The sequence below is a fragment of the Kineosporia mesophila genome (genome assembly GCF_021129235.1).
Taxonomy (GTDB): Bacteria; Actinomycetota; Actinomycetes; order Actinomycetales; family Kineosporiaceae; genus Kineosporia; species Kineosporia mesophila.
On the sequence record NZ_JAJOMA010000002.1, the window covers coordinates 55,254 to 112,790 of the forward strand.

The 57,537-nt window shown below is 68.2% G+C and carries 54 protein-coding genes (2 of these 54 running past the window's edge); 24 read left to right on the forward strand and 30 right to left on the reverse strand.

What is annotated here, in order from left to right; translation table 11 throughout:
• From LR393_RS03320 to LR393_RS03340, 5 genes are all read right to left on the reverse strand, one after another.
• On the reverse strand, positions 1–251 hold the 5' end (the start) of the coding sequence (locus tag LR393_RS03320; RefSeq protein ID WP_231481476.1) for an NAD(P)-binding domain-containing protein. It extends 835 nt beyond the left edge of the window; the window shows 251 of its 1,086 coding nt (coding positions 1–251); its start codon is at positions 249–251; the stop codon falls past the left edge of the window.
• Between the two features lie 170 nt (positions 252–421).
• Entirely contained in the window at positions 422–1,177 is a 756-nt protein-coding gene (locus LR393_RS03325; protein ID WP_231481477.1) for an amino acid ABC transporter ATP-binding protein, read from the reverse strand.
• Positions 1,174–1,842 carry an amino acid ABC transporter permease gene (locus LR393_RS03330; RefSeq protein WP_231481478.1) on the reverse strand — a complete coding sequence of 223 codons (669 nt, stop codon included), beginning with the start codon at positions 1,840–1,842 and terminating at the stop codon, positions 1,174–1,176. Before LR393_RS03330 ends, LR393_RS03325 begins: the two co-directional genes overlap by 4 nt.
• A 6-nt stretch (positions 1,843–1,848) precedes the next feature.
• Positions 1,849–2,679 carry a transporter substrate-binding domain-containing protein gene (locus tag LR393_RS03335; protein ID WP_231481479.1) on the reverse strand — a complete coding sequence of 277 codons (831 nt, stop codon included), beginning with the start codon at positions 2,677–2,679 and terminating at the stop codon, positions 1,849–1,851.
• Positions 2,680–2,787: 108 nt separating this feature from the next.
• Positions 2,788–3,750, reverse strand: coding sequence for a GlxA family transcriptional regulator (locus LR393_RS03340; protein WP_231481480.1), 963 nt, complete (start codon positions 3,748–3,750; stop codon positions 2,788–2,790).
• A 138-nt stretch (positions 3,751–3,888) separates the two neighbouring features.
• Between LR393_RS03340 and LR393_RS03345 the strand changes: the two genes are divergently transcribed.
• Positions 3,889–4,515: a cysteine hydrolase family protein gene (locus LR393_RS03345; RefSeq protein ID WP_231481481.1), complete on the forward strand. Its 627-nt coding sequence runs from the start codon at positions 3,889–3,891 to the stop codon at positions 4,513–4,515.
• On the opposite strand, the gene LR393_RS36145 is transcribed toward LR393_RS03345, so the two are convergent.
• The 6 genes from LR393_RS36145 to LR393_RS03375 form a co-directional block, all read right to left on the reverse strand.
• Entirely contained in the window at positions 4,505–5,599 is a 1,095-nt protein-coding gene (locus tag LR393_RS36145) for a LacI family DNA-binding transcriptional regulator (RefSeq protein WP_231481482.1), read from the reverse strand. The genes LR393_RS03345 and LR393_RS36145 overlap by 11 nt on opposite strands.
• 6 nt (positions 5,600–5,605) lie before the next feature.
• Complete coding sequence (gene yicI / locus LR393_RS03355) at positions 5,606–7,888, reverse strand: alpha-xylosidase (protein WP_231481483.1); 2,283 nt, start codon at positions 7,886–7,888, stop codon at positions 5,606–5,608.
• Between the two features lie 22 nt (positions 7,889–7,910).
• Complete coding sequence (locus LR393_RS03360) at positions 7,911–8,822, reverse strand: carbohydrate ABC transporter permease (RefSeq protein WP_231481484.1); 912 nt, start codon at positions 8,820–8,822, stop codon at positions 7,911–7,913.
• On the reverse strand, positions 8,819–9,718 hold the full coding sequence (locus LR393_RS03365; protein WP_231481485.1) for a carbohydrate ABC transporter permease: 900 nt from the start codon (positions 9,716–9,718) through the stop codon (positions 8,819–8,821). Before LR393_RS03365 ends, LR393_RS03360 begins: the two co-directional genes overlap by 4 nt.
• On the reverse strand, positions 9,715–11,040 hold the full coding sequence (locus tag LR393_RS03370; protein WP_231481486.1) for an ABC transporter substrate-binding protein: 1,326 nt from the start codon (positions 11,038–11,040) through the stop codon (positions 9,715–9,717). The genes LR393_RS03365 and LR393_RS03370 overlap by 4 nt, the downstream gene beginning before the upstream one ends.
• A 152-nt stretch (positions 11,041–11,192) precedes the next feature.
• Complete coding sequence (locus LR393_RS03375) at positions 11,193–11,828, reverse strand: TetR/AcrR family transcriptional regulator (protein ID WP_345718925.1); 636 nt, start codon at positions 11,826–11,828, stop codon at positions 11,193–11,195.
• 101 nt (positions 11,829–11,929) lie between these two features.
• Between LR393_RS03375 and LR393_RS03380 the strand changes: the two genes are divergently transcribed.
• From LR393_RS03380 to LR393_RS03395, 4 genes are all read left to right on the forward strand, one after another.
• Positions 11,930–12,679 carry an SDR family NAD(P)-dependent oxidoreductase gene (locus LR393_RS03380; protein WP_231481488.1) on the forward strand — a complete coding sequence of 250 codons (750 nt, stop codon included), beginning with the start codon at positions 11,930–11,932 and terminating at the stop codon, positions 12,677–12,679.
• Between the two features lie 57 nt (positions 12,680–12,736).
• Positions 12,737–14,431 (forward strand): YibE/F family protein, encoded by a 1,695-nt coding sequence (locus LR393_RS03385; protein ID WP_231481489.1) that lies wholly within the window; start codon positions 12,737–12,739, stop codon positions 14,429–14,431.
• A gap of 835 nt (positions 14,432–15,266) precedes the next feature.
• Positions 15,267–16,727 carry an IS1380 family transposase gene (locus LR393_RS03390; RefSeq protein ID WP_331282899.1) on the forward strand — a complete coding sequence of 487 codons (1,461 nt, stop codon included), beginning with the start codon at positions 15,267–15,269 and terminating at the stop codon, positions 16,725–16,727.
• 305 nt (positions 16,728–17,032) lie between these two features.
• Complete coding sequence (locus tag LR393_RS03395) at positions 17,033–17,218, forward strand: hypothetical protein (protein WP_231481491.1); 186 nt, start codon at positions 17,033–17,035, stop codon at positions 17,216–17,218.
• Between the two features lie 299 nt (positions 17,219–17,517).
• Here LR393_RS03395 and LR393_RS03400 read toward each other — a convergent pair whose 3' ends face one another.
• Positions 17,518–18,819 (reverse strand): NucA/NucB deoxyribonuclease domain-containing protein, encoded by a 1,302-nt coding sequence (locus tag LR393_RS03400; RefSeq protein WP_231481492.1) that lies wholly within the window; start codon positions 18,817–18,819, stop codon positions 17,518–17,520.
• A gap of 190 nt (positions 18,820–19,009) precedes the next feature.
• On the opposite strand from LR393_RS03400, the gene LR393_RS03405 reads away from it, so the two are divergent.
• Together LR393_RS03405 and LR393_RS03410 are read left to right on the forward strand one after the other, a co-directional pair.
• Positions 19,010–19,812 (forward strand): IS5 family transposase gene (locus tag LR393_RS03405; protein WP_231481493.1). Its coding sequence is split into 2 segments (ribosomal slippage): positions 19,010–19,349 and positions 19,349–19,812, totalling 804 coding nucleotides; the frame shifts between segments, so codons are not numbered across the junction.
• 153 nt (positions 19,813–19,965) lie between these two features.
• Positions 19,966–20,847, forward strand: coding sequence for a hypothetical protein (locus tag LR393_RS03410; protein WP_231481494.1), 882 nt, complete (start codon positions 19,966–19,968; stop codon positions 20,845–20,847).
• 1,062 nt (positions 20,848–21,909) lie between these two features.
• Here the strand turns inward: LR393_RS03410 and LR393_RS03415 are convergent.
• From LR393_RS03415 to LR393_RS03435, 5 genes are all read right to left on the reverse strand, one after another.
• Positions 21,910–23,253 (reverse strand): hypothetical protein, encoded by a 1,344-nt coding sequence (locus tag LR393_RS03415; RefSeq protein ID WP_231481495.1) that lies wholly within the window; start codon positions 23,251–23,253, stop codon positions 21,910–21,912.
• 944 nt (positions 23,254–24,197) lie between these two features.
• The gene (locus LR393_RS03420; RefSeq protein ID WP_231481496.1) at positions 24,198–26,072 is read right to left on the reverse strand and encodes a DUF222 domain-containing protein; all 1,875 of its coding nucleotides are present in this window, start codon (positions 26,070–26,072) and stop codon (positions 24,198–24,200) included.
• A gap of 150 nt (positions 26,073–26,222) precedes the next feature.
• The gene (locus LR393_RS03425) at positions 26,223–26,468 is read right to left on the reverse strand and encodes a type B 50S ribosomal protein L31 (RefSeq protein ID WP_231481497.1); all 246 of its coding nucleotides are present in this window, start codon (positions 26,466–26,468) and stop codon (positions 26,223–26,225) included.
• 1 nt (position 26,469) lies between these two features.
• Positions 26,470–26,592: a type B 50S ribosomal protein L36 gene (ykgO, locus tag LR393_RS03430; RefSeq protein WP_231481498.1), complete on the reverse strand. Its 123-nt coding sequence runs from the start codon at positions 26,590–26,592 to the stop codon at positions 26,470–26,472.
• Positions 26,593–26,612: 20 nt separating this feature from the next.
• Positions 26,613–27,707 (reverse strand): GTP-binding protein, encoded by a 1,095-nt coding sequence (locus tag LR393_RS03435; RefSeq protein WP_231481499.1) that lies wholly within the window; start codon positions 27,705–27,707, stop codon positions 26,613–26,615.
• Positions 27,708–27,789: 82 nt separating this feature from the next.
• Here LR393_RS03435 and rpmB point away from each other — a divergent pair, with 82 nt between their 5' ends.
• The 4 genes from rpmB to LR393_RS03455 all read left to right on the forward strand — a co-directional run bounded on the left by rpmB (position 27,790) and on the right by LR393_RS03455 (position 30,653).
• On the forward strand, positions 27,790–28,026 hold the full coding sequence (gene rpmB, locus LR393_RS03440) for a 50S ribosomal protein L28 (protein ID WP_231481500.1): 237 nt from the start codon (positions 27,790–27,792) through the stop codon (positions 28,024–28,026).
• Positions 28,026–28,331 (forward strand): 30S ribosomal protein S14, encoded by a 306-nt coding sequence (gene rpsN / locus LR393_RS03445; RefSeq protein ID WP_231481501.1) that lies wholly within the window; start codon positions 28,026–28,028, stop codon positions 28,329–28,331. Before rpmB ends, rpsN begins: the two co-directional genes overlap by 1 nt.
• A 700-nt stretch (positions 28,332–29,031) precedes the next feature.
• On the forward strand, positions 29,032–29,703 hold the full coding sequence (locus LR393_RS03450) for an alpha-ketoglutarate-dependent dioxygenase AlkB family protein (protein ID WP_231481502.1): 672 nt from the start codon (positions 29,032–29,034) through the stop codon (positions 29,701–29,703).
• Positions 29,704–29,861: 158 nt separating this feature from the next.
• On the forward strand, positions 29,862–30,653 hold the full coding sequence (locus LR393_RS03455; protein WP_231481503.1) for an HAD family hydrolase: 792 nt from the start codon (positions 29,862–29,864) through the stop codon (positions 30,651–30,653).
• On the opposite strand, the gene LR393_RS03460 is transcribed toward LR393_RS03455, so the two are convergent.
• Both LR393_RS03460 and LR393_RS03465 read right to left on the reverse strand, forming a co-directional pair.
• Positions 30,604–31,149, reverse strand: a complete 546-nt coding sequence (locus LR393_RS03460) for a GrpB family protein (RefSeq protein WP_231481504.1) — start codon at positions 31,147–31,149, stop codon at positions 30,604–30,606. The genes LR393_RS03455 and LR393_RS03460 overlap by 50 nt on opposite strands.
• Positions 31,150–31,289: 140 nt before the next feature.
• A complete protein-coding gene (locus LR393_RS03465; protein ID WP_231481505.1) occupies positions 31,290–33,671 on the reverse strand; it encodes a PAS domain S-box protein in 2,382 nt (793 codons plus the stop codon).
• A 189-nt stretch (positions 33,672–33,860) separates the two neighbouring features.
• Here LR393_RS03465 and LR393_RS03470 point away from each other — a divergent pair, with 189 nt between their 5' ends.
• Entirely contained in the window at positions 33,861–35,321 is a 1,461-nt protein-coding gene (locus tag LR393_RS03470) for an aldehyde dehydrogenase family protein (protein ID WP_231481506.1), read from the forward strand.
• A 335-nt stretch (positions 35,322–35,656) separates the two neighbouring features.
• On the opposite strand, the gene LR393_RS03475 is transcribed toward LR393_RS03470, so the two are convergent.
• Complete coding sequence (locus LR393_RS03475; protein WP_231481507.1) at positions 35,657–36,787, reverse strand: glycerate kinase; 1,131 nt, start codon at positions 36,785–36,787, stop codon at positions 35,657–35,659.
• A gap of 84 nt (positions 36,788–36,871) precedes the next feature.
• Between LR393_RS03475 and LR393_RS03480 the strand changes: the two genes are divergently transcribed.
• Positions 36,872–38,146 (forward strand): acyltransferase family protein, encoded by a 1,275-nt coding sequence (locus LR393_RS03480; protein WP_231481508.1) that lies wholly within the window; start codon positions 36,872–36,874, stop codon positions 38,144–38,146.
• Between the two features lie 55 nt (positions 38,147–38,201).
• Here LR393_RS03480 and LR393_RS03485 read toward each other — a convergent pair whose 3' ends face one another.
• The 6 genes from LR393_RS03485 to thrS form a co-directional block, all read right to left on the reverse strand.
• Complete coding sequence (locus LR393_RS03485) at positions 38,202–38,630, reverse strand: hypothetical protein (protein WP_231481509.1); 429 nt, start codon at positions 38,628–38,630, stop codon at positions 38,202–38,204.
• 44 nt (positions 38,631–38,674) lie between these two features.
• A complete protein-coding gene (locus LR393_RS03490) occupies positions 38,675–39,199 on the reverse strand; it encodes a tryptophan-rich sensory protein (protein WP_231481510.1) in 525 nt (174 codons plus the stop codon).
• The gene (locus tag LR393_RS03495; protein ID WP_231481511.1) at positions 39,196–39,954 is read right to left on the reverse strand and encodes a class I SAM-dependent methyltransferase; all 759 of its coding nucleotides are present in this window, start codon (positions 39,952–39,954) and stop codon (positions 39,196–39,198) included. Before LR393_RS03495 ends, LR393_RS03490 begins: the two co-directional genes overlap by 4 nt.
• A gap of 115 nt (positions 39,955–40,069) precedes the next feature.
• Positions 40,070–41,746: an L-lactate permease gene (locus LR393_RS03500; RefSeq protein WP_345718924.1), complete on the reverse strand. Its 1,677-nt coding sequence runs from the start codon at positions 41,744–41,746 to the stop codon at positions 40,070–40,072.
• Between the two features lie 271 nt (positions 41,747–42,017).
• On the reverse strand, positions 42,018–43,334 hold the full coding sequence (locus LR393_RS03505) for an alpha-amylase family protein (protein WP_231481513.1): 1,317 nt from the start codon (positions 43,332–43,334) through the stop codon (positions 42,018–42,020).
• A 135-nt stretch (positions 43,335–43,469) separates the two neighbouring features.
• Positions 43,470–45,449 (reverse strand): threonine--tRNA ligase, encoded by a 1,980-nt coding sequence (gene thrS, locus LR393_RS03510; RefSeq protein ID WP_231481514.1) that lies wholly within the window; start codon positions 45,447–45,449, stop codon positions 43,470–43,472.
• 157 nt (positions 45,450–45,606) lie between these two features.
• Between thrS and LR393_RS03515 the strand changes: the two genes are divergently transcribed.
• A complete protein-coding gene (locus LR393_RS03515) occupies positions 45,607–47,694 on the forward strand; it encodes a diguanylate cyclase domain-containing protein (RefSeq protein ID WP_231481515.1) in 2,088 nt (695 codons plus the stop codon).
• On the opposite strand, the gene LR393_RS03520 is transcribed toward LR393_RS03515, so the two are convergent.
• Positions 47,691–48,608, reverse strand: coding sequence for a hypothetical protein (locus LR393_RS03520; protein ID WP_231481516.1), 918 nt, complete (start codon positions 48,606–48,608; stop codon positions 47,691–47,693). The two genes, LR393_RS03515 and LR393_RS03520, sit on opposite strands and share 4 nt — an antisense overlap.
• Positions 48,605–49,270 carry a hypothetical protein gene (locus tag LR393_RS03525; RefSeq protein WP_231481517.1) on the reverse strand — a complete coding sequence of 222 codons (666 nt, stop codon included), beginning with the start codon at positions 49,268–49,270 and terminating at the stop codon, positions 48,605–48,607. The genes LR393_RS03520 and LR393_RS03525 overlap by 4 nt, the downstream gene beginning before the upstream one ends.
• A gap of 43 nt (positions 49,271–49,313) precedes the next feature.
• On the opposite strand from LR393_RS03525, the gene LR393_RS03530 reads away from it, so the two are divergent.
• From LR393_RS03530 to LR393_RS03545, 4 genes are all read left to right on the forward strand, one after another.
• Positions 49,314–49,721 carry a thiol-disulfide oxidoreductase DCC family protein gene (locus LR393_RS03530; protein WP_231481518.1) on the forward strand — a complete coding sequence of 136 codons (408 nt, stop codon included), beginning with the start codon at positions 49,314–49,316 and terminating at the stop codon, positions 49,719–49,721.
• Positions 49,722–49,867: 146 nt separating this feature from the next.
• A complete protein-coding gene (locus LR393_RS03535) occupies positions 49,868–50,602 on the forward strand; it encodes a hypothetical protein (RefSeq protein ID WP_231481519.1) in 735 nt (244 codons plus the stop codon).
• 34 nt (positions 50,603–50,636) lie between these two features.
• Positions 50,637–50,885: a hypothetical protein gene (locus tag LR393_RS03540; RefSeq protein WP_231481520.1), complete on the forward strand. Its 249-nt coding sequence runs from the start codon at positions 50,637–50,639 to the stop codon at positions 50,883–50,885.
• Between the two features lie 151 nt (positions 50,886–51,036).
• Positions 51,037–51,285 carry a hypothetical protein gene (locus LR393_RS03545; RefSeq protein ID WP_231481521.1) on the forward strand — a complete coding sequence of 83 codons (249 nt, stop codon included), beginning with the start codon at positions 51,037–51,039 and terminating at the stop codon, positions 51,283–51,285.
• A 24-nt stretch (positions 51,286–51,309) separates the two neighbouring features.
• Here the strand turns inward: LR393_RS03545 and LR393_RS03550 are convergent, their stop codons facing one another.
• Complete coding sequence (locus LR393_RS03550) at positions 51,310–52,179, reverse strand: hypothetical protein (protein WP_231481522.1); 870 nt, start codon at positions 52,177–52,179, stop codon at positions 51,310–51,312.
• Entirely contained in the window at positions 52,176–52,727 is a 552-nt protein-coding gene (locus LR393_RS03555) for a hypothetical protein (protein WP_231481523.1), read from the reverse strand. Before LR393_RS03555 ends, LR393_RS03550 begins: the two co-directional genes overlap by 4 nt.
• 65 nt (positions 52,728–52,792) lie before the next feature.
• Here LR393_RS03555 and LR393_RS03560 point away from each other — a divergent pair, with 65 nt between their 5' ends.
• The 6 genes from LR393_RS03560 to pdxS all read left to right on the forward strand — a co-directional run.
• Positions 52,793–53,341, forward strand: a complete 549-nt coding sequence (locus LR393_RS03560) for an HIT family protein (protein ID WP_231481524.1) — start codon at positions 52,793–52,795, stop codon at positions 53,339–53,341.
• Positions 53,342–53,460: 119 nt separating this feature from the next.
• Entirely contained in the window at positions 53,461–54,111 is a 651-nt protein-coding gene (pgsA, locus tag LR393_RS03565) for a phosphatidylinositol phosphate synthase (protein WP_231481525.1), read from the forward strand.
• Between the two features lie 8 nt (positions 54,112–54,119).
• A complete protein-coding gene (locus LR393_RS03570) occupies positions 54,120–55,025 on the forward strand; it encodes a phosphatidylinositol mannoside acyltransferase (protein ID WP_231481526.1) in 906 nt (301 codons plus the stop codon).
• Positions 55,026–55,039: 14 nt separating this feature from the next.
• On the forward strand, positions 55,040–56,218 hold the full coding sequence (locus LR393_RS03575) for a glycosyltransferase family 4 protein (RefSeq protein ID WP_345718923.1): 1,179 nt from the start codon (positions 55,040–55,042) through the stop codon (positions 56,216–56,218).
• Positions 56,218–56,805 carry a hypothetical protein gene (locus tag LR393_RS03580; RefSeq protein ID WP_231481528.1) on the forward strand — a complete coding sequence of 196 codons (588 nt, stop codon included), beginning with the start codon at positions 56,218–56,220 and terminating at the stop codon, positions 56,803–56,805. The genes LR393_RS03575 and LR393_RS03580 overlap by 1 nt, the downstream gene beginning before the upstream one ends.
• A gap of 67 nt (positions 56,806–56,872) precedes the next feature.
• On the forward strand, positions 56,873–57,537 hold the 5' portion of the coding sequence (gene pdxS / locus LR393_RS03585; protein ID WP_407937286.1) for a pyridoxal 5'-phosphate synthase lyase subunit PdxS. The gene runs 265 nt beyond the window's last position; the window shows 665 of its 930 coding nt (coding positions 1–665); it begins with the start codon at positions 56,873–56,875; its stop codon lies off the right edge, out of view.

The following is a 57,537-nucleotide window of genomic DNA, read 5'->3' on the forward strand; positions in this document are numbered from 1 at the left end:
GGCTCGTCCGGGTCGACGGGCGGACTCGGGTGACCGGGGAGGTCGAAGATTCCGTTGACCGTGGTCATCGTCAGGGATTCCCACCGGTGCGGCCAGGCCCCGCCCGGTGCGGGAGCCGCGTCGAGCACGGCGAAGGTGCGGTTGTGCGGCTGCCCGTCGATCGCGGACCCGAACCCCCGCCGCTTCAGGTGGTAGGCCGCCGAGAGCCCGGCCTGACCCGCTCCGATGACCACCACGGTCGCCCGCTGCATACGTGACTCCTCCGACGTGCCTGGTCAGGGGAAGTCCGGGGCCGGGACGGGTATTCCGGCGGACGGGCCGGCTGTGACCCGGATCTCCCCGGTCGCGCACGTGTGTCCCGGGTACGACGAGGCCGGGGTGATCATGGTCGATTCCGGCCGGCGCCGGCCGGATCGGTGATTCAGAGCGGGTCGATGAGGCGGTGCAGGAACCGCTGTGTGCGTTCCTCTTTCGGGTGGTCCAGCACCTCGGCGGGAGTGCCGCGTTCGGCCACCACTCCACCGTCGAGAAACAGCACCTGGTCGGCGACCTGCCGGGCGAACCGGATCTCGTGCGTCACCACGACCATGGTCCAGCCGTCGGCGGCCAGGTCTTTCATGACCGCGAGCACCTCGCCCACGAGCTCGGGGTCGAGGGCCGAGGTGGGCTCGTCGAACAGCATGAGCCGAGGCTTGATGGCCAGGGCCCGGGCGATACCCACTCGCTGCTGCTGACCACCGGAGAGCTGATACGGGAACTGCTCGGCCTTCTCGGCCAGGCCGACCCGCCGCAAGAGTTCCAGCGCCTCGGCGTTCACCTCGGCGGCCGGGCGCTTCTGCACCACGAGCGGGCCCTCGGTGACGTTGCGCAGCACGCTCAGGTGCGGGAACAGGTTGTGACTCTGGAACACCATCCCGCTCTGCGCGCGGAGTTCCGTGATCTGGCGGCGGTCGGGTTTCGCACCGAAGTCGACGCTGACGTCACCGATCCGCACCGTGCCCGCGTCGGGGATCTCGAGGGCGTTGAGCGAGCGCAGCACGGTGGTCTTGCCCGAGCCGGAGGGGCCGATGAGCACCGTCACCGAGCCGGTGGGCACGATCAGGTCGACACCGCGCAGGACGTGGTTGTCGCCGAAGGACTTGTTCAGGCCCTGGACGTCGAGGAGATGTTCGGTCATGAGGCCACATACCTGTCGAGTCGGGTCTCCAAGCGGGACTGGGCGAAGGACAGCACCAGGCAGACCGCCCAGTAGTAGGCGGCGGCCACCATGTAGAGGGTGAAGAACTCGAAGGTGGGGCCGGCCAGTTCCTGGGCCTTCCGGAAGGTTTCGGTGACCAGGATGGTGGAGGCCAGGGAGGTGTCTTTCACCAGCGAGATGAGCGTGTTCGACAGCGGCGGCACGGACACCCGGGCGGCCTGCGGCAGGATGATCCGGCGCAGGGTGGTCGGGTAGTTCATGCCGACGGTCTGGGCCGCCTCCCACTGCCCGCGCGGCACCGAGATGATGGCCGCACGGATGATCTCCGAGGCGTATCCGCCCACGTTCAGGGTGAACGCGAGGACGGCGCTCGGCCACGGATCGATCGTCGCGCCGAGCGAGGGCAGCCCGTAGAAGATGATGAACAGCTGCACCAGCAGCGGCGTTCCGCGGATCACCGAGACGTAGAACCGGGCGATCGCGGAGACCGGCCAGATCGGCGACAGCCGCATCAGCGCCACGACCAGGGCCAGCAGCAGCCCGAGCACGAAGCTGATCGCTGTGAGGGGGATGGTCCCCTTGACCATCCCCTCCAGCAGCGGCCCGAGCGAGCTGCGGATCAGCTCGACGGTCGATTGGTCCATGGGTGATCAGCTCGCGGACGGGCTCGGGGAGGCGTCGGCCGGGTCGCCGCCGGAGACGTCCTTGCCGAAGTACTTCTCGGAGATCTTGGCCAGCGTGCCGTCGGCGCGCAGCTCGTCGAGCGCCGTGTCGAACTCGGCGGGCAGGTCGCTGTCCTTGCGGAACGCGAACGCCTGCTGCGTCGGGTCGCCGATCTCCCCGGCGATCTTGATGTCCTTGTCGCCGCTCTCGGTCAGGTAGTTGAGCACGGCCAGGCTGTCGTTGAGCGTGACGTCGACCCGCTTCTGCTTGAGCAGGGGGATGGCCTGGTTGAAGCCCTCGACGTTCTCGATCTTGGCCCCGGCATCCTTGGCGGCCGTGCCGAAGCTGCTCGTCGACGACTGGGCGGCGGTCTTGCCCTTGAGGTCGGCCGCGGTGGTGATCGACGTGTCGTCGGCGCGGGTGACGATGACGCCGACCGAGTCGGTGTACGTCTGCGAGAAGCTGTACTTGGCCGTGCGCTCGTCGTTGACGGTGACCTGGTTGGCCACCACGTCGTAGCGCTTGGCCTCCAGGCCGGCGAAGATCGAGTCCCAGGCGGTCTCGGAGAACTCCACCTTGCGGCCGAGCTTGGCGGCGACCGCCTCGACCACCTCGACGTCGTACCCGGTGAGCTTGTTGCCGTTCTTGGTGTCGTGGTAGGTGAAGGGCGCGTAGACGCCCTCGGTGGCCACCTTCAGCGGCTCCTTGCCGCTACCACTCGCACTGCTGCCCGAGCTGTCAGAGTCACCACCGCAGGCGGCCAGGCCCAGCGTCATGAGCGCGGCCGCGGAGACGGCGAGGAACCTCTTGCTGATCATCGGACAAACCCTTCTTAGTCGACAGGAAAAGTCAGGCTGTCATTCCTGCCGAATGCTTGTGAACCCGTCTGAGGTTAACCAGAGGTTGCGTCATCTGCTTGGGCAGGGTCAAACCACTGCTTGGGGACGTCGTTCCTGGAAAGCGCGCCGGTAACCGGCCGGGGACGTGGCGAACCGGGCCGCGAAATTCTGGCGCAATGTCACGGGGCTCCCGAATCCGCACTCCTGGGCGATGCGGTCGACGGGCCAGTCGCTGGTCTCCAGCAGCCGCCGGGCCTCGTCGAGGCGCTGGTCGGTCACCCAGCGGGCGGGGGTGCTGCCGGTCGCCTCCCGGAAGCGGCGCACGAAGTTACGGCGGCTCATCGTGGCCCGGGCCGCCAGGTCCTCCAGGGTCAGGGGCCGGTCCAGGTGCTCCAGGGCCCAGGTGAGGACCTCGGCGATCGGGGCGTCACTGCGCGCGTCCACCAGCGGCCGCTCGATGTACTGCGCCTGGCCTCCCTCACGGTGCGGGGCGACGACCAGGCTGCGGGCCACCCGGTTCGCGGCGGTGACGCCCAGATGTTTACGGACGACGTGGAGACACGCGTCGATCCCGGATGCGGTGCCGGCGGACGTGAGGACGTCGCCGTGATCCACGTAGAGCACGGAGCTGTCCACCGTGACCTCGGGATGACGAGCTGCCAGTTCCCCGGTGGCGCTCCAGTGCGTCACCGCGGTGCGGTGCCGCAGAAGACCGGCCGCGGCGACGGGGAACGCGCCCAGGCAGAGACCGATCACCATGCTGCCTGAGGCATGGGCGTCCTGGACGGCCCGGACCAGCCCGGCGTCCGGTGTCGCCAGGTCGTCCCGCCACGAGGGGACGACCACGATGTCCGCGCCCTCCGTCGTCGACGGCCCGCCCAGGCCGGCGATCGTGTACCCCTCGGAGGTGACGATCGAGGGGCCCGACGTCGTCCAGACGTGGGTCGTCCAGTCCCCGAGCCCGAGCTTGGCGACCTCGCCGAACACCAGCTGGGGGGCGGCGAGGTGGAACATCGTGATGCCGTCGAAGGCGTGAACGGCGATGCGCATGTCTCTGTCCCTCCGTGCCCTCAGATCTCTGAGGTTGGCTCGATCTCATCGCTATTATGCATTCGGGCCACTCGTGCTGTCGTCACCGACGGCGGATGCTTCAGGGGTCAGCCTTTTCGGCCCCAGGAAGGAATCCCGATGACCAGCCGTGCGCTCATCGTCGTCGACGTCCAGCAGGAGTACTTCGACGGTCCGCTGGAGATCCAGTACCCGCCCCGCGACGAGGCTCTCGCGCAGATCCTGCGGGCGATCACCGTCGCCCGGTCCGCGGGCCTGCCGGTCGTCTACGTGCAGCACCAGGCCCCGGCCGGTTCGCCGGTGTTCGTCGAGGGCTCGGCCGGGTGGCAGCTGCACCCCCAGATCGAGGCCTCCGCCGCAGGATCCAAGCGGGTTTCCAAGGTCAACGGGAGTGTTTACGCCGGAACGGATCTCGCCGCCTGGCTGCGGGCCGAGGGAGTGGACACGGTCACCCTGGTCGGCTTCATGACCCACAACTGCGACCTGGCCTCGTCGGTCGAGTCCGAGGGGCTGGGGTTCGCCGCGGAGATCCTGATCGACGCCTCGGGCACCACGCACCTGGCCAACGCGGCCGGGCACGTGGCGGCCCGCGACCTGCACGCCACCCTGATGACGGTGCTCAACGCCAACTTCGCGGCGGTGGGCACGGTGGACGCCTGGACCTCCGCGGTCGCCTCCGGAACCCCGCTGCCGAAGGACGACCTGGTGTCGTCGGCCCTCGCGGGGCGGCAGAAGTTCAGCTCCTGACGTCCGGTCCCGAGGGTGGCGCGGTGCTGCCCCGGGGCAGGAACTCGGTGTCCGGCGGGGCGTCGTCCGGGGTGTTCCCGGTCGTCTCGATGTTTCCGGCCGGCTGTCCGATCCGGGCCAGCAGGGACTCCAGCAGCTGACGTCCGTGGGTGGCGTAGTCGACCTTCACGGTGGTGAGGGGCGGGCGCAGGAACCCGCTCTCCGGGATCCCGTCGAACCCGGTGACGCTCATCCGGGTGGGGACGTCGATGCCGTGCTCGTCCAGGGCCAGCAGAGCGCCCAGGGCCATCTGGTCGTTACCGCAGACCAGGGCGGTGATCCCGGCCAGGTCGTCCGGGCCCAGGGCCCGCACGGCCCGGGCCCCGGACGCGGCCGACCAGTCACCGGCCAGTTCCGCCACCAGCTCGAGGCCGTGCCGGGCCAGCGCCCCGCGCACGGCCTCGCTGCGGCGCCGTGCCGCCACCCAGGTGGGCGAACCTCCCAGGTAGGCGATGCGGGTATGACCCAGCCCGGCGAGATGGTCGATCACCAGGTCCATCCCGCGCTCGCTGAGCGTGGTGCCCCGGGCCGGCTCGGGTTCCAGCTCCATCACCAGGGGCACGCTCAGGGAGCTCACGTCGACACCCGCCTGCCGGTCGAGCAGCCGGTCCACGGGTGCGAAGACCAGGATCCCGGCGACATCGGCGCGATCCAGCAGGGTCAGGGCCCGCCGGATCGCACCGTCGTCGATCTGGTCGTCACGCGGATCGTGCAGCGGCAGGCTGACGATCTCCAGCAGGTAGCCGGCCTCGGCCGCGCGCAGGCTCGCGCCCTGCACGGTCTTGCTCGGTCCGACCTCCAGCAGCTCGAACACCAGGGCCCCGATCCGGTTGGCGCTGCTCGTGGCCAGGGCCCGGGCCGCGTTGTTCGGCCGGTACCGCAGCGTCTCGATCGCCGCCGACACCCGTTTCAGCGTCTCCGGCCGGAACTTGCCCTGCCCCCGCAACACCATCGCCACCGTCTGGTGCGAGACACCCGCCTGCTTGGCGACGTCGTAGATGGTGGGACGTCTGGCCGGGCCGGGCGAAGCCGGTTCGCTACTCACAGGTGCTCATCCGAGGACGGCTCGGCCGTTCTCCGCGGCGACCCGCCCGCCACCGGGCCGGGCCAGGCCCCAGCCGTTCGCGATGCTCGACTCCGCCACGATCCGCCCGCCGTCACGACGTACGGAGAACTCTGCCGATCCGGCGCCCTCACCATGACCGGTGAGGATATCCACCCGGCGTTCCCACGCGTCCTCTGCCGGCGCATCTGAGGGATTGACCACCAGGGTGAGCCCGTCGAGGTGATCGGTGTCGGGACGGTCCTCGCGCGCACCCAGGGGCACCACCGCGCCGGGCCGCACCAGCAGGGGCAGGGAGTCGACCTCGTGGTGCTCCTTCACCCAGCGCCCACCCGTCACGGTCTCACCGGTGAGCAGACGCACCCAGTCGCCCTCGGGCAGGTAGTACTCCACCTCGCCGTCGGGGGAGAACACCGGCGCGACGAGCAGGTCCGGGCCCAGCAGGTACTGCCGGTCCAGGTAGGCCACCGCCGGGTCGTCCGGGAACTCCAGGATCATCGGCCGCATCACCGGCGTCCCCCGCTCGTGGGCCTCCCGGCCCGCCGCCAGCAGGTACGGGGCCAGACGGGCCTTGAGCCGCCCGAACTTCCGGGCCACCGCGACCGCACCGAAATCGCTGCTGTCATCGTCGTCCACCAGCCACGGCACCCGGTAGGAGTTGTTGCCGTGGAACCGGCTGTGACTCGAGAGCATGCCGAACGCCGTCCACCGCTTGAACAGTGCCGTGTCGGGCGTCCCCTCGAACCCACCGATGTCGTGACTCCAGAAACCGAACCCCGACAGCCCGAGACTCAGGCCACCGCGCAGCGTCTCGGCCATCGACACGTACGACGCCGTGCTGTCGCCACCCCAGTGCACCGGGAACTGCTGACCGCCGGTGGTCGCCGAGCGCGCGAACACGATCGCCTCGTCGTGACCCCTGACCTCTTCCACCACCTCGAAGACCGCACGGTTGTAGAGGTGTGTGTAGAGGTTGTGCATCCGCTCCGGGTCGGCACCGTCGTGGTAGATGACGTCGGTGGGCACGCGCTCGCCGAAGTCGGTCTTGAAGCAGTCGACGCCCTCGGCCAGAAGACGGCGCAGATGCCCCTGGTACCAGGCCACGGCATCCGGGTTGGTGAAGTCGACCAGGCCCATCCCGGCCTGCCAGAGGTCGGTCTGGTACGTACCACCGCCCGGCTTCCGCAGCAGGTAGCCCTTTTCGCTCGCCTCGTCGAAAATGGCGGCGCGCTGGCCGATGTACGGGTTGATCCAGACGCACACCCGCAGGTCCTTCTCCCGCAGGCGCTTCAGCATGCCCACGGGGTCGGGGAAAACCCGGGGGTCCCAGGTGAAGTCGCACCAGCTGTACTCGCGCATCCAGAAGCAGTCAAAATGGAAGACGCTGAGCGGTATACCGCGCTCGGCCATACCGTCGACGAAGTGGTTGACCGTCTCCTCGCCGTAGTCGGTGGTGAAACTCGTGGACAGCCAGGTGCCGTAGCTCCAGGCCGGCACCTGCGCCGGGCGGCCGGTGAGCCGGGTGTACCGGTCCAGCACGTCTTTCGGCCCGGGGCCGCCGATCACCAGGTACTCCAGCGTCTCGCCCGGGACCGAGAACTGCACCCGCTCGACTGCTTCCGAGCCGATCTCGAGGGAGACCGGGCCGGCGTCGTTCACCAGCACCCCGTAACCGCGGTTACTGAGGTAGAAGGGCACGTTCTTGTAGGCCTGCTCGCTGGAGGTGCCGCCGTCGGCGTTCCAGATGTCCACAGACTGGCCGTTCTTCACCAGCGGGCCGAAGCGCTCGCCGAGCCCGTAGACGGTCTCGCCGACGCCCAGGGCCAGCTGCTCGTGCAGGTAGGTCGTGCCGTTGTCGAGCATCAGTCCCAGTGACCGCAGGCCGCTGCTGGTCAGGGGCTTGCCGTCCTGCACGAAGCTCAGGTTCCAGGGTGCGCCCAGGTCGATCCGGGCCTCCAGGGATCCCGAGCGCAGCACACCGGTCGTGCCGTCGAAACTGCTGCTGCCCTCTTCGGAGGTGTTCAGCTCGAACCGCTCCGGTTCCTTGCTGCCCTTGTGGTGCTCGACGCGCACCTTGATCACACCGGGGGCCGGGGCGGTCAGGGTCACCGTGAGCGTCGCGGCGTTGAGCGTGTCGCCCCGGTGCGCCACGACCTTCGTGGCGGCGAGGACGACCAACTGGTTGCCGGTGCTCTCGACGTCGAACACCTCACGGGCGTACAGGGCCTCGACCCCGTCCCGCATGCGCCAGTAACCATCACTGAATTTCATCGGCGGGTCAGCACCTTTCGTCTCACTTGATGGCACCCGCGGTGAGCCCGCGGGTCAGGGTGCGCTGGAAGACGAGGAAGAAGATCAGGGTCGGCAGAACGCCGAGCAGGGCCGAGGCGCTGATCGTGGTGACGTTCATGATGCGTTCTCCCTGAAGCGTCGCGATGCCCACCTGCACGGTCTGGTTGTCGGCGCTGACCAGGAACGACAGGGGGATCAGGAACTCGTTCCAGGTCCAGATGAAGAAGAACACGGCCAGTACGGCCAGGGTCGGGCGGCAGACGGGAACCACCACGCGCCAGAGGATCTGCCGTCGGTTGGCCCCGTCGAGCGCCGCCGCCTCCAGGAGCTCCCGGGGGAAGGCGCCGAAGACGCTGGCCAGCAGGTAGGTCCCGAAGGCGCCGTGGATGACGACGAAGACGATGACGACCGACCAGATGGTGTCGTACAGGCCGATGTTCTTGAACATGATGTACAGCGGGTAGAGCAGCGCCTCCTGCGGCACGATCGTCGCCAGGAGGAACGCCACGAGGACCCACATCCGGCCCCGTACCCGGCCGATGCCCAGGGCGTAGGCGTTCAGCACCGAGATCAGCACGCCGAACACCGCCACCAGGCCGGAGATCAGGACGCTGTTCCAGACCTTGCGGGGGAAGTCGACGGCCTCCCAGAAGGTCTTGATGCCGTCCAGGTAGATCCCGGTGGGCAGTCCCAGCGGGCCGTGGGCGGAGAAGTCCTCGGGTGACTTCACGGCGTTGAGCAGAACCAGGAGCAGTGGGGCGCCCATGATCACGCCGACGACCAGGGTGACGGCCAGGGCCAGCCACTCCAGGCCGGTCCGGCGCCGTCGTCCGTTCCGGCGGGGAGGTGCCGGCGCGGGGTGTTCCTCGTCCACCAATTGCTGATGTTCGTTCTCGGACTGGCCGACCGTCATTGTTCCTCCTGATCGGCCAGCCGGAACTGGGCCCGGACGAAGAAGATCGCGACGGCGAGCACGACCACGGTGAGTGCCGTCGCGATCGTGGCGCCGTAACCGACCCGCTGCGCGGTGAAGAACTCGGTGTAGGAGTAGTAGCTCGGCACGATCGTCGAGCTGCCCGGGCCACCTCTCGTCAGCGCGTAGACCGGTCCGAACACCTTCAGGGCGGCCACCGTGCAGGTGAGCACCACGACGAAGATCTCCGGGCGGATACCCGCCAGGGTGATGGCGCGGAACCGCTGGAACCAGTTGGCGCCGTCGAGTTCCGCCGCCTCGTAGAGCTGGGGGTCGATCCGTTGCAGCGCCGACATGAAGACCACCACGGGGTAACCGATCTGGATCCAGACCAGGACCGCCGCGATCGAGAGCAGCGCCGTGTCGGGGCTTCCCAGCCAGTTGTGCTGGAGTCCACCCAGGCCGAACGCCTTCAGCAGGTCGTTCAGGGCGCCGTCCTCGGGACGCAGGATCCACCCGACCACGATCGCCGCGATCGCGATCGGGAGGATCTGCGGAAGGTAGTAGACCGCGCGCAGCAGACCCATGATCTTGCCGTTGAACCGGCGCCCCACCAGGTCGAACAGCAGCGAGGCGAGGAACAGCCCGATCGCGGTCGGCAGGATCACCATGGCCACGACCATCGCGATGCTGTGCTGGAACGACGCCCAGAAGTCGGCGTCCTGAAACAGTTCCTTCCAGTTGTCCAGGCCGATCCAGGTGGGCGGCTTGATCCCGCGGTAGCGGGTGAAACTGAGGTACACGTTCCAGGCCAGCGGCACGATGATGATGACCGTGAGCAGGAGCGCTCCCGGGATCAGGTAGAGCCAGTAGCCTTTACGGCTTTCCGACCTCACCCGTCGATCTCCTTGACTCCCTTGTCGTAGTCGGTCTGGAGCTGGTCCAGCACGGCGTCGACCGGCTTCGAGCCGTTCACCAGCTCCTGCAGGCTGGAGTTGAGGTCGGCGTAGAAGGTCGGGGCGGGCCAGTCCGGGTAGAAGGCCAGGCCGTCCTGGTCGTTCAGGGTGGTGAAGTTGTTGATCAGGTCTTTCGACTTCTCGTCGGTGATCGCGTCGGGTTCGGCGGCCACCGGGATACCGCCGTTGTTACCCAGGAGGTTCTGGATCTCGGGGGACATGGTGATGTCCATGAACTTGTAGGCGAGGTCCTTGGCGTCGGAGTTCTCCGGCACCACCCACAGGTTCCCGGACGAGCCGGGGGAGAGTTTGGCGCCCGGGAAGAGGAAGGTGCCCCAGTCGAACTTGTTGGAGGTGGTGAAGTTTCCGTACCACCAGCTGCCGGAGAAGAAGATCGGGTTGGTGCCGGCGATGAACGCGTCCCCGGCGTCCTGGGCCTTCTGGCCGGTGGAGCTCTTCGAGATGTAGCCCTTGTCCACCCATTCCTTCAGGGTGTTCGCGGCGGCGGTCCAGTTCGCGTCGTGGAAGTCGGCGGGGGCCGTGTAGGTCTGGTAGTCGGTGACCCACTTGCGGTCCGCGTTCATCAGGGCGAGCTGGTACAGCAACTGGCCGAGCGGGTACTCCTGGGCGGACTCGGCGAGCGGGGTGATGCTCTTGTCCTTGAACGTCTGCAGTACCTGGGTGAACTCGTCGAGGGTGGTCGGCACCTCGAGGTCGTACTTCTTGAAAAGATCCTTGTTGTAGTACACCTGGACGTACTCACCATAGTTCGGGATGCCGTACCAGTTGCCCGATCCCATCACGCCGGTGTCGCTGTACCGCGCCGTGGTCTGCAAGGACGACGAGAGCTTGTCGGCCCAGCCGTACGCCTTCACCGCGGGCCCGATGTCGGTCAGCAGGCCCTGGCTGGAGAGCAGGCCCGAGGTGGCGTTGCCCTTGTTGTACTCCATCACGTCGGGCGCCGAGTCCGAGTTCAGCACCTGGCTGGCGGACTGGTTGATCTGCTCGAAGCTCTTCAGCTGGAAGTCGACCTTGGCGCCGGTCTCCTCGGTGAACTTCTTCATCGCTTCTTCCCAGGCGATACCCATCGCACTGGTCTTGTCCTCGTACGTCCACACCGTGAGGGTCTGACCCTCACCCTTCGGGGCGGTGTCGATGTCGTCGCTGCTGCCGGCGGAGTCGCTCCCGCCGCTGCAGGCGGTCACCAGCAGGGTCGCCGCGAGTGCCAGTGCACTCCCGACGACGATCCGTCGTTGTCCCACGGGCGCTACCTCCTTGAGGAGGAGTGGGCGCGCCAGCCGCATCCACTCCGATGCCTGGCCTGCGTGTTCGTGCAGGTTTACCGGTAACGGAAGTTAGCGGTAAACCTTCAGCAAAAGCGACAGATGACTCTGGTCTGGCGACGAACGGTCGTTCAGGTGGTGGCGTAGCGGGCCTTCATGGTCCTGGCGGCCTCGATCACGGCCCCGTCCATCGCCCCGTCCGAGGGGCTGTAGTCGAGCAGGAGCATGCGCGGCCAGAAGACGAAGTCGGCGATCATGCCCAGGAACTGGGTGGCTGCGAGCGAGGCATCGGTGAGATCGACGTTCCCGGCGTCTTTCTCGGCCTCGAGGTAGCGGCGCACCGAGTCGAAGAACGGCATCTTGCCCAGGCGGAAGTGGGTCTGGCCCAGCTCGGGGAAGCGGGGGGCCTCGGCGATGACGATGCGGAACAGGTCGGCCATGCCCGGGCGGGTCAGGAGGGCGACGTAGCGCCGACCGACGGTCTCCAGCCCCACCGTGAGGTCGCCGGTGGGGGGCTGGTCGTGGTCGCTCTCGTGCTGCGGTCGCCAGTAGTCCGTGACGATCGCGTCGAACAACGCCGCCTTGGTCGGGAACTGCTTGAACAGCGTTGCCTTGGAGACCCCGGCGGTGGTCGCGATCTTGGCCAGGGAGGTGCCGGCGTACCCCGACCGGAGGAAGAGGCCGGTTGCGGCGCCGATGATGGCGGCGCGCTTCTCGGCGGCCATGACCTGGTGGTACGTGGGGATCTCGGGAGGCACGTCGTCCATCATGCCGGTCGGCTCGAGTGGTGAGCTACTTGACTCACCATTGTTCTCTGCCTACGTTGTGAGGCGAGTCGCTCGGCTCACCACTCGATCGAAGGATGCTCATGCGCACAGTTCTGATCACTGGCGGTACCGGGGGCATGGGGTCCAGTCATGTACGGGCGTTTCATGCACAAGGGGACGCCGTGGTCGTCGCGGGTCTCAACGCGACGGTGGGTGAGGCGATGGTCGGAGAGCTGGGGGAGAGGTCGCTCTTCGTCCGGCTCGATGTCACGGACGAGGACGACTGGAAAGCAGCGGTGCACGCCGCACAGGAACGGTTCGGTCCGGTCTCGGTGCTGATCAACAACGCCGGTGTGCAGAATCCGGCCGTATTGCTCGAGGATACCGAATCCGGACTCTGGGAGCGGACGTTCGCGGTCAACGTCACCGGGCAGTACCTGGGTATCCGGGCGGTGACGGCTTCCATGCGGCGTGCCGGTGGTGGGGTGATCATCAATGTCGGGTCGTCGATGGCCTACGGCGGGACGGCCCACTTCGCTTCGTACGTGGCCAGTAAGTGGGCTGTTCGGGGGCTGACCCGGTCCGCCGCCCTGGAGCTCGCGAAGGACGGGATCCGGGTGCTGGCGGTCCACCCGGGCGTCATCTCCACACCTCTCGTGCACGAGCCACCGGCTGACGGGTACCCGGCGCTGGCCGATGTCTTCTCGCCCGAGCCCTTCGCCGTGCCGCGGCTGGGTCGCCCGGAGGAGGTCAGCGATCTGATGCTGCATCTGGCGTCGTCGCGGGCGGCGTTCATGACCGGCTCGGACGTGGTGATCGACGGTGGCCTGTTGCTGGGGCCGGCCGCCTGAGGGGCGCGGTGGGGGGCGCCTGGACAGTGATAAGCATTATCATTACCTTCGGCGTCCATGGGCTCCCATCATGTTCACGGCGCCGGCGGCGAGGACTTCGCTGTCGGCCGGCGCGCACTGGCCTGGCTCCTGGCGGTGCTGGTACCGCTGCTCGTCGCCACGGTCGTCGGGATGGTGATGCTGTGGCCCAGTAGTACGCCGCCGGTCGCGCGGCAGGTGACCACCGCTGGGGACGTGTCCCAGGACGTCTACGGTGCGAAAGTGGTCTCGACGTCGGCGCAGGAGTGCGAGGGATCGTCGGGCGACCGGCTGCCCGACGGATCCATCCCGGCAACGGTGCTCTGTGCCTCTGCGGCCGTGCAGATCTCTTCCGGTCCGGATGAGGGAGAGTCCGTCACGGTGCAGATCCCGGCGCAGGTGTACCGCGCGGGGGTCAGTCCCGGGGACAGCATCCAGGTGGCTCGCTATCCCGGGTCGCTGCTGTCGGGCGAGGACAGCGGTGACGCTGCGGATACCGGTGCGGATGTGGGTACGACTCCGCCCGCTGCTCTGCCGGACGGGACCGTCTACGCGTGGAACGACTTCTCCCGTGGCTTCCCGTTGGTCTTGCTGGCAGTGGCCTTTTCGGTGCTGGTCGTGGCCGTGGGCCGGTTGCGGGGGCTGGCGGCCGTCATCGGTCTGGGACTGGGCTATCTCGCGGTCGTCAAGTTCATGCTGCCGGCGTTACGGCTGGGTGAGAATCCGGTCGCGGTGGCCCTGATCGGTTCCGTCGCCGTCATGACGGTGGTGCTGTACCTGGCGCACGGGGTCTCGGCGAAGACCACGGCGGCTCTGCTCGGAACGATTTTCGGCCTGGCGCTGACCGCGGGGCTGGCCGACTGGGCCTCGACCGTCGGGCATCTCAACGGTCTCAGTTCGGAGGAGAACTACACGCTGGCCCAGCTCACCGGGTCATCGGATCTGTCCGGGGTGATTCTCTGCGGCATCATCATGGCCGGTCTCGGGGTGCTGAACGATGTCACCATCACCCAGGCGTCGGCCGTCTGGGAGGTCCGGGCTCACGCTCCGCAGCTGGGGTTCGGGAAGCTGTTCGTCAGCGGTATGCGGGTCGGGCGTGATCATCTGGCCTCCACCGTCTACACGATCGCCTTTGCCTACGCCGGTGCGGCATTGCCCACGCTCATCCTCATCGACCTGTACCACCAGCCCCTGGGGCAGGTTCTGACGAGTGGGCAGATCGCCGAGGAGATCGTGCGCACGCTCGTCGGGGCGATCGGTCTGGTTCTGGCCATTCCGCTGACGACCGGCGTGGCTGCGGCTGTCGTGGCGTCATCGCCGGGGGCTGGTGGGGTAAGTGTTGGTGGAGTAAGTGTTGGTTCGGTAGGTATTGGTTCATCGGGGTCCGGGGCGCCGGGGTCCGGTGTATCGGGGTCTGGTGTATCGGGGTCTCGTCTTTCGGAATCTGGTGCGCTGGAACCCGGGAAGTGGAACGGAAGTCGCTCCGGTCGGCGGCGACGGGACGACGCGAATGACTACCGTGCGGCGCCGTCCCGGGAGCCGGGCGCCGATAGGTCTGCTGCCCCGTACTCCGGTGCTCAGGGATCCGGTGGCCATGAGTTCGGTGGCCATGAGCCCGGTGTTCAGGAACCCGGTGGTCAGAAGTCTGGCGGCTGGGACTCCGATGGTTGGGACTCCGGTGGTTGGGACTCCGGTGGCTGGGAGTCGCCTGGCCGGGAACCGGGGAACCCGTGACTGAGAGACCGATGACCAGTCATATGGTTTCGGCCATCCCCGGGGTCTGGCGCTGGCATGGTCGCTTCCTCGCAAGCCTTGGAACGTTGACGGCGAGATGTGGCACCGCAGGTGAGTGGGAGCTGCCCTGGTGGACAGAGGGCTTCGCTGGGCAAGCCTTGCTGCGTGGTCGACCTGGCTGTCGTGGCCCTTTCGGAAGAGGGATCCTGCCCTCCAGGTAGCAGGATTCGGAAGATTCTCAGAATGGTGGGTCGGGGTAATCGGGAAGATTGCCGGTGGCGGTCCCCCAGGGTTCGCGCTTGCCGCGGTCAGGAGCAGAACCACTTGAGGAAGAGGAGCGCTCACTGAGGCCACCGCGTCTTCTCCTTGCCGCCCGCGTGATCTCGTCGTTGACTTGTTCGATGTCGCGTTGCCAGCGTCGGAGGCGGTCGGCGGTGCGCTGGGCCGCGGTCAAAGTGTCGTTCCGGGTGGATGTTGCCGGCCTGATGAGGAATTCGTTGTCGGCTGGTGGCACGGAAAGGGGCAGGGTCCATCCCGGGCTGCCCGGTAGTACCGGTGGCGGGGACGCATGCACTCTGCCCTCAGGGGTGACCCAGAGAACGGTCCCTGCGGGAAGGCGTTCATCGGGCCCGCTGAAGCGGGTGCTCCATCCGGCGCTGGTCTTGAGGTTGTGATGAGTTCTGCAAGCCGGATGCAGATTACTTCTACTTCGCTAACCCGGGCTATTCATGGCGAGCCGCGTTCTAGTGGCCGAAAATAAGAAAAGTGCCCCCTGAGCTGCAACGATGGAGTTGTCGAGACAACACCGGAGCAGCGAAAAGGGAGCACTTTTCAGGTGTCAGAGTTTAGCGGATGGGCTGATGACCTGCGGGTAGAAGTCGCCGGACACGGCGTGGTGGCGCATACCGGATCAGTTGCGGTGCGGCTGCTGGCCGACTGCAGCGGCCTGACCGGGCGCCTCTCGCAGATCATGAACCCGAAAGATGCTCTGGTGGTGCACGATCGAGGTCGTGTCATGACCAACACGGCGGTCATGATCGCTGATGGTGGCCGGGTGATGTCGGACCTGGCCGTGCTGCGTGATCAGGGCGAGATGTTCGGGCCGGTCGCCTCGGACCCGACTCTGTGGCGGACCCTGTCCGCTGTTGACGCTCATCAGCTGGCCCGGATCGCTGCTGCAAGGGCGAGGACCCGCAGGGTGGTCTGGGCCCAGATCACGGCCCGGCACGGGCAGATCCCGGCCGCACGGGTGGCCGGGCAGTGTAATCTCGGCCGGAGCGTCGTGATCCGTCTGGATGCCTCGACCATTCTCGCGCACTCCGAGAAGGAATGGGCAGCGCCGACATTCAAGAAGACCTTCGGGCACTATCCGCTCACGGCGTGGTGCGACAACACCGGTGAATGCCTCGCGATCAAGCTCCGCGCCGGCAACGCCGGATCGAACACCGTCACCGACCACATCGAGGTCCTGACCGAAGCGATCCGTCAGATCCCCGCCGCGTTCCGGCGCGACCTGCTGATCACCTGCGACGGCGCCGGATCCACGATCGAGCTGATCGAGCTGATCGAGCACATCACCACCCTGAACGCCGCAGCCGGCCGGAAAGTCCACTACAGCGTCGGGTTCAACCTCGACGAACGCGTCAAGACCGCCATCGACCTGGTCCCGGACGATGCCTGGCAGCACGCCCTGGACGAGAACGGCGAAGCCCGGCCCCTGGACAAAGCCGCCGTCATCGAACTGACCGGCCTCCTGCGCGAATCGGTCGGCGGGGATCGGCTGAAGACGTGGCCGGCCGGAATGCGGATCATCGTCCGCCGCGAAAAGCCCCACCCCGGAGCCCAACTGTCCTTGTTCGAACAGCACGAGGGCTGGCGCTACCAGGTCATCGCGACCAACACCCCGGCCACCACCCGCGGCCAGCTCGCCCAGATAGCCGTGCTCGAGGCCCGCCACCGCGCCCAGGCGAGGGTCGAGGACTGCATCCGCACCGCCAAGGCCACCGGCATGGGACACCTGCCTTCCAAGAAGGCCCAGGTCAATCAGGCCTGGCTGGCCGCCGTCGCGATGGCCTGCGACCTGCTGGCCTGGCTGCGCCTGCTCTGCCTGAGCGGCGACCTGGCCAAAGCCGAACCCAAGACCCTGCGCTACCGGATCCTGCACACATCCGCCCGGATCATCCGCGGCCAACGCCGACGCACCATCCGCATCCCCGAAACCTGGCCCTGGGCAACCCAACTACGAGACTGCATCCAAGCCGCCCTGACCCTGCCATTCACACCCATCATCACCTGAACACCGGCCGTCCCTACCCGAACAACCCGGAGGAACACCCCAGCCGGCCCGTGAACCGGCGGCACCGACCCGACCGTCGGGCCGCCAGCACACCCAAAACCCATCAGAAAGGAGCCCAAGATCAACAACCGACAAGAAGAATCCGAACGATCCTCACCCGCGAAGGATCGAGGTCAGTGAGCTTCTCAACGACTCGTCTTTAGCACAACCTCTGGCTCCGGCTCGGCCGGCCACATAAGGAGAAGAAACTCCTCCTTGATGGAATCGTCACCCTGGGATGCGCGAGAGGCTTGACGACCGCGCGCATGAACTCGGATCCGGTACTGCCCTTCAGCGAGAGTGGGAAAGCGATCGTCGTCACCGGCTTCCTCGACCGTTCCAACCCCGAAGATATCGTCCTCCTCGACCTGCACGGATACCTCAGCCACGTCCTCCCACTCGTCAAGGTCTCCTTGTTCCGGGCGGTCGTCGCGCACGTCTACGGTAAGTGAAATGTATCCGTCTCTGCGTCCGGTCCGCAGAATGGCAAACTCCCCGGGTACCGCAGGGAGACCAGGCTCTTTGAGAGCGTCGATCAATCCGTTACCGCGGTTGGGATCCCATTCTGTTGGATCGAAGTACTCGCTGCCTTTAAGGTGAAACTGACCATATGAGACGTAAATCTTGCCCGAGGCGGCACCCATTGAAACTCCCATCTCTGTGTGGTCCGGTCGGGACAACTCTACTGCGGCTTCCCGAGTGCCTGGAGCACGGGCCCCAAAGCGCTCGGGCCTACGCACTCTCGGGACCCTTAGGTGGCAACCCAGAACGCGTCTCCGCGAAGGACTCTATTCTGTGAGAAGAATTTGCCGATCAGGCCGCCCTGCTTGTCGTTCTCGCCTTCGGGTACGTAAGCCCAGCCCCATTCCGAGGCAGGCACGTTGGCTGCACCCTGCGCCGTCGATGCGAACGGGTATTCATCACAAGAGAAGCCGGAGGGTGCAGCACGCTTGCGCGCCGTGGGGCAGGCTTCATTGCGATTGGCGTTAATCTTCGCCGCGGCGGTTTGGCGAACCAGTGGGTTCTTTCCCTTGCTTAGAGTTTTGCTGCCGTAGTGCTTGCTGCCAGCCTTTTGGATGCGCGCAATGTTTTTGTTGATTTCCGTGAGAACTCTCATCTCCGTCATGGTGGGACGCACCTTGTAGAAAACGCAACCTCCGGCAGTATTGACGGTCAGTTGCTTGTCGCACCGATACTTTCCTGAGTTGACGATGACATCTTCCATGCCGAAGCTAGGGTGATTGAAAATAAGTCCGTAAACGGACTGATTAACGATCTTTTTCTTTTTGGGAACGGTGCTCGTGTATTTGACGGTCGCGCTAAACGTGTCGCCCTTAATGAGTACCTGAGGCGTAAATTTAACGTCCGTGCTGCAGCTTTTCCCACAAAGCACCGTGTATCGAGAAAGGCTTGTTCCGACACCTTCACCGGTCACGGCGAGTACTTTGAAACTGTCCTTTTCGGTCCACTTGAGCTTCCTCGGGTTAAGAGTCAGGACGCGCTTCATCCGAAGGCGCACGGACCCAACCAGAATACCCTTGCTGTAGTACTTGATGCCTCCGTTCTTCACCCATACGCACTGGCCGAAGCGGTTTGTCTTGTTGGTAGCGGTGGCGCTGCACGCGGGGGCGGTGACGGCAGGGGCTTTCAGCAATGCGTCAACGCTGCCGTCCGCGTTGGTGGTGTCGTCCGCAGCGTCGTCGGTGGCGTCGTCGGTAGGGTCTTCGGCGGTCTCGTCCGCCGGATCCTCTTCGGTCTCGTCGTAAGCCTCGTCGTCAGCCTCCTCGACGACCTCGTCAGCGGGGTCCGCTTCGTCGTCAGCCGTGTCGTCGGCCGTGTCGTCTGTGGGACTGGCGGTGTCATCTGCCGGGATCTCCGCGGTGTTGCCAGGTACCGTGGGAGCTGTTGCCTCCCAACCATCTTGGACAATCACAACCTCGTTGCCCTCATTGGTCTCTGCCGAGGCAACTCCCGATGGGGCCACCCCGGCCAGAGTGGCCAACACCAGCGCAGCCGCGAGACGGGACCGCTTGTATCTCTTCGTTTTCAACACTGTCTGCTCCTTAAAGCGAATGCTCGAAAGGGGCAGTAGTGGACAATGGGGTTAGGGCGACCCATGTGTAAGGTTTGCCACTTTTTGCCTAAAAGGCAGCGAATACCCCCGGGCTGGCCCAAGAAGTCAGTTCAGAATGAGCAGCCGTGTCGGGTTTGGTTGATATGCCGGTTTGTTGATGATGCTGGTCATGGAGGACGACGTCCTGACGGACGAGATGTGGTTGCGCCTTGAGCCTTTGCTGCCCGTTCGGGAACGACGGTTCCGCCATCCTGGGCGGCTGCGTGCGGACAACCGTGCGGTGCTGGAAGCGATCTTGTGGGTCGCTCGGACCGGTGTGGGCTGGAACAGGGTCCCGACCTCGCCGTTCGGTGTCTCGGGAGCCACGTGCTGGCGCCGGCTGGATGAGTGGCACGAGGCTGGGGTTTGGCAGCGCCTGCATGAACAGCTCCTGGGCGAGCTGCGTGCCGCGGGCAAGCTAGACCTATCAGTGGCGATCGTGGATTCTTCCCACCTCAAAGCCCTTAAGGGAGGGACCATGTCGGCCCCAGCCCGGTCGATCGGGGCAAGCCCGGTTCCAAGCACCACCTGATCACCGAAGCCGGGGGCATCCCGCTGGCGCTCATCCTGACCGGCGCCCACCGCAACGACGTCATCCAGCTCCTGCCACTGCTCAAGGCCATCCCCCGGATCCGGGGCACCCGCGGGCGACCCGCCCAGCGCCCCCGTCGCCTCTACGGTGACCGCGGCTACGACAGCAACCCCCACCGCGCCAAGATCCGCAAGCTTGGCATCACCCCACGCATCGCCCGCCGCAAGACCGCCAACGGCTCCGGCCTGGGCGTCCACCGCTGGCCTGTCGAGCGAACATTCGCCTGGCTGCACGGATTCAAGCGTCTGCGCATCCGCTACGAACGCCGCGCCGACATCCATCAGGCCTTCATTTCCCTTGCCTGCTCATGGATCTGCCTGCGACATCTCATTCTGAACTGACCTCTTAAAGGACCCCTCCGACCATAGCTGCCGCCGTGAGCCTCTGGTTACTCGAACAGGTAGACCGATTTGACGCGCTGCTGGAGGAGTCCGACGGCAACAAGGCCAAGGCCACCAGTTCGATACACAAGGCCGGTCTGTCAAGCTGTTCTCGTGACAGATGAGCCGTGGAGGCAGGGTTACCCACGCGATCGGCGCAGCGAAAGCCAGAGGCAGCAGGCGGCGTCCAGTCCGTTCGGGGACTTCGAGTTCGTCGCTGGTCGAGTGGTGGCGCGGGCTACGGGTGCGCGCGTCTGGATCTGGGACGACAATTCCCAGCCGAAAATGCCTGACCTGCGCATCCAGTACCCACACGCTCCCGAGCTCGACGGTTACGGCGAGGTGGTCATGGCGGTGAATGCCGATCATGCGGCTCTTGATCGCAAACTGGCGGGCGGCGGTTCCCTCAGGCGGGAATCATCTCTTCAGTGGGGCTGGTTCCTCACACTCTCGCCGAAGATTCGTCTGGATCGAGATTGGAAGGCCATCGTGGCCAGCCTGGCTGAATTGGAACGCCAAGGCTTTGACTCGCCGACCTTTTTGCCCATCGATCCGGAAACAGGTTCGGTTGAACTACTGGCTCTTCTCGACCTTGGCGTAACCGAAATTGCCAGTGCTGCAAGCAATCAGGCTCTGAGCGGAATCGTCGAGCTGTTCACTCCGCCCTGGGGAGGCAAGGTGGCGCCTGACTGGGAGGGGTTTCAGTCTTGGCTAGCGAACTTCCTCACCTCGAACACCGTGGCCAATAAGCGGGAAAAGCTCGCTGCGACAGGCACGCCGCAACGTCATCTGTTCGTGGGAATCAGCAGCGCCATGCCCTGGGCGGTGCTGCACGCGCTCGACTACCCGTCGATAGGGCTGCCGCTGTTCGTGCCCCAGCTTCCTGACGAGCTTACCCACCTCTGGTTGATGGGCTTGCCCGCCCCATCTCGCTGTATCAGCTGGTGGCCTGATCGATTCTGGTTTGATCCTCAGAGTCGCTGGGCCACGCTCTGACACGGGACACTGCATCCACGAGCTGACTGGAGGCGTGGAATTTCAGGAGCCAATCTAGATCTGCCCGGTCGATGGTTCTGTTGGTAGCGGGCGCTTCCTTCCTTGTAATACGGCACCTTTGACGGAACGGTCTGGCGGATCTCCGGCGACTCCTTCCATCGCCCAGGAGCCCTCCAGGGCCAGCTACGTCCACAAACGTCACTGGTAGGGCTCTGGAGTGAAGCCGATTGGTCCGCTTTAAAAGGTTGCGGGGCGCCGCCATTACTGCCCAGAGTGTGAACGGTGGCACGGTTGAGCAACAACGAACGTAGTTCTCGCTCATGGCGACGCCTCGTTTGCCGATCTACGGGTGGTGAACAAGTGTCATGGATGGGTCGGCGCGCTCGTCTCACTGCGCTTCGCCACGCTCACCGCCGGGTGCGGAGGGTCGGACGCAGGCTCGCCAGCAGCGAGCCAAGTCAGGACCACGGCAACTACCCTGACTGCCTCCGGCGACATCTCTGATCCCTACGTCGTACTCGGCAACGGCGGCAAGATCTCCTACGCTGACGGCGACGGCGGAACCTATTATGAAGAGCCCACGACCGGGCATCAATGCACTCACCAAACCTCGGGCGCAGCCGAGGGAACGCAGGTCACGATCACCGACGCCTCGGGCACCGTCGTGGGCATCGGGACACTAGGCCCCGGTTTGCTGAGACCCTCTGCCGCGGATACGTGGGATTGCGCGTCATCTTTCAGCGTAAGCGGCATCCTGGCAGGAAAGAGCTTCTATGGGGTGAAGATCGGCGACCACCCCCCCGAAGCAAGTGTCCGAGTCTGACCTACAGGGAATCTCACTTTCCATCTATTGATCACCCCGCCCAGAGCAACAAGCTTCCACTAACCTGCCCGCGCAATCATCGACGGATGGCCAGAGTGGTTGCGACCACGACCCTGACCTTGGACTCTTTCGTAGGTCTGTGGCGGATTCCGTCTGGGTTCCCGGCGATCATCAGGCGGCATAAGCAACCCTCCACGATCTTGGTGGAACCTCATCCCAATATGCCGTGGGCGGTTCACCTATAGATCGAACAGGCGTTCTTGCTGCGCTGTGGCCGATTCCGGGTTGTGGGATCCGCGCTGACCGGAGCGTCCGTCGCCGTTGGAGGGCGCCGTATCAGGACGCAGGCCCACCTGTCGTGAACCTACCCGGGAGCGACCTCCCGGTCGCAGATCGGAAGGATCGCTGAACTCGGCGTAGACCGTCGGCCCGTAGTGGTTCATCAGTTCGTTGCGGATGACATCGCTTCCGGATGGTGAACTTCCGAACATCCCGATGGCCACGAGCCTCGCGAAGTCGCTACTGGTCAGGGCGTCGTGGACGGTCTCGTACGAGAGGGTTCGGCCGTGCTGCAGATAGGCTTCGACCTGTTCGCGGGGCATGCACAACCCCGAAACCATGGTGTGTTCCTCCAGCGCTGGCGACTCCTGCCGGCAGATCTTGACGAAGCTGGGGGTGTGCAACAGGCGGTAGTTCCCGTCCGTGGCGGCCGCAAGACACCGGGCGTCCAGCTGTTTCATGGCCTTGAGCTGACGATCGAGCTGGGAGTCGGCCGAGTACGTCATGTTCTTACCCGAGCGGGTCATGCGCTTGTACTGGACGAACACGAAGCTCTTGCGCTGCTGGTGGTAGTACAAAAGGTCCGGCCCGAAATCTGTTTCCAGCCGGTCCCGGTCGGTGATCATCACCTTCAGGCTTCGGTCGTGCTGGTCCCGGAACCGGCGCACCTTGACCGTATCGGTGAAGTCGTTCTGCCAGCCCAGAAATGTTCCGGCATCGCGAGCCAAGAGATCGCCCTCCTTAGGTGCCACGTCAATTTCTTGCAGGTCGGGGGCGCCGGTGTAGGCGAGCGCGTCGGCGGTGGCGTCGCGGCGGGCCATCTGGCTGGGGGTTCCGGGCGTGCGGGGTCGCAGATGCTGCAGCAGAGCGGTGTGGGCAGAAGCGTCGTACGTCTTGAGGAAGGACAGGACTGCTGTGCTGCCGCCGGGTGTGAACGTTCCGCCACCTTGCAGCAGCGGTTTCTGCTGCTGCTTCTTCAGCACCGCGGCGAGAACGGGGTGGGGCAAGGGGACCGTGAGTGCTTGTAGCCCGACGAAGGTGAAGAGACGGTGGACGCTGTCCACCAAGTCCTCGTGCCGTATGACTCCCACGTGGGTGATCTGCTCACGGATGGCAATGAGCGCGACCTCGGCCTTCGTCCTGCCGGAGACCGCGAAGGTCATTGGCGTCACATGCTCGTCGATCCTCCAGCGGTTCTGGAAGAAGGCGGCCGTCGGACCTTCGGCTGCGAGCGCGCAGACTCGCGGTGGGCGACTCGAAGCTGTGGCAGGTGCTGACTGAGTCGATTCGCCCGCTTCATGCATTTGATAATGATATAGAAGGGGCCCCTGCCGGCGGCGCAGATGCCTGGACAGTCGGTGGGACGGATAATGGCTTCATATTGCCGTCACCGAGTTGAGTTGCATCCCGGGCCCTGGCTGCCGACGGGCAGTCGGCACCTCATCGCGGGGGCGACGGTCGCCGCCATCACTTGAGAACTGTTGGAGCGGAGGAAGAGCGCGGGAGTGCCGCACCCCTGATGTTGATGAGGGTTCCTCGGTAGCGGGCTCGTTCAAGGGTAGTCAGAACGAGGTCTGGCTCGCATGATCGAGGTGATGCGTTAGGGACAGAAACCGATTTATCGGGCCCGCCCGTGGCTGTCTCGAATCCTTAGCCCCATCCGACTGAGTCCGGACCAGATGGTTTTGGGGTCGACGTCGAACTGGTCTGCGACGCGGACCAGAGACGAACCGCCTTCGTACAGCCGCGCTGCCTCGTGGAGAGCATCGTCGCTCAAGCCCTGGCGTCGCATGCTGACCCCGCTGCGACGCAGGTGCTGCGAAACGGTCACTCGGTGGATGCCGAACTGCTCTGCGAGTCTGTACGTCGTGCGCCCCCTCTGGTAGCCCTCCACTAATATTCGGATCTGCTCGGCGCTCAGCCGCTTCAGCGATGGCTTTGGACTGGGAGGTAGCTCATCGTCAGCTCTGTAACTCTCGGATAGCTGCTCGATACGGCACCCCCCTCTGACCAGGGCAAAAGGTTTGAATAACGTCCCAGCAGGTCCACCTTGAAAGACGCTAGTCAAACCCGGTGGTCGACCGACAACGTCGCACCCACAATCGCCCTGCGGATTCGTGTATGGGTCTATGGCATCCCCCGTCGGGGATGCGAACCCCGGATGCTCCTTCAAGTCGCTGGCAGCTCCGACTTGCAAGACTGGGCCCCATTTCGCAAATGCGCATTTGGCGTCGTTTTGGCGGACCTACTAGCAAGGTACTTGCTTACAAGGACAGGTGGTGCCGCCTTCGTCGAACGGGACGAGATGGTCCAGGTCGCAACGATTTGAGGGCACACCGCAGCCCGGGAACGTGCAGGTTTGATAGCGGGCGTTGACCTGATCGGTGAGGACCCGTCCCGGATGGTAGCGATGGGCCTGCGGCGTTGAATGGTCCCGGCCGTAACTGCACCCGGGCGCGGGGCCTGCTGATGAATCAGGCTGCCCATTGCTTCCTGCCGCCGCCCCTGGAACCGGCAGCAGGGTGATGTCTCGCGCGGAGACTGCGATGCGGCGGGCCAGGTCGGCGGGGACGGCTCCGTACCCCTGCAACAGGCCGGGGACGTTGTCGAGACCGAGAAGTGTGGCGTCTGTGATCGTGATGACCAGGTGCGGGCCGTGGCCCTTCTTCCTCGGAAGGCTGGGCAACTCCCACCAGGCCGGTATCCGGCCCAGCGGAAGAGCGGAGAATCCGAACCCGCCGAAAGAATCGGAGCGCGCCTGGTCAGCGGCTTCGTCGAGGTTCTCATGGGCTCGATGACGGCAGGTGGGACAGGCCGCCGGTTCTACGCGCTCATCGGAAGGTCTCGCCGGCCTGGTGACTGCGGCGGCAGTACGGCCGGCATCCCTAGCGTGAGTGTTCCGGGCGGCATCACCGGACGGCTCGGATGTCCCTGAAGAATCGGGCAGCTCGGACGTCCTGCGCGGCTCGGGCGCCCCGGAAGACTCGGACGTCTTGGACGCCCCGGAAGACTCAGGCGTCTTGGGTGCCCCGGAAGACTCGGTTGGTCTGGGCGCCCTAAACGGTTCGGACGGTTCGGACGCCTTGGGTGGCCTGGACGGTTCGGCCGCCCTGGACGGCCCGGGTGCACCAGTCATGTCATGTGCGTCGGGCCCGGTGGAAGAGCCGTTCCCCTTCTCGTCCGTCGGTTCTGGTTCTGGTTCGCCGTCGTCCGCCCGCCGGTCCGTCTCATCGTCTGCCTGCTCGCGGCGGGTGTCATGGGCGAGAGGAATGTCGAGACCTTCAGCCAGAGCCTGGACGATGGCGGTCAGGGCGTCGGCCCGGCGCTGTTCGTGTGTGCGCGGATCGGTTCGCCCCTCGGCCAGGAGCCGGTCGCGGCAGGCATCGGCCATGGCGTCGAGCACGCCGTCGAGGAGCTGACCGTCGTCGGCGGCCAGAATGGCGTGCACAGCGGTCATTCCGTCGGGCAGTAGCTCCGTCCAGACGCTTCGTGCCCGGCGGGCCTGGGCATGTCGTTCGTTGGCGCCGTCAGGAGCCAGGCCGAGCAGGAGCTGGTCGATGAGAACCTGGAGCGCGTGGTACGGGAGGGAAGGCGCCTGCTCGGCCAGCGCCACCTGGAACAGGAGCCACTGCGGGCAAACGGGCCCGAACCATTCGGGCTTGTGCGGTGGCCGGTGCAGACGGTCGTTGATCAGCCTGGCCCTGTCCCAGTCCAGGCGACCGGTCTCGAACAGGGCAGCGATCATGGGAAGGTCGCGGGGTAGTTCGACCGAAGTACGGGCCAGGCTCCAGGCACTGTTGCGCGAAAGCGTCAGCTCGGGAGCGAGCTGCGCCGAGACGAGTGAACCGGACCGGATCTGCGAAGCGGTGTTGGGACCGAACGCATCGGTGAGTGTTTCGTCTTCTGGTGTGGGCCTTTTGCTGTTCCGGGTGGATCGCGGACTGCGCTGCACCGGCTGGGTGTGCTCGACCAGTTCTCTCACGCAGCCGAGCTGCCAGGCCCTCAGTTGCCGCAGCATGAGTTCGCTGTCGACGATGCTCTGCAGAAGAGCGCCGTTCGAGGATCTGTCGGCATCCAGGACCCGGGCCAGGGCGTCGGGCGAGACGAAAGCCTCTGTGGACATGAGTCCTTCGCTGAGCATGCTCATGAGTGAAACCCCCGTCTCGCCCGGATCGTCGCGGTCCCCACCGCCCAGAACCGATACTAGACGCCCCCACCGACAATCTTCCCCGGATCCGGCGTCCTCTGCCGAAAGCCCCAGATCAGTGACACATCACTGCTTTTTGTAGCGCCTTTCGAAGCGGGCGATGCGGCCCTCGGTGTCGGCGGTGCGGGCGCGTCCGGTCCAGAACGGATGGCTGGCGCTGGAGATCTCCACGTCGACGACCGGGTAATCGTGGCCGTCCTCCCACCGGATCGTGCCTCGGGAGGCAATGGTCGAGCGGGTGAGGAAGGCGGTGCCGGAACTACGGTCGCGGAACACGACCGGGCGATATTCAGGGTGGATGCCAGGTTTCACGTCAGCCCTGCCTTCCTTTCCATCGTGGGTTCTTCTTGTTGATGACGAAGACCTTGCCGCGTCGGCGTACGACGATCGACCCCGGCTTCTCCTTGAGCGACTTCAGTGAGGCGCGTACCTTCATGAACTCTCCTTAACGGTATTTCAGGCGCTGAGGTCGTCGATGTCCATCTCGTCGTGATCCCCGAGCCAAGGTCCGAAACCGTCGTCCGTCCCGTTCCAGCGACCGAGTCCACGCTCCATCTCCTGGTCGGTCAGGAGAGCCCGGTGGAAGGCTCTGCGTACCGAATCCCGTTGTGGACCGGTTCCGGTGACGCGCAACCGGGTGGTCCGCACCTCTCCCGACCAGGTGCCGGCCGTACCGATGCTGAGCTGGCCGCCGGCACCGTCCCAGATCCCGACGACCGAGGGTCGCCCCGGCAGCCAGAAGGTTCCCCGCGCTCTCATCGGCCCGTCGCCGAGACCTTGTAGTTCGGCGTGCAGACGGTCCGGGTGGAAAGGTTTATGAGAGTGCAGGTCCAGCGACCAGATCTCCTGGGTGTCGGTGGAGCGAATGGCGGGAAGGCGGGTCAGGTCTCCCCGGGAATCGTCCGGAGAGCGGTGGACTCCGACCAGCGACGGTGTATCAACCTCATTGATAACGCTTCTCGGTAGATCGGGACTGGTCAGATGGTTGATCAGATTGTGTTCGCGACGTCCTGCTGGGGTGTCGAACAGGATGATGTCCGCGTATTCCAGTTGGGTGGCGAGCGCCTCACCCACCGATCTGCGATCGTCCGGGTGGAGTTCGAGACCACGTTCGGCGAGCAGGTCGTCACCGAAGAGGTCGTCGAAAAGGCTTGCCGGGGAAACGGCAGCGATCACTGCCGCAGCCCTCGCTCCAGGTAGCAGGCCTGCTCCCGGCCAGGGCTGGACGGCGTGGATCAGGGGATGGGGCTCGGTGCTGACCGGTAGGCCGACGATGATCTGCGTGGGCCGCTGCGGAGAACCGAGCAGCCCACGGAGCACCGGCAGCAGATCCTCGCGTAGCGCGCACGACAGGCAGCCGTGGTCCAGTGGTTGTGTGTGCTTGTCCCGGATGCCGGACCAGTCGTGCACCACCCGGTGCAGATGGCCGTCCGGGGTGATGTCGTGGCGCACGGCCACGGCTTCCGGAAGGTCGAGAAGCATGGCTGCGATGGCGCTGTCGCGCAGGACCGGGTCGATCGAGGCGACGGTCAGGACGGGGACGTCGGGCATGCGGCCAGCTTAGATGGATTGAGAATCATTTTCAATAAGATAATCTGGTGCCGTTTCATTCCCGGCTCTCCTGGAGGCAGGCTTGTCCCGCGTTTGCATGGTCACCGGTGCCGTTCCCGGCTTCGGTCACTCCATCTCCCACTCCCACCGGCGTAACAAGCGGCGGTTCGACCTCAACATCCAGTCCAAGCGGTACTGGGTGCCGTCCCTGGGCCGGAGCGTGACGCTGACCGTCAGCGCACGGGGCATCAAGACCATCGACCAGCGCGGCATCGATGCCGTGGTGCGGGCGATCCGGGCGCGCGGGGTGAGGCTCTGATGGCGAAGAAGAGCAAGATCGCCCGTGATGAGCAGCGTCGTGAGATCGTCGCCCGGTATGCCGAACGTCGTCTCGAGCTCAAGCGGCTGAGCGTGAATCCGCAGGTGTCCGAGGCCGAGCGGGCTGGGGCGATGGCGGCCCTGCACCGGCTGCCCCGAAATGCGTCCCCGACCCGGCTGCGCAACCGCGACCTGGTGGACGGGCGTCCGCGGGGGTACCTGGGGCGGTTCGGGCTCTCCCGGGTGCGTTTCCGGGAGATGGCCCACCGTGGCGAACTGCCGGGAGTGACCAAGTCGAGCTGGTGAACAGGGGAGGGCGGGCCGTGCCGTCATTCGGCACGGTGCTGCCCTCCTGGTGCGGTCGGCGGAAATGGGTGGGGGGACGACCTCACAATCGGGGGGTGCCGGAGCGTTTACCTGGTGACGGGGCAGGTGGTCGGCAGGGGAGGGGAACCGTGGGCGGGTACAGGCGGGTCTATACGCTGCTCAGTGCCGATGGTCGGCTCTACTCTTCGGATGTTCCGGGGCTGCTCGGTGGCCATCGGCGTTTGAAGGTCTACGGCCGTCTGGACTGTCCGTCGGCATTGAGGGCGATCGGTCAGTGTCGGGTGGGGCAGACGGGTGGCTACCTGAAGTACCGGGTGTTCTTCGCGTCCGAGGCCGTCGCTATCGCTGCTGGGTACCGGCCCTGTGGCGCTTGTCTGCCCGTGAAGTACCAGGCCTGGCGTGAGGCGCAGTCGGCGGGAGATCGAGTGCAAGAGGGACGCGCGCGGGAAGGGCGGTCGAGGGAGCCGGTCGTGGAGGGGCGGCCGGTTGGGAAGCTGCCGGACGAGAAGCTGTCGGCCGAGAAGCCGTCGGACAGGAAGCAATCGGACTAGAAGCAATCGGACGAGAAGCAATCGTGGGGGAGGCGGTCGGTCGGCAAGAACTTGGTGGGGAAACGATCGGTCGAGGAAGATCCGGCCGGGAGAGACGTGGCCGGGGGAGAATGTCAGGAGGGGCCGGAATGAGCATGCTGTTCGGTGACGAGTTGTTCGAGCGCCCGCGGCGCGAGCTGGCGCCCGGCGCCTACTGGGTGCCGGGGTGGCTCACGCTCGAGCAGCAGGCCTGGATCGTGGCCCGGTTCCGGGAATGGGCCGACGGGCCGGTTCCCCTTCGGGGCGCTGTCGTCAACGGGCACGAGATGAGTGTGAAAACGGTCTGCCTGGGCTGGCATTGGCGTCCGTACCAGTACACCCGGGAGGCCGTCGACGTGAACGGCAGCCGGGTGCTCGATTTTCCCGACTGGATGGTCCGTCTCGGTCGACGGGCGCTCGCCGAGGCAACGGGTGATCTGCCGGCCGGGGAGACGTACACGCCCGACACCGCGCTCGTGAACTATTACGACCAGCAGGCCCGGATGGGCATGCACCAGGACCGGGACGAGGCGGCTCTGGACCCGGTGGTGTCCTTGTCCATCGGGGACACGTGCCGCTTCCGGTTCGGTAACACCGAGAACCGGGGGCGGCCCTACGAGGACATCGATCTGGCCTCGGGAGACCTGTTCGTGTTTGGAGGCCCCTCAAGGCTGGCCCATCACGGCATCCCGAAGGTCTATCCGGGCACGGCTCCGGACGGGTGCGGTCTTGGCCGCGGGCGTATCAACATCACCATGCGGGTCACCGGGCTGCCGGGCTGAGAGACCCGCGCGTCGGTGACGGTAGGCATGCGACCCTGCTGGCGACCGGCCGGCGTTCATCGCCCGCAGCCCACCTGGATGGGGGCCTGGGCGAAGCTCTGGATGGGGTTTCCGAGGAGGAATCTCGAAGGGAGGAACCCTGGACGGAGGAGCTCTGGATGGAGAGGTCCTGGACGGATGAGTCCTGGATGCAAGAAGACGGTGCCCCGACGATCAAGGCAGTCCTGTTCGACCTGGACGGCACGCTGCTCGATCATGAGAGCGCCGCAACGACGGCCCTGGCGCAGGCGTGTGGGCTGGGCCGTGACGATCCGGCACTACCGGAGTTACTGCAGGTCTGGCGTGAACTGGAGGGCTCGGTCTTCGACCGGTTCCTGGCCGGGGAGCTCACCTTCACCGAGCAGCGCCGGGTGCGGGTCGCCGCCCTGGCCCGGCACCGTGGGCTCGGAAGCTGGACGGACGAGCAGACCGATGCCTGGTTCACCGGTTACCTGCAGGACTACGAAGCAGGATGGCGTGCCTACGACGATGCCGCCGAGATCGTCGACTGGTTGGTGGCCCGGGGGCTGAAACTGGGCGTCGTCACGAACGGACAGGGTGACCAGCAACGACGCAAGCTCACGGCAATCGGCTGGGACACCCTGACCGACGTGGTGCTGGTGTCGGGCGAGGTGGGTGTGTCCAAACCGGATCCGGCCATCTTCGTCCAGGCCTGTCAGCAACTGGATCTGCCTGCGGAACGGGTGCTCTGCGTCGGGGACCGGCTCGACCTGGACGCAACCGCCGCACGCGACGCGGGGCTGGCCGGAGTATGGCTGGACCGGGCCGGCAGGGGTGGAGGTACTGGGTCGGGTGTGCCAGTGATCCGGGGGCTGGGCGAGCTACCGGACCTGATGCTCCTCAGACCGCCCAGCCGGTGGCCGCCGCCCATGACTCGGCCCGGTCGGTGATGGCGGCGATCAGGGTGCCCTTGGCCTTGGCGTACGCGTTCACGTCCGGCCAGTCCCGCAGAGCCAGTTGTCGTTTGAGGTTGGCGTAGGCGTCACGGTCGGACTGGTCCTGACGGAGCCAGTCGCGGAAGAGGAGGTGCCGGCGTTCCCACTCACTGCCGGCCGAGCAGACGTGGACGTGGACGGTGAGCTCGGGGGTGCGAACCATGCGGTGATCCGGCTCGCGTACCCGCAGCTGGTATCCGGCGGACTTGAGAGCCGGCAGGTAGTCGGTCTCGTCGTCGGCGTCGACCACGCTCAGATCGATGTCGATGATCGGCTTGGCGGTCAGGCCGGGGATCGAGGTGGAGCCGACATGGTCGATGCGTGAGGCTTTTCCACCCAGAGCGGCCGCGATCTTGTCACGCTCGTGCTCGAACATGGAGGGCCAGGAATCGCTGTATCCGACGAGGACGATGTCGCGTTTCTCAGGGCCACCGATGAGCTCAAACGTCACATGAACAGTATGCCGCGAAGACTTTCCCGGTGGATGGCCAGGGTGCGAATCGCGGCGCCGAATTGCGAATTATGGGGTGGTTTGCGATGAGAGGATTGTTGTGCCTCGTACTGATTAGCCCTGACGGGGACCCCGCAGCTTCAGTGGGTCATCTCCAGCCGCAGGGTGAACACGCTGCCGCTGGGCTGGTTGTCGTGCTGCCCGACGGCCCCACCGTTCGCCTCGGCCAGGCTCGCCACGATGTGCAGCCCCAGGCCGTGCCCGGTCGTGCCGCCCGCTCCCGCGTCAGCCGCCCGGGTGAAGCGCTTGAACAGGTGCTCCCGCACGTCCGCCGGCACACCGGGTCCGTTGTCGTGCACCCCGATGGTGGCGAAGCCGGCCTCCGTGGTGACGGTGACCGCCGTGGCGCCGCCGCCGTACTTTACGGCGTTGGTCAGGAAATTGGTGATGATCTGCTGCAGGTGCTGGGGATTCACCAGTACCTGTACGTGCTCGGGGCAGGACACCGGCACCTTCTGGTCGGCGGTCTCGACCACCTCCTGCAGAGCCCCGCGCAGCGACACGACCTCGCGGTGGGCCTGCAGTTTGCTGGTGTCCCGGCTGCACATGGCCAGGACGTTGAGCCGCAGCTGGTCGATGCGCTGCGCCGCCCTGACGATCTTCGCCGCCGTCCCGGGGACGTCCACCGGCCCGTCGGAGTCACCCAGGATCTCCCCGTAGCCGAGGATCGTGCTCAGCGGCGCCCCGATGTCGTGCGAGAGCATGCCCATCAGGTCGATCTTGAGCTGGTTGGCCTCCTCCAGCTCGGAGTTCGTGTCCACCAGCTGGTGATTGCGCCGGGCCAGGGTGGCCAGGGCCTCGTCCCGTTCGCGCTGGATCACGAGCTGGGCGCTGATGTCCTGCACGAACCCGATGAGGTGCAGGGGCTGTCCGTCCGCCTGCCGCACCAGCCGTACCCCGACCTGCGAGTCCACCGCGTGCCCGTCGCGGTGCACCAGCCTCTTCGTGTGCTCGTACGAGTCGTAGTCGCCGGAGTAGAGCCCGGCCAGCTGCCGGGCCGCGCGGGGCTGGTCGTCGGGGTGGGTGAACGACGAGTTGACCATGCCGATCATCTCGTCGGCGCCGTAACCGAGCATCCGCGCGAAGGCGTCGTTCACCCGGATGAACCGGCCGTCCAGCCCGATGATCGTCTGCCCGATCGTGGCCTGGTGGAACTGCACCCGGAACTGCCGTTCGCTCGCCCCGAGTCGTTCCTCGGCGTGCCGGCGCTCGGTGATGTCGGTGTTGGTCTCGATCACCTCGTGGCCGGTGCCGTCGGCGGTGGAGCGCACCACGTGCTGGCTGAGCGCGACCACGACGGCGCCGTCCGCCCGGCGGTGCCGGAGCTCACCCTGCCAGCGGCCGGTCGCCATCAGCTGCGTCTCGATCTCCGGAAGTCCCTTGGGGAAGGCGGTGTTCAGCAGCCGGTGGATGTTCCGGCCGATCACTGCCTGGGCCGGCCAGCCGTACATCTCCTCGGCGCCGCGGTTCCAGGAACGGATGGTGCCGTCCTGGTCGCGCACGACGATCGCGGCCGGGGCGGCGTCGATCAGCTCGGCCTGGCGGCGCATCTGCTCCTCGCCCGCCCGGCGGGCGCTGATGTCGTGGACGAATGCGTGGCAGACCGGGCGACCGCCGGTGCGGGTCACCTGGGCCGAGACCTCCACGGGGAACGTGCGCCCGTGCCGGTCGATCGCCGGCAGCTCGGCCCGTTCCCGCAGGGTGGGGCTGCTCTGCCCGTCGTCGTACCCCGGGAAGAGGGCGTCGGCGTGAGCGTCCTGGGCCCCGGCCGGCACGATCAGCCCGGCCAGCCGGGTTCCTACGGCGATCTCCCGTTCGAACCCGAAGAGTCTTTCCGCGGCCGGGTTCCACTCCAGGACGACACCGTCGGCGTCCACCGACAGGTAGGCGTCGTTGGTCGCGGTGAGGATGGCCCCGAACGTCGCCGAGGACTCCCGGGCCTCCCGGGCCGCCTGTTCCAGGGCGATCTCCGAGGCCACCGCCGCGGCGAGGTCCTCGAGGATGTCCAGTTCCTGTTGCGTCCACTCGCGGGGTTTGCCGTCGATCGCGCACAACGATCCGTAGGTGCCCGAGTCCAGCCGGATCGGCATGCCCGCGTAGCTGACCACCCCGATGTCGTGCACCGCCCCGTTGCCGGCCAGGACCTCGTCCTCCCGCGCGTCGGTCACGACCAGCGGGGCGTCGTTGTCCACCACGTACTGGCAGAACGAGTGCGAGAGCGGCGTCTCACCCGCGTCCGCCCACGGCTGGGGCAGGCCGAGCTGACTGACGAACACCTGGCGCTCGCCCGTGACCAGGGAGACCAGGATGGCGGGGGCGTCGAGCAGGCGTGCCGCCAGGCGGGTGAGGCGTTCCAGGCCGGCGACGGGAGGGCGGTGCAGCAGACCGGTGGCCTCGACCGCGCGAATGCGCTGCTGGTCGAAGACCGGGCTGTTCTCGAACACCGGACGGGCCGCGACCATTGTTTCCCCTCGGCGGATCCGGTAGGCCCCTTGAGCCGGTCGGAAGCCGCGTGACCGCCGGACGAGTGATGCCCGTGCGATCCCGGACCCCCGCCCTATGCTCGACCGCAAGAGCCCTGAGGACTCGGTGAATCCAGTGGACCAAGAAGACTGGAACGCTCGGACGACGGCGAACGGGACGGCGGACTGATGGCACTGCTGGACGGCACCTCCTGGCACGGCAAGATCTGGACCGGTGGCTGGACGGACGGTTCCGGAGGCGTCTACGACTGCGTGGAACCCGCCACCGGGGAGAAGGTCGCGCAGGTCGGCCGGGCTACCCCCGGCGATGTGACCGAGGCCGCCGCAAGAGCAGCCGCGGCGCAAAAAGACTGGGCCGCAAGATCGTTCGAGGAGCGCGCCGCCGTGCTGCGCCGGGCCGGGGACCTACTCGCGCAGAACGCGGACGAGATCAAGGGCTGGCTGGCACGTGAGGCCGGCACCGTCCCGCCGTTCGGCGACTTCCAGGTCCACACCAGCGCGCAGGAGTGCTACGAGGCGTCCGCCCTCCCCAGCCACCCGTACGGGGAACTGCTCCGGACCGCAGCGCCCCGGCTGAGTTTCACGCGCCGGCTCCCCGTCGGCGTGGTCGGGGTGATCGCCCCGTTCAACGTGCCGACCATCCTGGCGATCCGCGCCGTGGCCCCCGCGCTCGCCCTCGGCAACGCCGTCGTACTGAAACCCGACCCGCGGACCGCCGTCGTCGGGGGCACCCTGTTCGCCGAGGTGTTCGCGCGGGCCGGAGTGCCCGAAGGTGTCTTCCAGGTGATGCCCGGAGGGGCCGACGTCGGTGAGGCCCTGATCGTCGCTCCCGAGGTCCGGGTGATCGCGTTCACCGGGTCCACGAAGGCGGGCCGGGCCGTCGGGGCGATCGCCGGGCAGCATCTCAAGCGGGCACACCTGGAGCTGGGCGGTAACTCGGCGCTGGTCGTCATGCCCGACGTGGACGTGGAGAAGGCCGCCGCGGTCGGGGCCTGGGGCTCGTTCCTGAACTCCGGCCAGATCTGCATGGCGACCAGCCGTCACCTCGTGCACGAGTCGATCGCCGACGCCTATGCCGAATCACTCGCCGCGCGGGTGGAGAAACTGCCGGTGGGCGACCCTTTCCGCGAGCAGGTGGCGCTCGGCCCGCTGATCGACGCCGGGCAGCGCGACCGGGTGCACGAGCTGGTCACCTCCAGCGTCGCGGCCGGGGCGACGCTGCTGACGGGGGGCACGTACGACGAGCTGTTCTACCGCCCGACAGTGCTCGGCCGGGTCCCTCAGCAGGCGCCGGCCTTCCAGCAGGAGATCTTCGGCCCGGTCGCTCCGGTCACCGCCTTCGGGTCGGTGGACGAGGTGGTGGCCCTCGCGTCCGGGTCCGAGTACGGTCTGTCACTGGGCATTCTCACGAAGGACGTGTACGCCGGGCTGGCGTTCGCGCAGCGGGTACCGGCCGGGCTCGTGCACATCAACGACCAGACGGTGAACGACGAGGCCGTCGCCCCGTTCGGTGGGGTCGGGGCGTCCGGCAACGGTTCCCGCGCGGGTGGCCCGGCGGCGAACATCGAGGCGTTCACCGAGACCCAGTGGGTCACGCTGCGCGGCGATCTTCCGGTGTACCCCTTCTGAGGGCAGCATTTCGGCTGGGGCGTCGGCGGCACCCGCAGGGCGATGAGGGTGAGCAGGCCGCCACCCCACAGCAGACCGCAGCCCGGGAGACCGCAGTCCGGCAGATCGCAGTCCGGAGTGCCGCACCCCGGCCACTCGAACAAGCTGAAGCAGTCACTCGCCCAGGCGCAGGTCGCCGTGCAGGTGTCGGCGCAGTCGTAGCTGTCCCCGGCCCGGCGCCATCAGCGCCTCCAGAAATCCTCGGACTCATGATCCGACCATTGATCCGGCAACCCACGCATCCGGCGGATTCTGGCAGTCCGGCAGCAGGATGAAACATCCCGGAAGGCGCATGATCACCGTGTTCCGAGCCACTGGCCCAGCTCGGCCCCGGCCCGCTCCAGCAACGGCTCGGCGTCCCGCATGGCGATCTCGGCAGAACCGGCCAGCTCGACCAGGGCCGTGATCGACCGCACGCCGAGTTCCTCCAGCCCCGCCCGGCTCGCCACCCGTCCCGCCACGATCGCCGCGGGCACCCCGGCGGCCTGGGCCCGTCGCAGCACCTCGGCCGGTGCCTTGCCCTGCAGGCTCTGCTCGTCCCAGGAACCCTCGCCGGTCACCACCAGCTGAGCCGCCGCCAGGTCCGCGTCGAAACCGATCGTGTCCAGCACGTACGGGGCGCCCGGGGTGAGCCGCCCGCCCAGACCCCCGAGAATCCCCGCCCCCACACCGCCCGCCGCTCCGGTACCGGGAACGTCCGGGGAGAAACCGGGCCGCAACAGCCTGGCCCAGCGCTCCAGAGCGGCGTCGACCAGCACGATGGTGGACGCGTCGAGCCCCTTCTGCGGTCCGTAGACGTGAGCGGCGCCCTGGCTTCCGGTGAGGGGATTGCGGACGTCGGTCACGGCGACGATGGCGACCCCACCCAGGCGGTGGTCCAGACCGGACCGGTCCAGGTTGTCCACCACCAGCAGACCGGAGGCGTCGGGCGTCACCAGTTGGCCGTCCCGATCGGTGGCCACCGCCCCCAGGGCCGCCAGCAGACCGAGCCCGCCGTCGGTCGAGGCGCTGCCGCCGATCGCGACGTGGATGCGCCGCGCGCCCAGGTCGAGCGCGGCCCGGATCGCCAGGCCGAGACCCCAGCTGGAGGCGTGCAGCCCGTCGAGCCGTCCCTCCGGAAGCTGTACCAGGCCGCAGATCTCGGCCAGCTCGACGAACGCCTCGTCACCTCGCCGCCCGATGACCGACCGCCGGGGTACCAGCGTCGGCCCGGCGACCTCGACGTCCACCGCCTCGAACCCGTTCTCCAGCAACACTGCGAGAGTTCCGTCGCCCCCGTCGGCGACCCTCCGCGTCCGTACCTCGATCCCCGGGGCCGCAGCCCGCAGCCCGCGCGCGATCGCCGCGTTGGCCGTGGCCGCGTCCAGCGTGCCCTTGAACTTGTCCGTCGCGACGAGCACACACCGCTCGTCCGGGAAATTGCTCACCGAGCGCACCTCCGTCATCCATTTGGGTTAATTGTCGGCGAAATCGCTAACACTCAGCGTTCGCAGGGCTCATAGTCAACGTTCGTGACATCGACAAGTGCACATCACCGGATCCCAGCACTCGACGGCCTGCGCGGCCTCGCGGTGCTGATGGTGGTGGTCTCTCACGTCAGCAGCTACCACGCCGAGTTGCTCGGGCCCGCGGGCGTGGCGATCTTCTTCGTGCTGTCCGGCTTCCTCATCACCAGCCTGCTGCTGGCCGAGCGGGACCGGTACGGCCGGGTCAACATGACGGACTTCTACATCCGGCGCGGTCTGCGGCTCTTCCCCGCTCTCGCGCTGCTGGTGGTGCTGACACCCCTGGTGCTCTGGCTGGCCCACGACCCGCGCCTGCACGACGTCCTGCCCGGCCTGCTCGGCACCGTGTTCTACATCCAGGACTTCGAGAGCGCGACCGGCCACGTGTCGGTGCTCGCCCACGCGTGGAGCCTGTCGGTCGAGGAGCAGTTCTACTTCGTCTGGCCGCTGCTGCTCAGCCTGATCATCGGTCACGCGCGCGGGGACCGCCGCCGGATCACCGCGATCGTGCGCAACATCTGGATCGTGGCGCTGATCTGGCACGTCGTGTCGATCGCCCTGCTGAGCTACGACTGGACCTACTACTCGCCCGACAGCAACGCGATCTTCCTGTTCACCGGCTGCCTCCTGGCCACGTCCGTGCGCTCGCAGGCCAAGCTGCGCGTGCCCACCCCGGCCGCCGCCGGCGGTCTGGTCGTGGTCTGCCTGGTGCCGCTGTTCCTGACCCGGCTGCCGGAGGCCGACTGGCGCGAGGCCACCCTGCTGATGTTCCCGGTGGTACTGGTCAGTGCCCTGCTGGTGCTCGGCGCGGCCACGCTCAAGGTGCTCGCCAACCCGGTGCTGCGCTGGTTCGGCACCCTCTCGTACGGGCTCTACCTCTGGAACTGGGTGTTCATCAGCCTGGAACCGCACGGCCGCGCCCTGACCGGCAAGGAACGCGGAATCGCGGCCGTTGCGGCGGTCATCGCCGCCGCCGCCTCGTGGTATCTGTTCGAGAAGCCGATCCTGCGGCTGAAGTCGAGGTTCCAGCGGGTGACCACGCTCCCGGCGGCCTCCGCGCTGGCGGACGACGAGCCGGCGCGGACGACGACCCCCGGTCGTACGGTCGTGCCCGTGCGTCGCACGGATTCGGCGCAGCCCCCCGCGCAGCCCCCCTCGCAGCCCCACGCGCAGGCCGCCCCACCGGTACGCCAGGTGCTGCCGCCGGTCACGGCCACGTCCGACACCGTGCCGATCGCCATCGTGACGGCCTCCCGGCAGCCGGGTCGTCACGCCCGCTGAGCTGTCGGGGCTCGTTACCGGGGCTCGTTACCGGGGCTCGGTCACCGGGGCTCGGTCACTGGGGCTCGCTGCCCTCGGCGTAACAGAGGGCGTAGGCGGCGTCGGCCTTCTCGGTCAGATCACTGACCTTGGTCAGCAGCTCGGTCACCTTCTTGCCGTCCTCCTCGGTGCTGACCGTCAGGTCCTGCGCCTGCGCGTTCGCGGCGTCGACCTGGGTCGTGAGGTCGCGGTACTCCTCGCAGGCCTGGCCCTTGGCCGCCTCGGCGCTGTCAGCACTGTCGGCACCATCCGTACTGCCGGTGCTGCTGCCGTCGCTGCCGGTCGGGGCCGGGTTGCTGTCAGAACCACCACCGCTGCAGGCCGTGAGCAGCACGGCGGTACCGAGGGCGGCCAGGACCGGGGCTACATGTCGTCGGGGGCGCACGACCACGAGCATGGACGCCTCGACGGCGCCGGTGAAGTGGCTTGGGAGACGCTTAACCACCCGCACCGCGAAGCTTGACCCAGCGCCCGGAACGAAAGACTCGATCAGAGACTGACGAACCGCTTCCCGAAGATCGGGTCGGGGTTGGCCCGGGCCTGGTGGACGGCGACCGGGGTGGCCAGGCCGAGCCAGGCCGCCTGGGGCAGCAGTGCTGCCGCGGCCACCCTGTCGTGCCGGGCCAGCAGGGGCAGGGCCGCCGCGGTGACGACCGCGTCGGTAGCGGTCCAGGCGGCGGCGAGCACAGGACTGCGGCGCCGGAAGTAGGCGTAGGAGAAGCTCACGTACACGGCGGCATCGACCGCAGCCAGCGCGAGCAGCCGGCCCCGGTCCGGGCCCGGCACCGTCCGCGCCGCCCGCAGGGTGGCCACCGACCAGCCCAGCTTGGCGATCGCCCAGGCCGGACCGAACGCCGCGGGCGGCGGGGCGTAGGAGGCCTGACGCAGGGACCGGTAGTAGGCCGGGTCATCCGGACGGCCCGCCGCGGTGCCGGCGAGCATCAGCCCGCCGGCGAGGGCGACGGGTCGCACGGACGCCCGCAGGGCCGTGGACAGTCTGGTTCGGGCGCTCACCGATCCAGCTTCGGCGACGGCTGCTCCCCGCGCACGTCGGAGGGCACGTCGGAGGGCACGTCGGAGCGCACCTGGGAGGGTCGCTCGAACAAGGCAGTGACCAGGAAGTCCAGGCCGAACCAGGGCGATTCGCCGGGCTGGGCCAGCATCGGCCGGATCTCGACCTCGGTCAGGTCCTGGAACAGCCAGCGCAGGTCGCCGGGGGAGAAGGCGAGACCACCGGCCAGCGACTGTGTCCGGTACAGGTCGGCATCCGGATCGTCCGAGCCCATCCGCCCGGCGGCGAAACAGGAGACGCCGAAGTGGCCGCCCGGCGCCAGCAGCCGCTCGAGCAGTGCCCGGTAGCTGACCCGGCGGTGCGGCGGAAGGTGGTGCAGGCAGCCGGAGTCGTAGATCAGGTCGTACGCCCCGGTCAGCTCACGCCCCGCCTCCTGGAAGGCGTCGCCGACGACGAAGTTCACCGTCAGACCCTGTTCCTGCGCGCGTTCCCGGGCCCAGGTCGTAGCCTCGTCGGACAGATCGATCGCGTCGACGGAGAAGCCCCGCGAGGCCAGGAACAGCGCGTTGCGTCCCGGTCCGGCGCCGAGGTCCAGCGCCCGGCCCGGCCGGATCCGGCCGGCCTCCAGATGGGCCACCAGGTTCTCGTCGGGCTTGTTCGTGAAGAACGGCACGGACCGGTCTCGCCCGGCGTAGAAACCGTCCCACCAGGTCCCGCCCGCGTCGTCACTCCAGCGGTCTGCGGAGGTAGGAAACATGCTGTCCAGCAACCGTAGTGCGTCTTCCACAGTCCGCACGTCCCGTCGGCCCGGCCGGTGATCCGCTCGCAACCCCTGTCCCATTCGCGACAATCTACCCCCGTGTCAGAGGTCTTCAGGGCACCATCCACGACAGCACCGGTGAGGCCTGCAGCACGACGAGCAGACACATCACCGGCAACAGGATCACTGTCGCCTTCAGCACCGCCCGGAACAGCTCGCCCTCCCGCCCGGCCAGCCCGACGGCGGCCGCGCCGATGGCCAGGTTCTGCGGGCTGACCATCTTCCCCAGCACGCCGCCCGACCCGTTCGAGGCGGCCAGCAGCAGGGGATCGAGCCCGGTCTCGGCCGCCGCGCTCACCTGCAGGGCCCCGAACAGCGAGTTCGACGAGGTGTCCGAGCCGGTCACGGCCGTGCCGAACCAGCCCAGCAGCGGCGACAGCAGCGCGAAGAAAGAGCCGGCACCGGCCAGCCACACCCCCAGCGTGGTGGTCATGCCCGACGTGTTCATCACGTAGGCGATGCCCAGCACCGCCACCACGGTCAGGATCGCCGTGCGCAGCTGCGCCAGTACTGCGCCGTAGGCCCGGGCCCATTCGGCCAGGGACAGGCGCAGCAGCAGACCGGTCAGCACCCCGGTCAGCAGCAGCACCGTGCCACCGGTGACCAGCCACTCGAACTTGAAGGTGGTGAGCGCCAGTTCACTGCCGTCGGCCTTCACCACGTCGAGCCCGGGCCAGCCGAACCGCACCGAGGGCCGCAACAGGGTCTCCTTCACCGCCGGGATCGCGACGATGCTGAACAGGGCGATCACGATCAGGTAGGGCGCGAAGGCCAGCCATCGGTCGTGGCGCTCCGGGTTCTGGAGAGTCTCAACTGAGGACGACGGCGAGACCGCCGCCTTCTCCTCACCTTCCCCTCCTTCGGCAGGACCGGGAGGCGCGACGGAGCCGGAAGGCTCCTGGACGTCCACCATCGGGTCCGGTGACCACCCCCGCAGGAACACCAGCACGGTTCCCGCCGAGACCAGGGCCGCGGCGATGTCACTGAGTTCGACCGGCCCGTAGTTGGACACGGCGAACTGGGCGAGCGCGAACGACACCCCGCAGACCGCGGCCACCGGCCAGACATCCCGCAGGCCGCGCCGCCCGTCGAGCAGGTAGAGCAGCAGGAACGGCACGATCAGCGCGAGGAACGGCACCTGCCGCCCGGTCATGGCGCTGACGTCCCGCAGGGGCAGCCCCGACACCTGGGCCAGTGTGATCACCGGCGTGGCCACCGCGCCGTACGCGACCGGGGCGGTGTTCGCGACCAGGGCCGTGGTGGCGGCCTTCAGCGGGCTCAGCCCGATCGCCACCAGCATCACCGAGCAGATCGCCACCGGCGCCCCGAACCCGGCCAGGGCCTCGAGCAGGGCCCCGAAGCAGAACGCGATGATCACGCCCTGGATCCGCACGTCCGGGCTGATGCCGGTGAACGTGCGCTGGAGGACGTCGAAATGGCCCGACCGGCGCGTCAGCTCGTACACCCAGAGGGCGTTGATCACGATCCACATCACCGGGAACAGGCCGAACGCGGCCCCCTCGGTCGCCGCCAGGAGGGCCTGACCGGCGGGCATGGACCAGACGAGCACGGCCACGACCAGCGAGAGGGCCAGCCCGGTGAGGGCGGCCAGCCAGGCCCGCACCCGGAACACCCCGAGCATGACGAAGAGGACCACGAGCGGGATCGCCGCGCAGAGGGCCGAAGCGGCGAGACTGCCGGCCAGCGGATCGAGTTCCTGTCGGTACATGAGCATGCCTCCACCACGACGCACGACGATGTGACGGTCCGGGAGTGTTCCCGCCATCGTGCGCCCGGTGCTCCGGTGCCGGCAGCCCTAGGTGCTGGTGTAGGCGCCGTCCAGGAGGATCAGCGGTGGACGGGGCCAGGAGTGTTGCTCCAGCCCCTTGTTCAGGAAGATGGCATGGTCACCGCCGTATCGGCACGTCCGCCTTCACCCGCGCGCCCTACGACCCCACCGCCCCGGTGCCGGGAGGCGTGGACCGGGAGGGCCGGCGTCTTCACCCCTGATACTCCGGCTCCTTCTGATATTCCATGATCGCCCAGCCGTGCGCCTCGACCTGGGTGCCGGGCTCGTCGGGGGAACTGCTCAGCCGCCGCGTGACGGGCCCGCCCAGGTCGAAGCCGTACGGCTGGTCCGAGATGTTCAGCAGCACGGCCAGCCCCGGGCCGCCCTCGGGGTTGGTCACCCGGTAGGCGAAGACCTCGTTGGCCAGGTGCACCTGGCTGGTGACGCCTCGGGTGAGCCAGGCGTGCCGCCGGCGCAGGCCGATCAGGTCCTGGTGCAGGCGGTAGACGGGACGGCCGAGATCCGAGAGTTCGTCCGGGTTCTCGGGGAACTCCGGGCGGATCTGCGCGTCGCCGTCCACCCGCTCGTACTTCACGCCCCGGAAGGCCTGCTCGTCACCGGCGTACACGCTCGGCACCCCGGCGACCGTGAACAGCACGGCCAGGGCGTGGCCCAGATGACGGGGGTCGTCGAGGCGGCTGGCCAGCCGGGTGACGTCGTGGTTGCCCAGGAAGGTCTGCGGGACGAAGGCCCCGGCGAAGGTGTTGTGCCGGTCGAGGGTCCAGGCCAGTTCCCACAGATTGGTGTCGTTCAGGCTGCTCCAGACCGACTTCCACAGCTCGTACTGGGTCAGCGAGTCCAGCCCGCCGTCGGTCACCAGCGCCGGGTAGTCGCCGTGGATGACCTCGCCGAGGAACCAGGCGTCGGGATGGGTGGAACGGACCTCGCCGATCACGTCGTGCCAGAACGCCGACGGCACCGCATAGGCCGCGTCCAGCCGCCAGCCGTTCGCACCCCGGTCGAGCCAGTACCGCATCGCGTCGATCGTGTACTGCCGCACCGCGGGGCTCTCGTGGTTGAGTGCGACCAGACCGCTGTGTCCCTCGAAGTCGCGGTAGGTGAAGCCGTTGCTGAAGTCGACGTGGAACCAGTCGGTGTACGCGGAGTCCGCGCCCTTCTCGAGCACGTCCCGGAACTGCGGGAAGTCACGCCCGACGTGGTTGAACACGCCGTCCAGCAACAGCATCACGCCACGCTCCCGGCAGTCGTCCACGAGGGCCCCGAACGTGCTCTCGTCACCCAGTCGCGGGTCGATGCGGAAGTGGTCGATCGTGTCGTAGCCGTGCGTGCCGCTGGCGAAGACCGGCCCGAGCAGCAGACCGTTCGCACCGAGCTCGATGACGTAGCCCAGCCAGGGGTGCAGCCGGGCGAGGCGCGGCACCGTTTCCCCGGAGGCCGTGGCCGGTGCCCCCGTGAAGGAGAGCGGATGGAGCTGCCACCAGATGACGTGATCCGACCAGGCGGACATCGGGCCTCTTCCTCGGAGAACTGCGGAGAACTGCGGAGAACTGCGGAGAACCCGGGAGCACCCGGAGAACCTCGGAGAACGCGGAACGGCGCCGGGCTTCCTCGGAAGCGCCGGCGCCGTCTGTCGGGCGGAGGATCAGACCTGAGCGCGAGTCCTGATCGCCTCGGTGATCCGCTCGATCGCGTCGTCGATCGGCACGCCGTTGTCCTGCGAGCCGTCGCGGAAGCGGAACGACACGGCGCCCTTGGCCACGTCGTCGTCGCCGACGATCAGCATGAAGGGCACCTTCTGCTTGGTGTGGGTGCGGATCTTCTTGGGCATGCGGTCGTCCGAGTCGTCGACCTCCACCCGCACACCGGCCGCGCGCAGCTTCCCGGCGACGTCGTTCAGGTAGGGCACGTGGTCGTCGGTGACCGGGATGCCGACGGCCTGGACCGGGGCCAGCCACGGGGGGAACGCGCCGGCGTAGTGCTCGACCAGGACGCCGAAGAACCGTTCCAGCGAACCGAACTTGGCCGAGTGGATCATCACCGGCTGCTGCCGGGTGCCGTCGGCGGCGGCGAACTCCAGGCCGAAGCCCTTGGGCTGGTTGAAGTCGTACTGGATGGTCGACATCTGCCAGGTACGGCCGATCGCGTCCTTGGCCTGTACGGAGATCTTCGGGCCGTAGAACGCGGCGCCGCCCGGGTCGGGCACCAGCTGCGCGCCGGACTCCTCGGCCACGGTGCGCAGCACCTCGGTGGCCTTGGCCCAGTCCTCGTCCGAGCCGACGAACTTGTCCTTCTTCGCCGGGTCGTCGGAGCGGGTGGACAGCTCCAGGTAGTAGTCGTCGAGCCCGAAGTCGCTGAGCAGCCCGGTGACGAACTTCAGCAGGTGGCGGATCTCGTCCGGGGCCTGCTCGGGGGTCACGTAGCTGTGCGAGTCGTCTTGGGTCAGGCCCCGCACGCGGGTGAGACCGTGCACCACGCCGGACTTCTCGTAGCGGTAGACCGATCCGAACTCGAACAGGCGCAGCGGCAGCTCACGGTAGGAACGCCCGCGCGACCTGAAAATCAGGTTGTGCATCGGGCAGTTCATCGCCTTGAGGTAGTACTCGCTGTTCTCCAGCTGCATCGGCGGGAACATGGTGTCCGCGTAGTACGGCAGGTGGCCGGAGGTCTCGAACAGCCCGCCCTTGGTGATGTGCGGGGTGCCGACGTACTGGAAACCCTCCTCGATGTGCCGGTTCCGCACGTAGTCTTCCATCACCCGCTTGATCACGCCGCCCTTGGGGTGGAAAACCACCAGGCCGGAACCGATCTCGTCGGGGAAGCTGAACAGGTCGAGCTCGGTGCCGAGCTTGCGGTGGTCGCGGCGCTCGGCCTCGGCCAGCCGGTCGAGGTAGGCCTTCAGCTCGTCCTTGGTGGCCCACGCGGTGCCGTAGATGCGCTGCAGCTGCGGGTTCTTCTCGCTGCCGCGCCAGTAGGCGGCGGCGCTGCGCATCAGCTGGAAACCGTTGCCGATCATCTTGGTGGTCGGCACGTGCGGACCGCGGCAGAGGTCTTTCCAGGCCACCTCGCCCTTGCGGTTGAGGTTGTCGTAGATGGTCAGCTCGCCGGCGCCGACCTCGACGTCGGCCCCTTCCGCGTCGCCGTTGCCGCCCTTGAGGCCGATCAGCTCCAGCTTGTACGGCTCGGCGGCCAGCTCGGCGCGGGCCTCGTCGTCGGTGACGACGCGGCGCCGGAAGGTCTGGCCGTCTTTGATCAGGCGCTGCATCGCCTTGTCGAGGGCCTTCAGATCGTCCGGGGTGAACGGCGTCTCGACGTCGAAGTCGTAGTAGAAGCCGTCTTTGATCGGCGGGCCGATGCCGAGCCTGGCGTCTTTGAAGGTGGCCTGCACGGCCTGTGCGAGCACGTGGGCGGTGGAGTGCCGCAGCACGGCCAGGCCCTCGGGGTCGGCGGCGGTGACGGGCTCGACCTCCTCGCCCCCGGTGAGCTCGTGGGTGAGGTCGCGCAGCTCGCCGTCGACGCGCGCGACGATGACGGCACGGTCGTCGGCGAACAGGTCCGCGGCCGTGGTCCCCGCGGCAAGCTCCCGCGGGGAACCGGATACGGACACGGTGACCTGGGCTGACACAGTGACTCCTCGTTAGTTCGGTGGGCACCCGTACGGGTGGCCGTCCCGATGCTACCGAGCGCCGGTGAGCCTTCGCGTCCGGGATTCGCCCGTGTCCCCCCGATACGAGCTCGGGTACCAGCTCAGGCCCGGGGCCGGGCCTGCCGATAGCGAGCCTGTGGCGACGCAGGAGCTCGACGAGGCACAGGAAGCCTATTTCGGCGGTATCACCGAGGTGGACTGTCAGGAGCAGGCGCGGATCGAGGCGGTGCACGCGCTGGGGCTGCTGGAGCGGCCCGTCAGCAAGGGCATCGAGCAGGTGGTGATCCTGGCCGCGCAGTTGTGCCAGGTGCCCAACGCCACGATCAACATCGTGGACGAGGAGTGGCTGCACGCGATCGCCACCGTGGGTGGGCCGGGCGGACGTTTCCCGCGCGATGACATCCCCTGCGACCTGGTGGTGCGCAGCGGGCAGGAACTCGTGGCCCCGGACACCGCGACCGTGCCGATCCTGGCCGGCAGCCCGGTCATCGACGGCACGCTGGGCCGGATCGGGTTCTACGCCTCGGTGCCGATGCGCACCCTGACCGGCCACGTCGTGGGCACGTTGTGCGCCTGGGACGAGCGGCCGCAGAAGTTCACCGAGGATCAGCTGAACATGCTGCGGGTGCTGGCCGACCACGCGATCGGCATCTTCCAGATGGGCGATGCCCTGGAGCGCGCCCGGCACGCCACCGAGCAGCTGGCCCGGCAGTCGCGCAATGCCCGGGAGATCGTCGAGACCTCGTTCGACCCCTACTACTCCTGCGACCGCGAGGGCCGGATCACCTTCTGGAACACCGCGGCGGAGAACACCTTCGGCTGGTCGCGGGCCGAGGTGGTGGGGTCGGTCGCCGTCGACCGGCTGGTGCCCGGGCGCAACCGGCCGACGGTCGAGGACGAGCTGAGCGAGCTGGAGCAGGGAACCGTCATCCACCGCTGCGGGCCGCTGCTCTGCAAGGACGGCACCGAGAAGATCGTCGAGCTGCAGATGTGGGCCTCGCGGCACGAGTCCGGACGGCACGTCTTCGCCCGGGACGTGACCGCCGCGCAGACCGTCGATCACGCCCGGCGGGCGGCCGAGGAACTGCTCGGGGCCGCCTTCCGGCACGCCTCCGACGGGATCGTCGTGATCGCGGTCACCGGTGAGGACAACGGGCGCATCGTGCGCGCCAACCCCGCCGCGGGCACGCTGACCGGACGGGGCTCGGTCGGCCCGGTCGGCCCGGTCGGCCCGACCGGCCTGATCGGTCTCACGATCGAGGACGTCCTGGCCGGCCCGGCGCGGCCCCCGGGTTCGGTGCGGGAGGGCGAGGAGGGGCCGCGACCCGATCACCCGGACGACGTGGCCGACCGCCGCGCGCTGCTGGAGGACCTCGACCTGCTGGTCGCCGAGCCGGCAGGCACCTTCCCCGGTGACACGATCGAGCACCTGGCCCGGATGCCCGTCGGCCCCGGCCACCTCTACATCCAGCTGGTCGTCACCCTGACCCGCGACGAGGAGGGCACTCCCGAGCATGCCCTGGTGCAGATGCGCGACGTCACCGCGGCCCAGGCGCACGAGCAGTGGCTGAAGCGCCAGACCCGGACCGACCCGCTGACCGGCCTGGCCAACCGGCTGGCCCTGCGGGAGCGGCTGAACTCCGAGATCGCCCGCCTGCGTGACCAGGAGGCGGGCCTCGGCGTGCTGATGGTCGACCTGGACAACTTCCACGTCGTCAACGACGAGCTGGGGTTCACCGGTGGCGACGACCTGATCGCCCGGACCGCGACCGTGCTCGCTGCGGCCGTGCCGCAGCAGGCGTTCACGGCCCGGCTGGGAGGCGACCAGTTCGTCGTCCTCACCCGGGCCGTTGCGGCCGAGGCCGTGCACGACCTGGCCGAGCGGGTGGCGCAGGCCCTGGGCACCGTCGGGACCGGTTTCACCCCGGCTCCGACCACGCCGGTGACCGTGAGCGTCGGCGTCACGTTCACCCGGAACCCGGCCTCCGACCCCGAGGAACTGCTGAAGGACGCGGACACGGCGAGGTACCAGGACAAGCGCCGGCGACGTTCCGGGTCACCGGCCGGCGACCCGGTGGATCCGGTGAGCCCCGCCGCCCTGCACGCCGTGCCGTCACCGCGCGGGTCCGAGTCCCGCCCCGTCCCCGCCCCGACCCCGGCGCCCCGCCACACCCCGGTCCGGCCGGGTGACACGGCGCACCCGGCCCGGAGCCGGAAGAACTAGGGGACCGGCTTCTCCCGGCGCTGCAGGACGATCTCCAGCGGCAGGAACGCCAGCAGGCAGATCACCAGCGGCAGGAAGTGGATCTTCATGGCCAGGTAGGTGCTCAGGTGGAAGACCATGAACCCGAGCACCATCAGGTACCGCACCCGGCCCCGGGCCCAGAGGATCACCGGGGAGCACACCTCGATCGCGAAGATCAGGAACTGGGACGCGGTGAGGATCCACGGCGGGTCGAGCAGGGCCCGGCCGAGCCCGGTGCCGCGCCGGGTCATGGCCCAGGCGAACGTCGAGCCGGTCACCCAGTCCCAGCCCCCGTAGCGCACTTTGGCGACGGCGGAGAGGAAGTAGGTGGCCACGCAGCCGACCTGGATACAGAGCAGCGCCCAGCCGGCGGCCTCGGAGCGCAGTCCCGCGCCGCGGCCGCGCAGCAGGGTCGTGCCGACCGTGGGCAGCACCCAGACGGCCATGATCAGCGCGAAGTGGTCGTGGTCGACCTTGCTGTAGGACATGCCGATCGACACCCAGTCGGTGAACCCGGCCGCGACCACCACCCCGGCCAGGGCCGTCAGCCACCGGGGCAGCCGCAGCAGGACGCCGGTGATCACCAGGGCGCACGCGGCGATCACCACGGCCCGCTCGGTGAGCACGTACCCGCTCGACGGGGTGGGCAGGTCCAGCCAGGTGCGGATCCGGATCGGGCGGTAGAGCACCGCCGAGTTCTGGGCCAGATGCGGCGGGTCGTTGACCACGTAGAACAGGTCGTAGACCACGAACAGGTAGACGACCACCCGCATCAGGGCCACCCGGGCCAGGGGTACCGGGGTGAAGACCCAGCCGCGCAGCCGTTCCGCTGGCGAGGGCACGGAACCGGCCGGCGGTTCACCGGCGACGGGAACGGCTGCCTGGGCGGTCACTGCGCGGCCTCCGTGCTGCTGGGGGAGCTGGTGGGTGAACTGCCGGGCGAGCTGCCCGGGGTGCTGTCGGTCCCGGCCCGGTAGGGGACCTTCAGCCCACCGAACTCCGGCAGGTCCGCCGGGACCTGCGAGTTCTCCGGCCAGCCGACGACGGTCTGGGTGGTGCTGCCGGCGTCGCGCCCGTTGTGCAGTTTGGTCACCTTCTCGCACAGCCACAGCTGGGTGAGTTCCGGGACGCCGGGATGGATCCGCCGGTAGTTCGCCGCCAGGTCGGAGAGCATGTCCGGCTCCCGCACGAAGCGGGGCTGCTGGCCCTCGATCTCGGCCCGGGCGATGCCCAGGTTGGCCGGGCTGAGCGTGACCCGCTGGAGCATGCCGTCCTCGTCCACCGCCGCCAGGAAGGTGGAGCGGATCACGTCGTTCGTGCCGGTGCGGAAGGCGAACTGGCTCATCGGCCCGAAGGGCCAGTACACGTCGTTGCCGAACACCGAGCCGTTGATCACCAGGAGGGTCCCGGCGGCCAGGGCCGCCGCCCGCCAGATCAGGCTCCGGCCGGACAGCCGCACGGTCTGCTCACCGGGATGGCCAGGAGCGCCAGGGATGCCGGGGTGGTCAGGAGGGGTGAGAACCGGGGGCCGATCGCCGGGCTGGGGTGGGGACACGCCGGAGATCCTAGGACAAGGGCGAAGACGTAATCTGGGCGTCATGGCGCCCTCCGTTCTGCCCTCGCCCCGCCCGGTCGTCGTCTTCGACGGCGACTGCGGCATCTGCACCAAGCTGGCCGGGGTGATCACGTCGTACCTGAGGCCCCCGGCCGCGGTGGAGCCGTGGCAGCGCCTCGACCTGGCCGCGTACGGGCTGGACGCGCAGATCTGCACCGAGGCCCTGCAGTACGTGGACGCCGACGGCCGGGTGTACGCCGCCGAGCTGGCCGTGGCGCAGCTGCTGAAAGCGTCCCGGCCCTGGTTCCGCCCGGCCGGGTACGTCATCGCGCTGCCGGGGGTGCGGTCGGTGGCCGGGGTCGTCTACCGCTGGGTCGCGCGCAACCGTCAGTCACTGCCGGGTGGCACCCCGGCGTGCGCTATGCCGCCGGCGAAGCAGCCGGAGAAGTAGCCCGGGAACGGTATCGGGAACCGCCCGCCGTGCGGGGCGCACCATCGCCACCCGCAAATGGCAGCGTTGCTGCATCTGCCTTGACCTGCCCCGGTGATCGACCGCCTCATGGTGACTGAGGGATCACCGACGGTCAGGAGGGTGAAGTGCTCGAGGTTGAGGACGATGTACGTGCGCCCGGTGTTCAGCTTCTGGACGGCCGCACCCTGCAGGCCGGCGTCTTCCGGGTCCAGCGCTGCGACTTCGCGTTCCGGCTGGACGTCAGCACCGACCTGGAACGGCTGATCGTCTCGGCCCCGGCCCGGTGGGCCGTGGGCGCGCTGGCGGAGCATCCCGACGACGAGCAGCGCCGGGAACGGGCCGTCGCCGCGCTGCGGGCGTCGGGGGAGAGGACCGAGGGCGGGAGCCGCCGCTTCGACCTCCTGACCGTCCGGATCGACGGCGGGGGCCTGGTCGGGAGCGTGCTGGTGCTGTTCGGGCGGGGGACGTCGGCGTTCGTGCTGACCCCGGACACCGCGCTCGCCGACCTGCTCGCCGCCGACCGCGGGCGCCTGGCCGGCATTCTCGCGGACGGGCTGCGCCCGGACGAGGTCCAGGACGATCCGGACGGCCCGGACGGTGCCTTCGGCTGGCAACTGCGGGTCCGGGCGATCGTCGAGGAGTTCGAGCCCTGGCTGGTGATGTCGTTCGGGATCGGTGCGGTTCCGGCCGGTCACGCGATCGTGCGGGCGAAAAGTACCGGTCGCAGCGCTGACCTGGACACTCCGGCGGCCTCCCGTCGCGTGCCCGCGCGTCACGTCGAGCCCCACCCCGGATTCGGGCGGACCGTTCGGCGCAAGCCCGGTGTGGCTGCCTTGCTACGGAGGGTTCGCCCCACCTGAATAAGGGGATCGACCGGCGGAACGGGAGGACCCAATGATGGGTGCGGATGTTGTCGTCGCCAGGCTGCGGTGCTGGGGACCGGGGCGTGACGGGCAGCTCGACGAGCTGCACGACGTGGTAGCCCGCAAACTCGCAGGTCAGCAGTACATGGCGGATTTCGATGCCGAGTGCGGCACGTCGCGGGGCCCGTCCGGATGGACGCGGGACCGGGTGCAGCACGCCGTCGCCACCGCCATCGCCCACGACTCGGTGTTCGCCGCCCGCGTGCGTCAGCTGCTCTGAGAGGTACGTGGGCTCTGAGAGGTACGGGGCCGGTTCGATCAGGTGGGGCAGCTCCCCGCCCGATCGGCCGAACCCGGCCACCTCGTCCTTGACCCCGGACCCTCGCGAGCCGATGCTTCCTCGAAAGGTACGGCCTTAACGAGGAGGCACGATGCAGGGTGCGGACGTTGTCGTCGACCGGTTGCGGTCCTGGGGCACCGGCAAGGACAAGCAGCTGACCCAGTTGCACGACCTGGTCGCCGGAAAGCTTTCCGGCACGCGCTACATGGCGGAGTTCGACGCCGAGTGCCAGAAGCCGGAGGGCCCGTCCGGCTGGGCGCGCGACCGGGTGCAGCACGCCGTGGCCAGCGCCATCGCCCACGACCCCGAGTTCGCCACCCAGGTGCGGGGTCTGCTGTAGGGGACCGGAACCGGCACCCGCCCCCTAGGGGCTGGTGGACGTCCTCAATCTCGGCTCTTCGCCTCTCCACGACCGCCACCGGGCCACCGCGCTGTCGCGATACTGCTCCAGCGGCAGGAACGCCAGCAGCATGATCAGGTGCGGCCAGAACGCGATGGTGATCACCGCGTAGGTGGCGGCGTGGAAGGCGAACCAGCCCGCGATCATCCGTCGTCGCCAGTACTCGGAGACGAAGAAGATCAGCGGGCTGAGCATCTCGAGCGAGAAGATCACCCACTGGGTCGCGTGCAGGCTCCAGGGAATGTGCAGCAGCCAGTCACCGAGGAACGTGCCGCGGCGGATGACGGCCCGGGTGATCGTCGCCGAGTTCACCCAGTCCCAGCCTCCGAAGCGGACCTTCGCCCAGGCAGACAGGAAATACGTGGCGATGCAGGCCAACTGGACCGCCCGGAAGGCAAAACCGGCGAGTTCGCTGCGGCGCCGGTCGCCGGTCGCGGCCATCCCGATGAGTGGCAGCACGAGCAGCGCCACGATGAAGTCACCGCGGTCGTGGTCGACCTTGCCGTAGGCGAAGGCCACGTACTGGTACCAGACCCAGCCCACGGCCACGAGAGCCCCGGCCACCCGGGGGAGACGACCGGTGAGGGCGAGCAGGCTCGCCGCCACGGTGCCCCACTTGAGGATCTCCACCTGCGGGACGTCGGCGGCGGGGATGCGGAACACCTCCCCCAGGTACAGGGGCTGGTACCAGACCGGGTCGGCCCAGCCGTGCCGGTAGCCGGACGTGTGCAGGAGCAGGATGTCCACGATGACGAACGCGTAGACGCACCGGCGGAACAGGGCCACCCGGGCCAGCGGCACGGGGGCGAAGAGCCAGGACCAGAGCCGGCTCACGGGGCGGCCTCCTCGAGGGTGCGGGGGTTGTCGTCCTCGGGCGTGCGGGCCGAGGACGGCCAGACGGCGAGGGTGCTCTCACGGACCTCGCCGGTGCGGACACCGTTCTCCAGCAGTACGTCACTGCGCACGACGCGGATCGCCTGCCACTGCGGTGCGTCCGGGAGCAGCCGGGCGTGGCTCTCCAGGAGGGTGCCGAGCATCGACGGGTCGGCCTGGATCTGCGGCATCCGGCCCTCGACCTCCGCACGGTTGAGCCCGACCGTGTCCGGGTTCAGGGAGGCGGGCCGCCACTGGTCGTCGCCGGCCTCCTTCACCTGGATCAGCGTGGAGCCGACCGGGCCCGAGGGGGCGGTGGAGGTGGCGTACATCCGCCAGGGGCCGAACGGCCACCACCGGTCCGAGCCGTGGACCGTACCGGCCAGGAAGAGGGCGGTGATCGCGAGCAGCGCTCCCGTCAGCAGGGCCTTGAGGGGGCGGGACAGGCGGAGCGTGTCCCCGTCCGGCGCTTCCTGCGCCACTGTGGAAGTGCTGTGCGACGCGTTCACCGGGTCAGGATAGTCACGCCCGGACGGTCGGCTGCCGGGCCGGCCGGAGCACTAGACTCCGGCAGGTGACGGATGGGTACGAGACGGCTGACGCGCTCAGCGGCGAGCCGGACGGTTTCGAGCGGCTCTGGACGCCGCACCGCATGGTCTACATCAGCGGTGAGGAGAAGCCGAAGACGTCGGCCCCGGGTGAGGACTGCCCGTTCTGCCGGGCGCCGAGAGTGACCGACGAGGAAAGCCTGATCGTGGCGCGGGGCGAGCACGCCTTCGCCGTGCTCAACCTGTTCCCCTACAACCCGGGCCACGTCCTGGTCTGTCCTTACCGTCACGTCGCCGACTACACCGACCTGACCGGTCCGGAGACCGTCGAGGTCGCTACGATGACCCAGCGCGCGATGACCGTGATCCGCGCGGTCTCGGCCCCGCACGGGTTCAACCTCGGGCTCAACCAGGGAGCGGTCGCCGGTGCCGGTATCGCCGCCCACCTGCACCAGCACGTGGTGCCGCGCTGGGGCGGCGACGCGAACTTCCTGCCCGTCGTGGCCCGCACCAAGGCGCTGCCCGAACTGCTCGCCGACACCCGCAAGAAGCTCGCCGACGCCTGGAACGCCTGAATTCCGGTGTCTTCCCGGTAAGGGACCGCTCACGCTGCGGCGCCACGGTGTTCCGGTCGGTGGCCGGTCGATCTGTACGCGTCTGAGCACCCCTCCGGCGTCGGTAGAGTGGGCCCACCATGCTCAACCGATTCGCGCGCGCCCTCTTCACGCGCATCTTCACGCCGGTCGCCAGGTTGCTTCTGAGCTGGGGGGTCAGCCCAGACGTCGTCACCCTGGTCGGCACCTTCGGCGTGTGCGCCGGGTCTCTCATCCTCTTCCCGATCGGCGAGCTGTTCTGGGGTGTGATGGTCGTCACGGCCTTCGTGTTCTCCGACCTGCTCGACGGCACCATGGCGCGTCTGTCCGGCCGTTCGTCGGTCTGGGGCGCCTACCTCGACTCCACGCTCGACCGCCTCGGTGACGGCGCGGTCTTCGGTGGCCTGGTGCTCTTCTACGCCGGCCGCGGTGACGACGACGTGATGACCGCGCTCGCCCTCACCTGCCTGGTGCTCGGCTACCTGGTCTCCTACTCCCGCGCCCGGGCCGAGGGCCTGGGCATGCAGGCGAACGTGGGTATCGCCGAGCGGTCCGAACGGCTCGTGGCCACCCTCATCGCCACCGGCTTCGTCGGCATCGGCGCCCCCGACGCCCTGCTCGGGGTGGTGCTGGCCCTGCTCGCGGTCGCCAGCGTGATCACCGTGCTGCAGCGCATCCTGATGGTGCGCAAGCAGGCCCTGGCCCTGATCGCGGCCGACCGGGCCGCCGCGGTGGCCACCGGCGATGTGTGACCTCCTCGGTGAGTGACACGAGTGACCGGGTGGCCACCGCCGCCTACCTGACCGCCTGGAAGGTCGTGCGGCTGCTGCCCGAACGGCTGGCCTACGCGCTGTTCGCGCTGGGCGCCGACTGGGTCTGGTGGCGCCACGGCACCGGCGTGCAGCGCCTGGAGAAGAACCTGGCCCGCGCCGTGCCCGACGCCGGCCCCGGGCAGCTGCGCGAGCTGTCCCGCCGCGGCATGCGTTCCTACCTGCGCTACTGGTGCGACGCGTTCCTGCTGCCGGGCTGGGACGCCGACCGGCTGGCGCGCACCTGCCGGGTCGACGATCCCGAGCGGCTGAAACGGGTCTTCAGCTCCGGCGGCGTCGTCGCGGCCCTGGCCCACCAGGGCAACTGGGACCACGCCGGGGCCTGGGCCTGCGTTCACCTGGCCCAGGTGACCACCGTCGCCGAGCGGCTCAGGCCCGAGGCGGTCTACCAGAGGTTCCTCGACTACCGTCGCAGCCTCGGCATGGAGATCTACCCCCTCGGCGATCCCGGCCTGATCGGCAAGCTGATCCGGCAGGTGCGCGGTGGCGCGTTCGTACCGCTGCTGGCCGACCGCGACCTGTCGGGCAACGGCGTGCCCGTCACCTTCCTCGGCGAGCCCTCCCGGATGGCCCCCGGGCCGGCCGCGATCGCGCTCGCCTCGAAGGCCCCGCTGCTGCCGGTGAACACCTACTACGAGCGGCTTCCCGGCGGTGGCTGGGGCCTCGTGCTGCAGATCCACGAGCCCGTGCCGGTGCCCACCACGGGCACGAACGCCGAGAAGATCGCCGTGATGACGCAGGGCTGTGCCGATGCGCTCTCGGCCGGCCTGCGCGAGCACCCGCAGGACTGGCACATGCTGCAGGTCGTTTTCGACTCCGACAGAACGTCCCGATGAGCGACGTCCGGCCTTTGCGCATCGGCATGGTGTCGCCGTACTCGTTCCACGTGCCGGGCGGCGTGCAGTTCCACATCCGCGACGTGGCCGAGCACCTGCTCGGGATGGGCCACCACGTCAGCGTGCTCGCCCCCTCCGACGACGACACCGAGCTGCCCTCCTACATCGAGTCGGCCGGGCGCGCGGTGCCGCTGCCTTACAACGGCTCGGTGGCCCGCATCAGCTTCGGCCCGGTCGCCTCCTCCCGGGTCAAGCGCTGGCTGGCCGAGAACGACTTCGACGTGCTGCACGTGCACGAGCCCTCCAGCCCGTCGCTGTCCATGCTCGCGATGTGGGCCGCGACCGGCCCGATCGTCGCGACCTTCCACACCTCCAACCCGCGCTCGCGCGCGATGTCGGCCGCCTACCCGCTCCTGCGGCCGGGTTTCGAGAAGCTGTCGGCCCGGATCGCGGTGTCGGAAGACGCGCGGCGCACGGTGGTCGACCATCTGGGCGGCGACGCGGTGGTCATCCCGAACGGCGTGTTCGTCGACCGGTTCGCCGCCGCGTCACCCCGGGCCCAGTGGCAGGGCACCACCGAGCGCCCGACGCTGGCGTTCCTCGGGCGCCTGGACGAGCCCCGCAAGGGTCTGCAGGTGCTCACGGCCGCGCTGCCGGAGGTGCTGCGGGCTCATCCGGGGGTGCGTCTGCTGGTGCTGGGTCGTGGCGACGCGGAAGAGGCCCTGGCCGTTCTGCGCGACGAGCCGGCGGCACGGGAAGCGATCGAGCTGCTCGGCCCGCTCGACGACGACGCCAAGGCCTCGCTGCTGCGCTCGGTCGACGCCTACGTCGGCCCGCACACCGGCGGCGAGAGCTTCGGCATCGTGCTGGTCGAGGCGATGAGCGCGGGCGCCCCGGTGATCGCCAGTGATCTGGGGGCCTTCCGGCGGGTGCTGGACGACGGTGAGCTGGGCCTGCTCACGCGCACCGGCGACGCCCCGGCGCTGGCCGAAGCCGTGCGGGCCGTGCTGGACGACCCGGCCGCGGCCCGGGCCCGGGCGCAGCGGGCCGCCGTCGGCGTGCGCCGCTACGACTGGTCCCGCGTGGCCGCACAGATCCTGGACGTCTACGACACGGTCACCCTGGGGGCCGACAAGGTGGGCGAGGATCCGCGCCTGGGCCTGCTCGCGCGCTGGCGCCCGAAGGTGAGCTGATGGATCACGCCCTGGAACGGCTGGACGGTACCTGGGGTGTCGTCCTGCTCACCGTTCTGCTGCTGCTCGTGGTCGGCTGGTACCTGTCGTACCTGGCGGCCCGGCTGGACCGGCTGCACCACCGGGTCGAGACCTCCCGCGCCGCTCTGGAGACCCGCCTGGCCCGCCGGGCGGCCGTGGCGCTGGAGGTCAGCCGGCAGCTGGCGCCCCCGGCCGGCGAGCAACTGCGCCTGGCCGCGTCCCGGATGGTGCGGGCCCCCGACGCACCGGTCAGCGAGGCGGGCGAGAACCTGCTGGCGCGGGCTCTGCACCAGGCCTTCGCCGACCAGAAACAGGTGACCCGGCTGCGCGCCGACCCGGCCACGGGCGAGCTGCTCGACGAGCTCGTGCTGGCGGGGGAGCGGGTGCAGCTGGCCCGCCGGTTCCACAACGACGCGGTGGCCCACGCCCAGCGGATGCGGCGCAAGAAGGTCGTGCGCTGGGCGAAGCTCGCCGGCACCGCGCAGATGCCCCAGATGGTCGAGATCGACGACAGTCAGCCCGAGAGCCTCGCCTGGCAGCCGCCTCCCCAGGGGGGAATAGCATGATGTCGAATCCGGACCGCGTTCTGTAACGGTCCCGGTCCCAGCCGCTGAGGTCAGTGAGAGGTTCTACGTGTCCAGCTCCGCGCCCGACAGTTCCACCACCCCTCCCGTCCCCGGCACCGTTACCGGCACCGGCCTCGTGAAGCGTGGCATGGCCGAGATGCTCAAGGGCGGTGTGATCATGGATGTGGTCACGCCCGACCAGGCCCGCATCGCCGAGGACGCCGGCGCCGTGGCCGTGATGGCGCTCGAACGGGTGCCCGCCGACATCCGGGCCCAGGGCGGCGTGGTCCGGATGAGCGACCCGGACATGATCGACGGCATCCAGGCTGCCGTCTCGATCCCGGTGATGGCCAAGGCCCGCATCGGTCACTTCGTCGAGGCCCAGGTGCTGCAGTCGCTCGGCGTCGACTACATCGACGAGTCCGAGGTGCTCACCCCGGCCGACTACGCCAACCACATCGACAAGTGGAAGTTCACGGTGCCCTTCGTCTGCGGTGCCACGAACCTGGGCGAGGCCCTGCGCCGGATCTCCGAGGGTGCGGCGATGATCCGCTCCAAGGGTGAGGCCGGCACCGGCGACGTCTCGAACGCCACCACCCACATGCGCCAGATCCGCGGCGAGATCCGCAAGCTGACGAGCATGTCGCAGGACGAGCTGTACGTGGCCGCCAAGGAGCTCCAGGCGCCCCTGCCCCTGGTGCAGGAGATCGCCGCGAGCGGCAAGCTCCCGGT

Bases quoted from the DNA above. Each gene is read 5' to 3' on its own strand.
- LR393_RS03505 (WP_231481513.1), bottom strand. From the start codon at position 43,334: ATGTCCGCCTGGTCGGATCACGTCATCTGGTGGCAGCTCCATCCGCTC.
- LR393_RS03470 (WP_231481506.1), top strand. From the start codon at position 33,861: ATGGCACTGCTGGACGGCACCTCCTGGCACGGCAAGATCTGGACCGGT.
- LR393_RS03345 (WP_231481481.1), top strand. From the start codon at position 3,889: ATGACCAGCCGTGCGCTCATCGTCGTCGACGTCCAGCAGGAGTACTTC.
- LR393_RS03495 (WP_231481511.1), bottom strand. From the start codon at position 39,954: ATGTTTCCTACCTCCGCAGACCGCTGGAGTGACGACGCGGGCGGGACC.
- LR393_RS03530 (WP_231481518.1), top strand. From the start codon at position 49,314: ATGGCGCCCTCCGTTCTGCCCTCGCCCCGCCCGGTCGTCGTCTTCGAC.
- LR393_RS03385 (WP_231481489.1), top strand. From the start codon at position 12,737: ATGGGCTCCCATCATGTTCACGGCGCCGGCGGCGAGGACTTCGCTGTC.
- LR393_RS03335 (WP_231481479.1), bottom strand. From the start codon at position 2,679: ATGATCAGCAAGAGGTTCCTCGCCGTCTCCGCGGCCGCGCTCATGACG.
- LR393_RS03465 (WP_231481505.1), bottom strand. From the start codon at position 33,671: ATGGTCGCGGCCCGTCCGGTGTTCGAGAACAGCCCGGTCTTCGACCAG.
- LR393_RS03500 (WP_345718924.1), bottom strand. From the start codon at position 41,746: ATGTACCGACAGGAACTCGATCCGCTGGCCGGCAGTCTCGCCGCTTCG.
- ykgO (WP_231481498.1), bottom strand. From the start codon at position 26,592: ATGAAGGTACGCGCCTCACTGAAGTCGCTCAAGGAGAAGCCGGGGTCG.
- LR393_RS03375 (WP_345718925.1), bottom strand. From the start codon at position 11,828: ATGGACGACGTGCCTCCCGAGATCCCCACGTACCACCAGGTCATGGCC.
- LR393_RS03395 (WP_231481491.1), top strand. From the start codon at position 17,033: ATGAACTCGGATCCGGTACTGCCCTTCAGCGAGAGTGGGAAAGCGATC.
- LR393_RS03360 (WP_231481484.1), bottom strand. From the start codon at position 8,822: ATGACGGTCGGCCAGTCCGAGAACGAACATCAGCAATTGGTGGACGAG.
- LR393_RS03325 (WP_231481477.1), bottom strand. From the start codon at position 1,177: ATGACCGAACATCTCCTCGACGTCCAGGGCCTGAACAAGTCCTTCGGC.
- yicI (WP_231481483.1), bottom strand. From the start codon at position 7,888: ATGAAATTCAGTGATGGTTACTGGCGCATGCGGGACGGGGTCGAGGCC.
- rpsN (WP_231481501.1), top strand. From the start codon at position 28,026: ATGGCGAAGAAGAGCAAGATCGCCCGTGATGAGCAGCGTCGTGAGATC.
- LR393_RS03380 (WP_231481488.1), top strand. From the start codon at position 11,930: ATGCGCACAGTTCTGATCACTGGCGGTACCGGGGGCATGGGGTCCAGT.
- LR393_RS03580 (WP_231481528.1), top strand. From the start codon at position 56,218: ATGGATCACGCCCTGGAACGGCTGGACGGTACCTGGGGTGTCGTCCTG.
- LR393_RS03415 (WP_231481495.1), bottom strand. From the start codon at position 23,253: ATGCATGAAGCGGGCGAATCGACTCAGTCAGCACCTGCCACAGCTTCG.
- LR393_RS03450 (WP_231481502.1), top strand. From the start codon at position 29,032: ATGAGCATGCTGTTCGGTGACGAGTTGTTCGAGCGCCCGCGGCGCGAG.
- LR393_RS03435 (WP_231481499.1), bottom strand. From the start codon at position 27,707: ATGCCCGACGTCCCCGTCCTGACCGTCGCCTCGATCGACCCGGTCCTG.
- LR393_RS03540 (WP_231481520.1), top strand. From the start codon at position 50,637: ATGATGGGTGCGGATGTTGTCGTCGCCAGGCTGCGGTGCTGGGGACCG.
- LR393_RS03420 (WP_231481496.1), bottom strand. From the start codon at position 26,072: ATGTCCACAGAGGCTTTCGTCTCGCCCGACGCCCTGGCCCGGGTCCTG.
- LR393_RS03330 (WP_231481478.1), bottom strand. From the start codon at position 1,842: ATGGACCAATCGACCGTCGAGCTGATCCGCAGCTCGCTCGGGCCGCTG.
- LR393_RS03545 (WP_231481521.1), top strand. From the start codon at position 51,037: ATGCAGGGTGCGGACGTTGTCGTCGACCGGTTGCGGTCCTGGGGCACC.
- LR393_RS03455 (WP_231481503.1), top strand. From the start codon at position 29,862: ATGGAGAGGTCCTGGACGGATGAGTCCTGGATGCAAGAAGACGGTGCC.
- pgsA (WP_231481525.1), top strand. From the start codon at position 53,461: ATGCTCAACCGATTCGCGCGCGCCCTCTTCACGCGCATCTTCACGCCG.
- LR393_RS03340 (WP_231481480.1), bottom strand. From the start codon at position 3,750: ATGCGCATCGCCGTTCACGCCTTCGACGGCATCACGATGTTCCACCTC.